Origin of the sequence: Azonexus hydrophilus (assembly GCF_905120355.1) — a bacterium.
Lineage (GTDB): Bacteria > Pseudomonadota > Gammaproteobacteria > Burkholderiales > Rhodocyclaceae > Azonexus.
On record NZ_CAJHOB010000005.1, the window covers coordinates 1 to 53,941 of the forward strand.

The window sequence follows — 53,941 nt, forward strand, 5'->3', positions numbered from 1 at the left end:
TCGAAAGACAAATTATACCATTTGCATGGAATTTGCGGGGTTTTTCAACGGCCTGCTAAAGTCGATTCAACGTTGCGAGATAACACGGAACGGGTATTACGTGCTTCAGGGGTTATCGTGCCAGTATCTGACGCCAGCGAAGGACAAATTAGAGTTGTGGTTAACAACATCGCAGATCGGGGGGCCGCAGCAGCCAAAGGATTTGGCACGGGATTAACTTTTGGACTGGTTGGTACCACTGTGACGGATGCTTATGAAATGGCCGTTGCCATTACTGCTAAAGGAAAAACCGTGGAGCGCGTCGCAGTAAAGCATGCGTTACATACGGCAATAGGGAATACGGCGATTCCTGAAGGTCTTGAAACAATGCCACCCAACGCGGCCTTTGAGCGAGTGCTAGAACAAATGGTCCTTCGCGTTCTACAAGACATTCAAAGTAAGGGGGAACTCTCTTGACTTGCTCCGTACTGAAGGCACGGCTAACCCCGCGCGCAATCGGACTTGTGCGAAAAGCCGCAGAATGGTGATTCTGGACGTTAGCCTGCCATGCTCAAGACATCATTTGTTCGAAGCCTCTGCATTTGCCTTTGCTGGGCCATTTGGTCTTCAGCGCTTTGGATTGCCGTAGTCGCTCGCGGTCCAGGGGTTTACGTCACGCTTCTTATCCTTGGCGGGTTTGCGCCTTATTTACTCTCGCTAAACGTAATTGAGCCCTGGCTGGAGAAGCGTCGTAATGCTTGAAATTTTGTCTAACCCTTCAGTCGAGCGGAAGCGACAGCAGATGAACAAATAAGCAAGGGGGCCGCAGCCCCCTTGTTTGTTTCAGTACTGGTTTTCCAGTTCGGTCAGCTTATTTGCCAAATGGCTGCGGACGCGGCGTGGTGTCGGAAGACGGCGGCAGGATCGGCAGCTGGAAGTTCGGTTGGTCGCCGGTCAGCGTCTTGAGGAAGGCGACGATCTTGGCGTTTTCATCCTTGGTGAACTTCTTGCCCAGTTGCAGGCGACCCATGACGTCGACGGCTTCGGTCAGGGTGTTGGCGGCACCGTCGTGGAAGTAGGGATAGGTCATTTCCACGTTGCGCAGCGTCGGCACCTTGAAGTTGAAGCGGTCGGCATCGTTGCCGGTCACGGCAGCGCGGCCGTCAGGCATGTTGCCCTTGTACGGTTCGACCAGGCCCATTTTCTGGAAGGAGTTGCCGCCGACGGCTTCGCCGTTGTGGCAGGCGACGCAGCCGCTGTCCTTGAACAGTTTGTAGCCTTCGAGTTCGGTCTTGGTCAGGGCGTCCTTCTTGCCCAGTAGCCACTGGTCAAAACGGGAGTTGGGCGTGACCAGGGTCTTTTCAAATTCGGCGATGGCCGTCGTGACTTGATCGATGTCGATCTTGTCCTTGCCGAAAACTTGCTTGAATTCGCGGACATAGCCCGGAATCGACTGCAGTACGTCGATGGCCAGGGTGTGGGTGAAGGCCATTTCGCCCGGGTTGGCGATCGGGCCGCCTGCTTGTTCCTTCAGGTCGGCAGCGCGGCCGTCCCAGAACTGGGCCAGATTGAGGCTGGAGTTGAGCACGGTCGGCGAGTTGATCGGACCTTGCTGCCATTTGTCACCGATGGAGGTCGGGATGTTGTCGGTGCCGCCCATGGACAGATTGTGGCAGGAGTTACAGGAGATGAAGCCCGATTTCGACAGGCGGGGATCGAAGTAAAGCTTCTTACCCAGTTCAGCCTGGCCCAGGTTGATGTTGGCAGGCGGCTTGATCGGGCTGATCGGTTCATCGTTCGCGGCATGCACGGCGGTGAATACGGCCAGGCCGGAGATTAGTGCGATTGCAGACGATAGAATGGTCCGTTGCATTGTTTTCTCCCTCTCAGGATGGTTGTGGATAAGATTTGTCTGAGCATTGTCTCGACATACATCATGCTACAGTTGATTTAAGTCAATGTTTTCTATGGGTTCAGGCTATAGCACCCATAGTCTCACCCTATAACCCGGATGCCAGGAGGGAAATGTATGACCTTGACGGAGCTTCGTTACATTGTGGCGCTTGCCCAGGAAAGCAATTTCAGTCGTGCTGCCGAGCGTTGCTCGGTCAGTCAGCCTACCCTGAGCGTGGCCATTGCCCGCCTGGAGGATGAATTGGGCGTGCAGCTGTTCGAGCGTGGCAAGGGCTTTGTCAGCCCCAGTCTGGTGGGGAGTCAGGTTGTGGCGCAGGCACAAACGGCGCTGGATGAAGTCGAAAGAATCCGCCAGATTGCCCTGCGCGGACGCGATCAATTGGAGGGGGCCCTGCGGCTGGGGGTGATCCATACCATTGGGCCGTATCTGCTGCCGCGGCTGATCCACGCCCTGAAAGAGGTGGCGCCCAATATGCCGCTGGTGATCGAGGAAAACATGACGGCCAATCTGGCTGACATGCTGCGCGACAACGATATTGACGTCGCCATCCTGGCCCTGCCGTTCAATCTGCCGGGGGTGCTGACTCGTTCGCTTTACGACGAATTGTTCAAGGTCATCGTACCTATCGGTCATCCCTGGGAATCGCGGGAGCGGATTGCGCCGGAAGAGGTGGCCGGCGACGAGGTGTTGCTGCTCAAGGCGGGTAACTGCTTCCGCGATCAGGTGCTGGATGCTTGTCCGCAGGTCAGCAGCCCGGAAACGGATGTGCGTCTGGGGCATTCGATCGGCACCATCCGCTGCATGGTGGCTTCCGGTCTGGGCGTCTCGGTGCTGCCGGAAAGCGCCCTGCAACACCCGTACAATAACGACATGATCCGCGTCATTCCCTTTACCGAACCGCAGCCATCGCGCCGTGTGGCACTTGCCTGGCGCGTCGGTTTTGTCCGTCCGAAAGCCATCGATGCCCTGCTGGCCGCAGTGCGTGGCCTGGATTCGCCGGCTTACCAACTTCTCGTCTGAGCGTGAGCATGGTGCATCACGATAATCCCGCGCCGCGCGTACTGGCCTATTACCGGCGTTTTCAGCAGCAACTGGCAGCACAGGGAAACAGCGGACACGCCGGTATCAGTGTCGATATTGCTGGTTTTCGCCGTTACCAGGGCGACTGGGTGGGGGCGGTGGTAACGCCCTGGTTCATCCATCTTCTGCTGTTGCCGGGTGGCGGCGAGCTGTGGCAACCGCTGGCGGCGGGCGAAATACTGCGGGTGGGATTTCCTGGGGGGGATCTTGAATTCGTTGTCGAGCATGCCGTCGATGCGGATTTGCCGGCGCATGCTTTTGCCACGGTGATTGCGCCCCTGGATGCCCTGGCGGGTCAGGACGCGGCACTGGCGAGCGCCATGCAGGCGCTGCAGCTGATTTTTGAACCTGCTCAGGTGGCCGTTACCGATAGTGAAACGTCGCCAGCACCCGCTGCAGCGGTGCTGGATCGGCGTGGTTTTTTCCGCCGCCTGGCTGGACGGCGTTGATCAGCCCAGCTCGCTTAAGAGCAGGCAGCGTACCGGTCCGAGTTCTTCCAGCACCATGATTCGCGCATCGGCAAGGTCATCGGCGTTGCGGACCTCAATGATTTCCCGGCGTCCGTCGAGATAACGCACTGCGGCCAGATAATTTTTCCGGCGCCCGATAGCGACTTTCGCCGCCCTTTTTTTTGGCTGTACTGCGGACATTGCACGCCCTCCCTGGTTATTGTGGGTGCATCCTAAGCCAGAACAAGTCATTGAAAAATAGCACTGAGGTCATATGCCCACGTGTGTTTTTCATACAAAAATGACGAAGCGGAAATGCGATTCGCATCCATAAGAAGCTAGGAATTTTCCTGCTCTTCACTCAGAAGCCTTGCGGGCTGGTGGAAAAGGAAACGGGCATGGGCAGGCTGAAACTGTTAAATTTCACTCTTTGCTTACGTATCAAAGCCATGTCTGCCGCTCCCGATTACCTTGAAAAAATTCTCAATGCCCAGGTGTACGATCTGGCCGAGGAAACCCCACTCGACCTGGCTGACAACCTGTCGGCCCGCGTACACAACCGCATCTGGCTCAAGCGCGAGGACATGCAGCCGGTGTTTTCCTTCAAGCTGCGGGGCGCCTACAACAAGATTGCCAGCCTTTCTCCGGAGCGCCTCAAGCGTGGGGTGATCTGTGCTTCTGCCGGTAACCATGCGCAAGGCGTGGCTTTGTCGGCGCGCTACCTGGGATGTCGGGCGGTGATCGTGATGCCGGTATCGACACCGCAGATCAAGGTCGATGCCGTTCGTCAGCGCGGCGGCGAGGTCGTGCTGCACGGCGATTCCTACGATGCTGCCTATGCCCACGCCCGGGAGCTGGAGAAGGCCGAAAAGCTGACGTTCGTGCACCCCTTCGACGATCCGGAGGTGATTGCCGGCCAGGGCACCATTGCCATGGAAATCCTGCGCCAGCATTCGCGTCACAACGGGCCGCTGCATGCGGTGTTCTGCGCCATTGGCGGTGGCGGACTGGCTGCCGGTGTGGCCGCCTATATCAAGCGTCTGCGTCCGGAAATCAAGGTCATCGGGGTGGAAACCTTTGATGCCGATGCAATGAAGCAGTCGATTGCTGCTGGCAAGCGGGTGCAATTACCCCAGGTGGGCCTGTTTGCCGACGGTACTGCCGTGAAATACGTGGGCGAGGAAACCTTCCGCCTCTGCCGGCAGTATCTGGACGATATCGTGCTGGTCGATACCGATGCCATCTGTGCGGCCGTCAAGGATGTGTTCGAGGATACCCGTTCGATTCTCGAACCGTCCGGAGCCTTGGCGGTGGCCGGTGCCAAGGAATATGCCCGGCAGCACAAGCTCAAGGACAAGAATCTGGTGGCGGTGACTTCCGGTGCCAACATGAACTTCGACCGCCTGCGTTTCGTTGCCGAGCGGGCCGAATTCGGCGAGCAACGGGAAGCGGTTTTTGCCGTTACCCTGCCGGAAAAGCCGGGTGCCTACAAAAAATTTCTCGCCCTGCTCGGTCAGCGCAACCTGACCGAATTCAACTACCGTTATAACGCCGCACATGAGGCGCACGTTTATGTGGGCGTGCAGGTGAGCGGGCGCAAGGAATCGGAAAAGCTTGCCGAAACGCTGCGCAAGCACGGTTACCCCACCCTTGACCTGAGTGATGACGATCTGGCCCGCAATCACGTTCGCCACATGGTGGGCGGGCATGCGCCGCTGGCGCAGCAAGGCGACCTGCAGGAGCTGGTGTATCGCTTCGTCTTCCCCGAACGCCCCGGCGCGCTGATGAATTTCCTGGAGAAGATGAGCAGCGGCTGGAACATCAGCCTGTTCCACTACCGCAACCATGGGGCCGACTATGGCCGGGTGCTGGTCGGCATGCAGGTGCCCCGCAGCGAAATGCAGTCCTTCCGGCAATTTCTCAATACCTTGGGCTATGAGCACTGGGATGAGAGTGACAGCCCGGTGTACAAGCTCTTCCTGGGATAGTTGGAAATCGAATAAAGAACTCGATTTTTATTCTTTTACGCCAGAATTGCCGCGCTTAGAATCTCCTCATTCATCTCTTGGAGCTTCTCATGAACATTGCGCAGAACGTCACCGAACTGATCGGCAACACCCCGCTGGTCCAGATCAACCGCCTGGCCGCCGAGGCCGGCGCGCGGGTGGTCGCCAAGCTGGAATTCTTCAATCCCGGGCATAGCGTCAAGGACCGTATCGCGCTCGCCATGCTCGATGCGGCACAAGCCGAGGGCAAGATCGGGCCGAATACCATCATTCTGGAACCTACTTCCGGCAACACTGGGATTGGTCTGGCCATGGTCTGCGCAGCGCGTGGCCTGAAAGCGGCTTTTGTCATGCCCGACACCATGAGCCGGGAGCGTAAATTGTTGCTGCAGGCTTATGGCGCCGATCTGATTCTGACGCCCGGCAGCGAGGGTATGGGCGGCGCGATTGCCCGGGCCAAGGCGCTGGCGGAATCCGATAGCCGCTACTTCATTCCGCAGCAATTCGAAAATCCAGCCAATCCGGCAGTGCACCGCGATACGACCGGCGAGGAAATCTGGCGCGATACCGATGGGCAGGTCGACATCTTCGTCGCCGGTGTCGGTACCGGTGGAACGATTTCCGGTGTGGGCGCAGCGCTGAAGGCGAAGAAACCCGGGGTCCAGGTCATTGCCGTCGAACCCGATGCTTCGCCGGTATTGTCGGGCGGCAACAAGGGGCCACACCCGATCCAGGGCATTGGCGCCGGATTTGTGCCGGCCACGCTGGATACGGCGATTTACGATGAAGTGATCCGGGTCCGGAATGAGGATGCCTTCGCCACTGCCCGCCGGGCGGCGACCGATGAGGGCCTGCTGGTCGGTATTTCTTCCGGCGCCGCGATCTGGGCGGCCCTGGAAGTTGCCCGCCGTCCGGAAAACGCCGGCAAGTTGATTGTCGTGCTGACCCCCTCTTATGGCGAACGCTACCTGTCCACTGCCCTCTACGAACATCTCGCGGTCTGAGTGACGGACCGGCCTGCGCAGCATGATGAACTCCTTTTTCGACCCACCTGAGCGGCGCGGCAGCGACTCGATCAAATGGGCCCGCTATGCCGGGCGTGATGTGTTGCCCATGTGGGTGGCCGACATGGATTTCCCTGCCCCGCCGGCCGTGCTGGCGGCGTTGCAGGAGCGGGTGGCGCACGGCATTTTCGGTTACGCGCAGACAACGCCACAGGTGGTCGAGGCGGTGGTCGAGCATTTACGGCAGGCGTACGACTGGGCAATCGAAGCGGACTGGCTGCTCTGGTTGCCGGGATTGGTGACGGGCTTGAATGTGGCCTGTCGCAGCGTCAGTGGGCGCGTACTCACCGCCACGCCAGTCTATCCCCCTTTTCTCTCGGCGCCGCGCCTGTCTGGGCGAGCCCTCGATACCTGCGCTCTGCACTGTGGCGAAACTGGCTGGCAGTGGGACTGGGAGGCGCTGGCGGCCAGCGTCCATGCTGACAGTGAATTATTTCTGCTGTGCCATCCCCACAACCCGGTCGGTCGGGCCTGGAATCGCGATGAATTGTTGCGTCTGGCTGATTTTGCCGAACGCCACGACCTCGTTGTGTGCTCCGATGAAATTCACTGCGGCCTGATTCTCGATAGCGGGCGGCGCCATCTGCCTTTCGCCAGCCTGTCGCCAGCGGCAGCCCGGCGTAGCATTACCTTGATGGCGCCTTCCAAGACCTACAACCTCCCCGGTCTGGGCTGTGCCTTTGCGGTCATTCCCGATGCCACCCTGCGGCGGCGCTTCGCCGCAGCCATGGATGGCATCGTGCCGCACGTCAACGTGCTCGGGCTGACTGCCTGCGCTGCCGCCTACCGTGACAGCGCCGACTGGCACCGGGAACTGCTGGAGGTGCTGCGCGGTAACCGGCAGCAGCTCGAAAATGCGGTGGCGGCGTTGCCTGGCGTGCGCATGACGCACGTGGAAGCGACCTATCTCGCCTGGCTGGATGTGCGCGAACTGGGTTTGCCTGATCCCGCCCGGCACTTCGAGGCGCATGGTCTGGGGCTGAGCGATGGCAAGGATTTCGCCGCGCCCGGCTGGCTGCGCCAGAATTTCGGTTGCACGCCAAAGATGCTGGAAGAAGCGCTGCGTCGTCTGACAGCGGCCGTGCGCGCCGCTCGCTGAATCAGTCCGGCGCGGTCGCTGATGTGCGTGCTGCTGTGCCAAGCCGCGACAGTTTCAGGGTGTGATCTGCCACAGGCCGGCCTCGGTCACGATCCAGTCCAGCCGTTCGTCGTGTGCCTCCGGTTCAATGCTGTCCACGCGGTTGATTTCGAAACCGACCCCGACGGCCACTGGCCGTGGCTTCAGTGTGGCCAGGGTACGGTCGAAAAAGCCACCGCCGTACCCCAGCCGATAGCCCGCTCCATCGAAGGCATTGAGTGGCAACAGCAGCAGGTCGGGCTGCAGCCAGTCACCGGCCGCCGGGGTGGGAATACCGTAGCGATCCGGCGTCAGAGGCGTAGCCGGCGTCCAGGCACGGAAAGCCAGCGGGCTCGCCGGCGCCACAACGACGGGCAGCGCTGCCCGGCTGCCGGTAGCACACCAGTGGGCAATGGCCGCGCGGACATCCGGTTCCTGCTCGATCGGCCAGCAGAAGGCAGCAACCTGTGGTTGTGGCAGGGCGCGCAAATGTCCGGCGATGGCGGCTGAATAGGCCTGATGCAGATCGGGGCGCAACGCCAGCCGCAGTTGCCGCATTGTTTGCCGCAGCTGCTGCCGGCGTGCCGCCCGCAACTGCGTGCTATCCTCGTCCGCACCCAAAATTTGATCCACCGCAAGCCTGCCCTCAACGAATAATGAATACCAGTTTAGCCCTGTCCCAACGGTTGCCACAATTGCTGCTGCAGCCTGCATCATCGTTTTCTGTGCGTCTGACAGCGCTGTGCTGCTGCCTGTTTTTGGCTGCTCCTGGTCAGGCGCAGCCCGTCAGCGACATGAACTTCACTGAAGCCCGTGAAGCTTTTCGCAAGGGCGATCTGCCGCGCCTGGAGCTGGCCATCACGCAAATAGGCAGCCATCCCCTGGCTGTCTATGCCGAGAACTACCGCCTGCGCAACCTGCTGGCCAAAAATGACGCCAGCGGTATTCCCGCTTTTCTTGATGCTAACGAAGGGACGTACGTTGCCGAAAAACTGCGCGCCGACTGGCTGCGCTGGCTGGTGAAAGAGTCCCACTGGGGCACTGCGCAGCGCGAAGCAGCGAAGCTGCTGGCACCGGATACCGAACTCACTTGCCTGGCGCAGCAAGCGTCGCTCAACCAGGGGGACAATTCGGTGCTGACAGATGCCGAAAGCCTGTGGCTGAGTGTTGCCAGTCTGCCGGATACCTGCCAGCCGGTGCTGGACGCCCTGGTCGCACAGGGCCGGGCCGATGTTGACAAGGTCTGGGCGCGTGCGCGGCTGCAGATCGAACTCAACCGTCCGCAAGCTGCCCGGCGCACCCTCGACTATCTGCCGGCAAACCGTGTCAGCGAGCTGGCGGCTTTCGATCAGAGCTACAAAAGTGCCATGGCGTATCTTGCCCGTCAGCCGGCAAACTGGTCCGCGACCCGCGGTGGGCGCGAACTGACGGCAATAGCCCTGCGTTATGTCGCCGCCAACGACCCACGGACGGCGGCGGCCGAGCTGGAAAAGCGTCTGCCGCAGTTGGGTGAGGATGCAGCAGCGTGGGCCTGGAGTCAGATTGCACTGCAGGCGGCGCGCAAGCATTTGCCGGAAGCCTACGGCTACTACCAGCATGCCGCCAATACTTGGCTCAGCGAGGAAAATCACCAATGGAAAGTGCGCAGCGCCTTGCGGCAGCAGGCGTGGGCCGAGGTGCGCAAGGCCATTCTCGCCATGCCGCCGGCGCTGGCGGAGCGACCGGAATGGCTGTACTGGCTGGGTCGGGCCGAGAAGGCAGGCGGACGCAGTGAGGAAGCGCATAAGTTGTTTTCCCGCATTGCTGACCAAGCCAGTTTTTACGGCAATCTTGCCGCCGAGGAACTTGGCCGTCAGGTTGCCCCGCCGCCGTCGCCACGGCCGTTGACTCCGCCCGAATTGCAGGCCGCCCGGGACAATCCCGGGCTGCAGCGGGCGCTGGCTTTTTTCCGTCTCGATCTGCGTACCGAGGCCGTGCGCGAGTGGAATTGGGCGTTGCGCGGGATGAATGATCGGCAGTTGCTGGCTGCCGCGCGTCTGGCCGAAGAAAACAAGCTGTGGGATCGCGCCATCAATACCGCCGAGCGTACCCAGCACGAGCACGATTACCAGCTCCGCTTTCTGGCGCCCTATGCCGACCAGATCCGTCCTGCCGCCCGCCAGCAGGCACTTGACGATGCCTGGGTGTACGGCCTGATGCGTCAGGAAAGCCGCTTCATCGGCAATGCCCGTTCCAGTGTCGGCGCTTCCGGTCTGATGCAACTGATGCCGGCAACCGCCAAGTGGGTGGCGCGCAAGATCGGGCTACGCGACTACAACCCTAGCCAGGTCAACGATACCGACACCAATGTCCTGCTGGGGACGAGCTACATGCGGATGGTGATGGATGATCTCGACCAGCATCCGGTGCTGGCTTCCGCCGCTTACAACGCGGGCCCAGGCCGGGCCCGTCGCTGGCGTGCCGAACGGCCGCTGGAAGGGGCGATTTATGCCGAGACCATTCCTTTTTCCGAAACCCGCGATTACGTCAAGAAAGTGATGAGTAACGCCGTGTATTACTCGATTTATTTCAACAACCGCCCCGATTCACTGAAAAATCGCTTGGGTACGGTGGCGCCAGCGGTCCCGGGCGGCACCAGGGCCGCTGATTTGCCGTAAAATTGTGTCAGCAATCGTCAGGCTGACCTAAAAATAATTCCTGACGTATTTCCCCCAGACGAAGACATTTTTCATACAAGGACGAACAGGCCCTCACCATGTCGATGCAGATCGCAGCGGGAAAGCACATTCAGCTGGCACGCCTGCCGCAGTGCCGGAAGTTTTATCTGCAACACCTCGCCGACGTGCTGCGTCAATGCAACCTGCTTTCGCCGGCGGCGATCCAGGCCATCATCAACGGCAGTGGCCGTTATTTCGACGCGCGGGCGGCGCAGCAGCAGCAAAGCAGCTTTGGCGACGAAGTGCGTGGTCTGACGTCATCGCATATTTCGCTGGTCCCGGAAGATGACCTTGAGCTCAATCTGCGCCTGGAGCGCCTCAATACGCAGCTCAGTGACGCGGCCAGCACGGCCTTGTGGAAAACCCAGCTGCGCTTCATGACGCTGTTGGGACGCCCGGATCTGGGCAAGAATCAGAATCCGATCGGACCGGCGGGGATCGTCGAAGGCTTGCGGCTGTTCTTCGAGCAGGCCGGTGCCAGTTCCCTGGATGAAAAACTCGATCTTCTCGATCGGGTCGAGAATACCCTGCGGCGTGAACTGCCCGTGCTGTACGAAGCGCTGGAACAGGAAATGTCCCGCATGGAAATCGAACCGACGCAGGCCGGCATCATCAGGGCGCAGGAAAGTGTCGTCAGTCTGACGGGTGCAGCAGGCAGAGCTGGCAGCAAACCGGAGCGGGCCGCAAGCAACACCGCGGCCTCCTTGCCTGATGACCTGCTGACACTGCTGGCACAGAAAGCCCGCCGTAGTGACGCGCCGGAGCCTGCCTTGCTCGACCAGGCGGCCCTCGAGAATCTGTGGTTCCGCCTGGAGCAGATGAGCACGGCGCCGAAAACGACCAAACCAGCCAGCAGCAGTTTCCTTACGGATACCTCGCCACGGCTGGAAGCATTGATTCCGGAGTTGTTCGCCCCCCCCAGTGCAGCGATTGGCAGTCCGCCAGCAGCACTGCGGCCAGTCAGTGCCCTGGAACTTGGTATTCCGGCGGCGACCAGCGAAGGGCAGACCATCGATGCGGTCGGTCTGTTGTTCGACATGTTGTTTAGTGCGCCCGAGCTGCCGCCAGTACTCAAGCAGTTGTTTGCCTCCTTGCAGGTTCCAACCGTCAAGCTGGCTTTGAAGGACCGCAGTCTGTTTACCCGCGCCAATCATCCCTGGCGACGGTTCGTGTCTGTGCTTGGTCGTTGCGCCGGCGAACTGGGCGATGGCAGCGGAGGCAGCGACGGCTTTCAGGCCAGCCTGGAAAGCCTCGTGCACGACCTAGTCAAGCACAGTGATCATGCTGCTGCATTCGAGCGTGCGGCACAGAGTCTGGAGCAGCAGCTTGAGGCCCGTTTCAATCAACGCCTGCAGGCGGCGGCGGTGTACCTCCCCCTGTTGCGCCAGATTGACCGGCGCGATCAGGCTGCGGAAGCCATCAGCATCCTGCTGGCGCAGATGAATATCGGCACGCTCCCCGCTGTGTTGCAGAGTTACCTGCGCCAGGATGTCTACCGCCTACTGGAGCGCACCTGGTTGCAGGAGGGGCCGGAAAGCACGGCGTGGGCGGCACGTCTGGCGAATCTGGACAAGCTGTTGTGGACTTTTCGCCCTAAAACCGATGGCGAAGAGCGCAAGGCGCTGGCGCGTGAACTCCCGGGCGTGCTACAGGTATTGAAGGAGGACATGGAGCGCCTCAAGCTTTCCTCCGACCAGCAGGCTCAAATTCTCGATGCCTGTTTTGCCTTGCAGACCCGGGCCATGCGCTCTGGTACGCCCGAAGAGAAAGCGTCAGAAACGTCGGTTGGCAGTGGCTTGCCGGTAGCGGCCATGATTGATGGCCAGCTGGAAAGCGGTACCTTGATTCTGCACACGCGTGAGTGTCGCCCGCCATTGACTGCCACGCCCGGGCGTCATGCCTTTGCGCCTGGGCAGTGGTTTCAGCTTACGCTGGCGGGGCGCGAGCAGAATTTCTGCCTCTGCCAGAAAAGCCCGGCGAGTGAGCGCCTGCTGCTGATCAACGCGCCGCAGAGTGAGGCGTTTACTATCCTCAGCCACCTTCTGGCGGCGGAAGTTGCTGCCGGCAACATTCGTCTGCTGGGGGATCCGGATCTGGTGAGTACCCTGCTGCAGCGGGCGCTTGCTGCGGCCCGTCAAGCGCCCGCAAAATCCCCGTAAACAGCGGATTTCCCGTAAAATTGCGGCTTTATCGAGTCATGTTTTGCGGGGTTTCTGATGAGCATCAAAAAAGTTCTGCTGCTGGGCGGGAGCGGTTTTGTCGGCACCTATATCGTCAATCGTCTGGCCCAGCGCGGGATTGAGGTTACCGTGCCGACGCGCCGGCGCGAGCGGACCAAGGCGCTGATCATGCAAGCCGGTGTCACGATGCCGGAAGCCAACATTCACTGCCCGCAAACCCTGCAGGAGCTGATGCGTGGCCAGGATGCGGTGATCAATCTGGTCGGGGTGCTGCACAGCCGCGACGTCAAGCTGCCGTACAGCAAGGATTTCGCCGAAGCGCACGTCGAGTTGCCGAAGAAGGTCGTGGCAGCCTGTCAGGCCAGCGGTGTACGCCGCCTGCTGCACATGAGCGCCCTGAAGGCAGATCCCAAGGGGCCGTCCGAATATCTTGCTTCCAAGGGCGAGGGGGAAGCCGTCGTGATGGCAGCGCGCGATCAGCTGGATGTCACCGTGTTCCGCCCCTCCGTCATCTTTGGCCTGGGCGACAGCTTTCTCAGCACCTTTGCCAAGGTACTCAAGTGTGCGCCAGTCTTCCCGCTTGGTTTCGGGCATGCCCGCTTCCAGCCGGTATGGGCGGCCGATGTGGCCGATGCCTTTGTTGACGCGCTGACGGATGCCAGCACCTTTGGTCAGGCCTATGACCTGACCGGCCCGCAGACCTATACCCTGCGCCAGCTGGTCGATTACACCGCCCGTTTGTGCGGCAGCAGGGCCCGCATCGTCGCGCTTTCCGAAGGTTGGGCGTATCTGCAGGCGGGTTTGATGTGGCTGATGCCCAATCCTGTTCTGTCGCCGGACAACCTGCGCTCGATGCAGGTCGACAGCGTCTGTGACAGCACCTGTCAGCCGCCGGCTGACTGGCACCCGACGGCGCTCGAAGCTGTCGCACCCACCTACATTGCGCAAAATACTCCGAAGGGCAGGCTCGACGGCTTCCGCTTCCGTGCCGGTCGCTGATCCTCCCCCCAGGCCCGACAGCCCGACACAGGCAGGTTGTTCTGGCCTGCCTGCGGCGGCGCAGGTGTATTGTGTTGGCGGTGCGGTGCGTGACAGCCTGCTTGGCCGGCAAAGCGATGATCAGGATTTCGTCGTTGTCGGGGCGACGCCCGAGGTCATGCTGGCGGCGGGTTTCCGTCCGGTCGGCAAGGATTTTCCGGTATTTCTGCACCCCCATACTCAAGCCGAATATGCCCTGGCCCGTACCGAGCGCAAGAGCGGGCGGGGTTACCACGGCTTTACCTTTCATACGACGCCAGACGTCACCCTGGAGCAGGATCTGGCTCGCCGTGATCTGACCATCAATGCCATGGCGCGTGATGTCGGCGGACACATCATCGATCCTTTCAATGGGCAGGCAGACCTGGCGGCGAAAATTCTGCGGCATGTCGGTCCGGCGTTTGCCGAGGACCCCGTGCGCATCCTGCGCCTGGCTCGTTTTGCCGCCCGTTTTGCCGATTTCACGGTGGCGGCGGAAACGCTGTGCCTGATGCAAGGCATGGTGCAGGCGGGTGAAGTCGATCACCTGGTGGCGGAACGGGTGTGGCAGGAGCTGGCCAAAGGCTTGCTGGAGGTGAAGCCGTCGCGGATGTTCGATGTCCTGCGGGCCTGTGGCGCCCTGCAGCGCTTGCTGCCGGAAGTCGATGCCCTGTTCGGTGTGCCGCAACGGGCGGAATATCACCCGGAAATCGATACGGGTATTCACACCCTGATGGTGCTCGATCAGGCGGCCCGCTGCGACTTGCCGTTGAGCGTGCGCTACGCCGCGCTGTGCCACGACCTGGGCAAGGCCACGACGCCGGCCGATATCCTGCCGCGCCATCATGGACACGAAGGACGCAGCGTCGGGTTGTGCAAAATCATGAGCCAGCGGCTGCGGGTGCCCAACGAGTGTCGCGAACTGGCGGTGTTGGTCGCGCGCGAGCACGGCAATGTGCACCGCGCGGCTGAATTGAAGGCCAGTACCGTGGTGGATCTGCTTGAGCGCTGCGATGCCCTGCGCCGTCCGCAGCGCTTTCAGGAGCTGCTGGCGGCCTGCCAATGCGATTTCAACGGCCGCCTCGGCTGGGAGGCGCGGCCCTATCCGCAGCGGCCCTATCTGCAGCGGATGCTGGCGGCCGTGCAGCAGGTCAATGCGGGTGCGATTGCCGCCAGTTGCAGCAGCCCGGGCAAGATTCCTGAGCGGATCCGGCGTGCCCGCATTGCCGCCGTAGCCGCCGTGTCAGAGGACGCGGCCAAGCAGCCAGAGTAATAACGAGAAGAGCGCAATGCTGCTGAATGGAAAATGATATTCCCGCTCTCCCCGGCGCCATTTCAGGTCGCCCGGGAGTTGGCCGAAGCGGATGAAACGAGCCAGATGCGGTGTCACGATGCCCAGCAGGAAAATCGCCAGCACCAGGGTCAACACCCATTTCAACATGTCAGCCTCCCTTGGAAGCGCGCATTACACCATATGACCAACTACAACGATTCGCTCATGCAAATTACCAGCCAACAGATTGCCGGCCGTGAGGTGTTCTCCTGCCTGCCGCTCAAGCCTAGCCCGCGTCCGCCATTGCTCTTCATCCACGGCGCCTTTGCCGGCGGCTGGATGTGGACGGAAACGTTCATGCCTTACTTCGCTGCCGCTGGTTATCCCTGCCATGCCTTGTCGCTGCGCGGTCATGGTGGCAGCAGCGGGCATGAACAGATCAACTGGCTGTCGGTAGCCGATTACGTGGATGACGTTCGTAGCGTGATCCAGGGGTTGGCCATCGATCCTGTGCTGATCGGTCATTCCATGGGCGGTTTTATTGCCCAGAAGTATCTTGAACACCATCCGGCACGTGCGGTTGCGCTGCTGTGTTCGGTGCCGCCACAAGGCCTGGTGGCAGCCCAGTTCCACCTCATGCTGCAGAAACCGGGCATCTTCCTTGAGCTCAACCGCATCCTGGCTGGCAATTACACCGATACGGATACCCTGCGTGAAGCCCTGTTTGCCGGCGAGGCCGATCCGGAGATGCTGCAGACTTGGTTGAGTCGGATGCAGAACGAATCACAACGTGCCATCTGGGACATGTCGATGTTCAGCCTGCCGAATTTGCTGCACATGCGCCGACCGCCCATGCTCATCGTGGGGGCGCAACATGATGTCCTGGTACCCGCATTTCTCGTCCAGACGACGGCACAAACGTATGGGGAGCCCTGTCACATTCTGCCGGGAATGGGGCATGCCATCACGCACGAAAAAGATTGGCCCGCTGCTGCGGGCCTGGTGGAAAGCTGGTTGGCACAACTGGAAGGCTGATTCCTCCCGGCATGCTGCATCAGGCGTGGGTATCGATGCGATTGCCTAGGTGCTCGGGATTGGACGGCGCCGGCACGGCCTGTAGCAGCTGCAGGGCGGAACTGCCTTCCAGGGCGATGGCCTTTTTCAACACCAGTAAACTGATCGCATCCGGCGACGCCGACTGGCTGAGAGCATTGATCGTGCTATTGACGGCAGGAATGTTCATGGCGATCACCGTGGCGGGTTACTGTGGGGCGAGTATACCTGCCCTTACAGGCGATGGCTCTGGTCGCCCCGCGTAAAGCCGAGAAGGTGCTGATCGATGCCGCGTCCTAGCGCCATGACCTTGAACAATTCCCCCATCTCATGCGGCATGGTCAGCTTGCCGACCGCGCCTGCTGCGCGAAAGTAGGCGGGTGACGCGGCGGGGAGCTGCTCCAGCGCTTGCAGAATGCCGCAGTTGAGCAGGAATTGTCCCTGGCTGGTGTATCCGAGCAGATCCAGCCCGCTGGCGTGAGCGGTCGCGATGATGGCGGTGAAATCGACGTGGACCGTGACATCCTGCAAACCTGGCAGGTAGAAGGGGTCGGCATGGGCCTGATGGCGGTAATGGCACATTAGTGTTCCTGCGCTACGCTGCGGGTGGTAGTACTCATGCGCCGGGAAACCATAATCGAACAGTAGCAGTGCCCCCTTGCGCAAACGGTCGGCCCAGGCCGCTGTCCAGCCACGTGCCGCGAGCGAAATTTCTGACAGATAGCCGTCATGCAGGCTGTGAGTGCGTGCAATTTCTGTTGCCACCTTCAGCAGTTCGCCACTGGCCGGCCGGTCGTTCCACGTGAAACGTCCCGCCGCATCAAGACCTACACCCCGTTCGCAGATCTCCTTGGGTCCCCAGACGACCAGATGTGCTGGCAGCGCGTCGAGCAGTTCGTTGGCCACGATGACGCCGGAAAATTCGTCAGGTAGCCGGTGCAACCAGTGCACGCGGTCCTGCAGGTGCGGTACTTGCGCAGCAAGTGTTTCCCGTTGGCGTGCCTGCAGATCGGGGGAGAGCTCGAGTATGGCGTAATGCTCCGGCAGCGCCTGTAGCGTTTCCAGGGCCTGCAGCAGATCTGCCGCCAGCTGACCGGAGCCGGCGCCGACCTCGATGATTTCTGGTGCTGACGCGGCCATGATTTCAGCCACCTGCGGGGCCAGTGCCTGTGCAAATAATGGCGTCATTTCAGGTGCGGTGACAAAGTCCCCCGCCGCACCGAATTTTTGTGCCCCGGCAGCGTAATACCCGAGTCCCGGAGCGTAGAGGACCTGCGCCATATAGTCGGCAAAGGACAGCCAGCCGCCATTCTTTTTGATTTCGCCAACGAGGTGCGCAAACATCGCCTGGCTGTGCGCCAGAGCATCTTCTGAAGGGAGGGGCAGGCCGGTCATGGAAAGTCGCCAGTCGGGAAAAGGGGCATTCTACCGAGAGTGCAGGCATTCCCCGTAGTTGCAGGTACACTTGCGGGTTTTCCGCATCCTACTCAGCGCACCATGAGCACTCCTCTGTCCGGCACCATGCAAAAACTGCGTAAACATCTGGAAAGCCGTACCGGCAAAGCCATTATCGACTACAACATGATCGAGGATGGCGATGTGGTCCTGGTCTGTTGCTCGGGGGGTAAGGATTCATACACCCTGCTGTCCATGCTGCTGGCCCTGCAGCAGCGGGCGCCGGTCAGCTTCAAACTGATCGCCATGAATCTCGACCAAAAACAGCCGGGTTTTCCTGCTGACGTATTGCCCGGTTATTTCGAGTCGCTGGGCATCGACTACCGCATCATCGAGGCGGACACCTACTCCATCGTCAAGGACAAGATTCCGGAAGGCAAGACGACGTGTTCACTGTGCTCCCGCCTGCGCCGGGGCATCATCTACCGGACGGCGAAAGAGCTGGGTGCAAACAAGATTGCCCTTGGCCACCATCGCGATGACATGGTGCATACCCTGTTTCTCAACCTGTTGTTTGGCGGCAAGATGAAAGCCATGCCGCCCAAGCTGGTGACCGACGACAAGGCGCATATCGTGATTCGGCCGCTGGCGTATTGTGCCGAAAGTGATATCGCTAAATTCGCCCGCGCCATGGAATATCCTTTGATTCCGTGCAATCTGTGCGGCTCCCAGGAAAACCTGCAGCGACAGAAGGTGCGTGAAATGATGCAGGACTGGGATCGCCGCTACCCCGGGCGTACCGAGGCCGTATTTACGGCCCTGCAAAATGTGGTGCCATCCCATCTGGGCGACAACCGGTTGTTTGATTTTCGCGGCCTGACCCTGGATACGCCTGTGAGTGAAGGCGATATTGCCTTCGATAGTGTCGAATACCCTGTTTTTGCTGCGATTCCCATTCAGCAACCGGTCGTCTGCACGCCGTCAGAGCCCTGATTTTAAGCGTACAATCACGCGCTGCCCTCACCTACTCACCTGAATCCGACCGTCAGCATGCACGATCCTCATACCGCCAGTATTTTCATGGTCGCCGACATGACCGGCAGTGTTTCCCTGCATCAACGTCTCAACGAGCAGGAAGCCGAGCGAGTCATCGATCGTGGCCTGAAGCGCATGACCCGCTCCATTGAAGGCCAGGGCGGGAAGGTACAGCAGGTGGTTGGCGATGAACTGCTGGCCCGTTTCACCCAGGCTGAGGCGGCCTGTCATGCCGCCATCGACATGCAGCAGCGGGTAGCGGATCTGCCGCCGGTGTCCGGGCATAAGCTGAGCCTGCGTGTTGCGTTGGCGACAGCAGCCGACGCAGCGCAAGGCGAGAGCCAGCACATCACCCAGGCCCTGCGTCTGGCAGCGCTCGGCGCGGCGGGCGAAATCCTCTGCGATGCTAGGCTGGGGGAAATGTTGCGTGATAACGATGGGTTGAACCTCATGCCGCTTGCCGGCCGGCAGATCAGCTGCGATGCCAGCCCTGGGTCTGCGGGTGTTTCCCCCTTCCAGCTGCTCTGGTCGAATACTGGCGGCAACGCCCAGCTGTCTGAAGCGAGCGAACCACCGCCTGCCTTCGACCAGGCGAGCCGCTTGTGCCTGCGCTACCTGGGCCAGACCTATCTGGTCAGCTCGCAAAATCCGGTACTGACGACCGGTCGTGATGCCAGTTGCGGCGTCATCGTCGATGATCGTCGGGTGTCGCGTCAGCATGCCCGGATCGAACGGCGCAGTGACGGTTTCTATCTGGTTGATACCAGTACCAATGGCAGTTTCGTCAGCATCCAGGGGCGCCAGGAAGCGCTGGTGCGCAAGCATGATGTGCTGCTCGAAGGGCGTGGCAAGATCTGTCTTGGCAGCACCGTCAACGACGGACGCTCGGAGTGCCTGGAGTTTGAGCACCTCTGAGCGGCGCGATCAGGCTTAGTCGGCGCTGTCGGCCTGCATGCAGCGGCTTTGCCGCGCAATGAAATCCTGCATTGAATCAATACCGCGGAACTGCAGGATGGTGTTGCGTACTGCGGCTTCCAGTAGCACAGCCAGGTTGCGGCCCGCGGCGACCGGGATGACTACCTTGCGGATGGGCACGCCCAGAATATCCTGAGTTTGTGCATCGAGTGGCAAGCGGGGCGCCTCCGCGGCGTTATGCGGCCGTTGCAGATGGACGATGAGCTTCAGCCGCATTTTCAGGCGCGAGGCAGTTTCGCCGAAAATGGTGCGGATATTGAGCAGGCCGAGGCCGCGCACCTCAAGAAAATCGCGCAGCATGCCTGGGCAACGACCTTCGATCGTGCTTGGCGTGACCCGTGCCATTTCCACGACATCATCCGCGACCAGGCCATGGCCGCGCGAAATGAGTTCAAGCGCCAGCTCCGATTTGCCGGCACCTGAATCGCCCGTGATCAGCACACCCATGCCCAGCACATCCATGAAAACCCCGTGCATGCTGATGGTATCGGCCAGTTTGGCGGACAGGTAGATGCGCAGTTGATCGATCACTGCGGAGCAATGCTTGGGCGAGAGGATTAGCGGGACATTGGCATCAAGACAGGCCTTGACCATGAAATCAGGTGGTTTCAGGCCATCCGCGACGATGACCGCAGGGGCACTGGCGGCAAGCAGTTCATTGAACAACTGGGTGAAGCGCCGTTCGCCGATGCGCAGAGCCCATTCGTGTTCAGCCTGGCCAACAACCTGCAAGCGCTCGGGGTGGATGACGTTGATGTGGCCGACGACATCGGCGCCGTAGGCGCTGGCGGCCTTCAGTTCGACCTTGCGGTCGGTGCTGTGGCCGAACAGCCAGTTCAATAACAGCGTCTCGCGGTTATCCTCAAACAGTTGGTCGAGTGAAAGCGTGCGCACGCTCAGTGTTCTGCAGCGTCAAACAGGGCGAGTACACCCGCTGCATCGGCAGCGTTTTGCAGCTTCTCGCGGAAGCTGCGATCTGAAAACCGTTGTGCCAGCTCGGAGAGAATCTGCAGGTGTTCTTCAGTCGCCTGTTCCGGTACCAGGAGTACGAACAGCAGGGTGACCGGTTTGCCGTCCGGGGAGTCGAAAGGGATCGGTGTCTGTAGCCGGATGACTGCTCCGGCCGCCTGCTTGAGCCCCTTGATGCGGCCATGGGGAATGGCAATGCCCTGGCCCAGGCCTGTGGAACCGAGTTTTTCCCGGGCGAACAGGCTGTCAAAGATGCTTGCACGCGGCATTCCCAGTTTTTGCTCAAAGAGCATGCCGGCATGCTCGAAAACGCGTTTTTTACTGCTCGCATCGAGATCAAGAAGAATCTGGTCGGCAGTCAGGATTTGGCTGATGGCATTCATGGCGCAGAAAGCAAAAAACCGCACCGTACGGTGCGGTCAGTCACGAAAAAATCACTCGTCGTCGGTTTGCAGTTCGGGCTTGTCACCGCGCCGATGATCCTGCATTTTCTGCTTGTATTTCTGTACTTGGCGATCCAGTTTGTCGAACAGGGCGTCAATGGCTGCATACAGATCGTCACCGGCTTCTTCGACGTGAATGTCCTTGCCTGGTACGTGCACGGTGACTTCAGCCTTCTGCTTCAGCTTTTCAACGGCAAGTACGACATTGACACCAATGACTTTGTCAAAGTGACGGACTACGGGTTCCAGCTTGTTTTCCACATATTCGCGCAGGGCTGCTGTCACTTCGATGTGATGACCGCTGATTTGCAGATTCATGTTTCTCTCCTCGTTCTACAGGGTCTTACGTAAATTGGTCGGCGGGATATTAAGCGATTCGCGATATTTGGCAACCGTACGCCGTGCCACCACGATTCCCTGTTGTCCCAGTATTTCGGATATTTTACTGTCCGACAAGGGCTTCTTGCTGCTCTCGTTTGAAATCAATTGCTTGATCAACGCCCGGGTCGCGGTTGACGAGCAGGCGCCGCCAGCTTCGGTTGCGACATGGCTGCCGAAGAAATACTTCAGTTCGAAAATGCCACGCGGCGTCGCCATGTACTTCTGGTTGGTTACCCGGGAAATGGTCGATTCGTGTAGATCGAGCTCTTCCGCAATTTCCCGCAGGATGAGCGGGCGCATGGCGATTTCTCCGTGTTCGAAGAATTGCTTTTGCCGTTCGACAATGGCCTGACTGACGCGCAGGATGGTGTCGTAGCGCTGTTGTACATTCTTCAGCATCCAGCGCGCTTCCTGCAGTTGCCCGCTCAACCGCCCGTCACCGCGTCGTTGTTTGCTCAGGATGTCGGCGTACATGCGGTTGATGCGCAGGCGCGGAAAGGCGTCCGGATTGGTATAGGCGACCCACTGCCCCTTGAGTTTCCTGACTACGACGTCCGGCACGATGTAGCGCGTGTCCAACGCGGCGTATTCGGCACCGGGGCGGGGATTGAGGCTGACGATCAGTTCCTGCGCTGCCTTGATGGCTTCGTCCTTGTGCCGGGTCAGCCGGCGCAGGCGCACGAAATCCCGGGCGGCAAGGACTTCCAGATGCTGGTCGACAATGTCGCGGGCCAGCGCACAAGCAGGGTCGTTGTCACGTTCGCGGAGTTGCAGGAGCAGGCATTCGCGCAGGTCGCGGGCCCCCACGCCGGCAGGGTCGAAATTCTGCAACTGGTGCAGGGCAATTTCCAGTTCCTCTAGCTCCACTTCGTAGCGTTCCGGCAGGCTGGCCTGCAACTCCTCCAGCGGTGCCGACAGATAGCCATCGTCGGTCAGGGCTTCGATCAGAAAGCGTACCAGGCTGCGGTCGCGTTCGTTCAGTTGTGTCATTCCCAGCTGCCAGTTCAGGTGCTCACGCAGGCTGACGGTGCCAGCATGTGTGTCCTGTGCTTCGCGATCATCCTCTTCATCGCGACCGCCGCCGGAGAAGGTGCCGGCATCCTGCGACCAGCGATCATCGTCGATGTCGGCGGGCGTTTCCGGTATCAGGTTCTGCTCATCCGTGGCCGCGGCATTGCCTTCGCTTTCTGCGGTTGCCGCAGCGGTGCTGAATTCCTGGCTGCCCGGATAGCCTGTTTCCGGTTCGTCCAGGCGTTCGAGCAACGGGTTTTCCAGCAGCACCCGTTCGATTTCCTGCTCCATTTCGAGGGTGGACATCTGCAGCAGCTTGATTGCCTGCTGCAGCTGCGGTGTCAGCGTCAGACTTTGCGAAAGTTTGAGTTGCAGAGCCGGTTTCATGTCCGCACCCGTTGCCGCTCAGAGGCGGAAGTGCTCGCCGAGATAGACCTGGCGCACACTTTCGTTGGCGACGATATCGGCGGGTGTGCCGGAGGCCAGAACATGGCCGGCGTTGATGATGACGGCGTGGTCGCAGATGCCTAGGGTTTCGCGTACGTTGTGGTCCGTAATGAGGACGCCGATGCCGCGTTCCTTGAGAAAGCGGATGATTTTCTGGATTTCCAGCACGGCGATCGGGTCCACGCCGGCAAAGGGTTCGTCGAGCAGGATGAAGCGCGGTCGGGTTGCCAGAGCGCGGGCGATTTCCACGCGCCGCCGTTCCCCCCCGGACAGGGCGGCCGCATTGATGTGGCGGATGTGACCGATGTGCAGCTCTTCCAGCAGGTTTTCCAGCTGCGATTGCTGTTCTGCTTTCGATAAATCCTGCAATTCCAGTACGGCGAGGATGTTTTCCTCGACATTCAGCTTGCGGAATACCGATGCCTCCTGCGGCAGATAGGATAGTCCTTGTTTTGCCCGCGCATGCATGGCCTGGTGCGAGAGGCGGGTAGTGTCGATATAGACCTCGCCGGCATCAGCGGTCACGAGACCGACCACCATGTAGAAGCAGGTGGTCTTGCCGGCCCCGTTGGGCCCGAGCAGGCCAACGACTTCGCCGGAGCGGACGCTGAAGGAGACGTCCTCGACCACAGTACGCGATTTGTAGCTTTTTTTCAGGTTGTGGGCGGCGAGCGTTGCCGTCGTTTGCGTCATGCTTCCTCTCCGTAGCGTAGTACCGCGCTGATGGCCGTATGCGAAAAGCCGCGATATTGCAGGAAACGCAGCTGCTTGGCACGTTCTGCAGGTGTCTGTGCCGGGCTGCCAAATTTTTTCTGCCACAAGGCGCGGCAGCGCTCGAGCTCGTCGCCTGCTGCCGGCAGGGCAGCGGCGATGTCGGCATCGCTCAGGCCCCGCAGGCGTAGTTCCTGGCGCAGGCGAGTATCGCCGTAGCGCACGGCGCGCGCAGCAATGCGCTGACTGGCGTAGCGTTGATCCGAGAGCAGGCGCTCACTTTCGAGGCGATCGAGGACTTCATCCACCGCTGCATCATCTGCCGCCAGAGGTCGCAGTCGGGCACGCAATTCGGCCCGGCTGTAGTCGCGCCGGGCCAGACAGGCGAGTGCGTGTTGGCGTAGTTCAGCCATCGCTGGCCGCAGCGCCACCCTTCACGGGTTTCTCGGTTTTGCTGCCGGCGGCCACGGCGGCACGGATTTTGGCTTCCACTTCCTGGGCGATTTCCGGGCGCGATTTGAGGAATTCGCGCACGTTGTCCTTGCCTTGGCCGATTTTCTCGCCGTTATAGGCATACCAGGCGCCGGATTTGTCGATCAGCTTGTGAGCGACGCCGAGTTCAACAATTTCGCCTTCGCGCGAAATGCCCTCGCCGTAGAGAATATCGAAAATCGCTTCGCGGAACGGCGGCGAGACCTTGTTCTTGACGACCTTGACGCGGGTTTCGTTGCCGATCACCTCGTCGCCCTTCTTGATCCCGCCGATACGGCGGATATCCATGCGCACCGAGGCGTAGAACTTGAGGGCGTTGCCGCCGGTGGTGGTTTCTGGCGAGCCGAACATGACCCCGATCTTCATTCGGATCTGGTTGATGAAGATGACCAGGGTGTTGGTCTTCTTGATGTTGGCGGTGAGTTTTCTGAGGGCCTGGCTCATCAGGCGGGCATGCAGGCCGACCATCTGGTCGCCCATGTCGCCCTCGATTTCGGCACGAGGTGTCAGGGCGGCGACCGAGTCGATGACGATGATGTCGACCGAGCCGGACCGCACCAGCATGTCGGCAATTTCCAGGGCCTGTTCGCCGGTATCCGGCTGCGAAATCAGAAGTTCGCCGACATTGACGCCGAGTTTCTGTGCGTACTGCGGATCAAGCGCATGTTCGGCATCGATGAAAGCCGCCGTGCCGCCGAGCTTCTGCATTTCGGCGACGACCTGCAGACACAGGGTGGTCTTGCCAGAGGATTCCGGGCCGTAGATTTCCACGACCCGGCCGCGGGGCAGACCGCCGACGCCGAGCGCCAGATCGAGGCCGAGCGAGCCGGTGGATACCACCTGCAGCCCTTCGTCGATCTCGGCATCGCCCATCTTCATGATGGAGCCCTTGCCGAATTGTTTTTCGATCTGTTGCAACGCCGCAGCGAGTGCTTTTGCCTTGTTGTCGTCCATGGTATGACCTCAGAAAGTTGAGCGGATTATGGCACAGGGGCCGAAAATGGAACAAAAATTGCTGGTGTGAAATAAACGCACAAGAAACGGCTGGCGTTTGCTTCGTATAATAGCTTGATTGCTGCAAAACACTGTACAACTATACAGTATTCAATTGACGACACCAATGCTGCGCGTTTCCTTCGTACTTCTCTGTGTCCTTCTTGGTGTTGGACATGTTCCGGTCGCCAGCGCCAAACCGGCCGCCTGGTACTTGTGGGCGAGCCAGCTCGATGGTCGCCTGATCTGCCGGCAGGTATCGCCCGGACCGGGCTGGAAGGTTCAGCGCGGCCCCTATCGCGATGCCCGCTGCCAGCTGGCAGGGCAACCGTGAGCACGTATCAGCCGCCGCAGGAGCCACTACGGCTGCACTATGTGGACGACGCCATCATTGTGGTGGTCAAGCCGGCCGGGCTGCTGTCGGTACCCGGGCGCGGGCCGGACAAGCAGGATTGTGTGATCCACCGTGTGCAGCAGGATTTTCCGCAGGCGCAGATCGCGCACCGCCTCGACATGTCCACTTCCGGCTTATTGGTGGTGGCACGCGATGCGGCCATGCAGCAGGTCATGTACCGCCTGTTCCGCGAACGGGCGGTGGAAAAACGCTACATCGCCCTGGTGGCTGGCGTGGTGACGCCGGAGAGTGGGGCCATCGACCTGCCACTCATCTGCGATTGGCCGAACCGGCCGCGCCAGATGGTGTGCCCTGCGCGTGGCAAGCCGTCGCTGACCCGTTTCCGTGTGCTGCAGCGCATGCCCCATGAAGATTGCACGGTGGTCGAACTGGAGCCGGTGACCGGCCGTTCACACCAGTTGCGCGTGCATCTGGCGGCACTGGGTCACCCGATCCTGGGTGATGAACTCTATGCCGGCGTAGCCGCTGAACGGGCACCGCGCCTCCTGCTGCACGCCAGCGAAATCGCCTTTGCTCATCCGCAAAACGACAGGCGCGTGCATTTTCATTGTCCGGCCCCATTTTTTCCCTTGGCTGCGCCAGCGTTGACTTTATAATCGCCCGCGTTTTCAACCCCTTGCGGCTTTTTGCCTCGTGCCATGCTGATCTGGTTCGTCGTCATTTATCTGGTTGTTTCGATCGGCATCGGCCTGCTGGCCGCCACACGCGTTCACACCACCAAGGATTTCGCTGTTGCCGGCCGTCATTTGCCGCTACCGGTCGTCACGGCCACGGTATTTGCCACCTGGTTTGGCGCCGAGGCGATTTTCGGGGTGTCGTCCACCTTCGTCCAGGAAGGGTTGCGCGGTGTCGTGGCTGATCCGTTTGGCGCGGCGCTGTGCCTGATTCTTGGCGGCATTTTTTTCTCGCGCAAGCTGTACAAGCTCAATGTGCTGACGCTGGGCGATTATTTCCGCCTGCGTTACAACCGGACGGTCGAAGTGCTGGCCACGCTGTGCATCGTGCTGGCCTATCTGGGCTGGGTGGCGGCGCAGATCAAGGCGTTGGGGCTCATTTTCAACGTTGTCACTGATGGCGCGGTCAGCCAGGAAATGGGCATGATCATCGGCGCGCTGGTGGTGCTGACCTACACCACGCTGGGGGGCATGCTGTCGGTGGCTATTCTGGATTTCGTCCAGATGGGCATCATCATTGGCGGCATGTTGTTCATCGCCTGGCTGATTTCCGGGCAGACCGGCGGGGTCATGCCGGTGATCGAGCATGCGGCGGCGGCAGGCAAGCTGCAGTTCTTCCCCGAACCCGACTTGTGGCAGTGGGTCGGTTTTCTCGGCGCCGGCATGACCATGATGCTGGGTTCCATTCCGCAGCAGGACGTGTTCCAGCGCATCACCTCGGCGCGCACAGCCAGGATCGCCCTGTGGGGTTCCATCATCGGTGGGTCGATCTATTTCGTCTTCACTTTCGTGCCGATGTTCATTGCCTACTCGGCCACCCTGATCGATCCCACGCTCTACGGCGATCTGATGGCGCTGGATTCGCAACTGGTGCTGCCAACGCTGGTGCTGCAACAGACGCCGGTGTTTGCCCAGGCCATTTTCTTCGGCTCGGTTCTGGCGGCGATCATGAGTTGCTCTTCCGCCACGCTGCTGGCGCCGTCGGTGGCGTTTGCCGAGAACATCGTGCGCGGCTTCTTTCCGAGCATGGGTGATCGGGAATTCCTGCGCCTGATGCGGGTGACCATCGTCTGCTTCACTTTCGGGGTGCTGCTGTTTGCGCTCAATTCGGAATCAAGCATCTTCCATATGGTGGAGAACGCGTACCGGGTCACCCTGGCCGGTGCTTTCGTGCCGCTGGTGGTCGGTGCGTTCTGGGCCCGGGCGACAACGCAGGGCGCCCTGGCGGCGTGCATCGGCGGCGTGACTACCTGGATTCTGGTGGAGGTGCTGATTGGCGACGACGGTCTGGTGCCGCCGCAGTTGATCGGTCTGATCGTCAGCTTCATCGGCATGCTGCTGGGTTCCCTGCTGCCGCAGTGGGTCGGTCGCGCCGGGAGCGAGCCGGATGCTCATGCCGCGCTGCATCATCGTGCCGCTGCCGAAACCCATCACACGCCCGCCTCCCATCACTGACCTGAGGCCGGCTTTCCTCGTACAATCGGGCGATGCCTGTTTCCGGAAACCGCCCCATCGTGCTTGCCCGCTATCTGGCGCTGGCCTGGTGTGCGCTGATCGTCTACGCCAGCCTGCACCCGTTCAGTGGCTGGCGCAGCACCGGCATTTCTCCCTGGGGTTTTCTCCCGGCGGCCTGGCCACGCTACTGGACCGGCTTCGATCTGGTGGCCAACGTGGCCGTCTATCTGCCGCTGGGGTTTTTTTTATGTCTGGGGCTGCGTTCCTTACGCGGACGGATCACCGCATTTGTGCTGGCGACCTTGTGTGGCGCACTCCTCAGTCTGTCCCTGGAAACGCTGCAGAACTGGTTGCCCAGTCGCGTTCCGTCCAATCTTGACCTCGCCTGCAACACGCTGGGCGCGGCCCTGGGGGCGCTGCTGGGCCAGATCGTCGCGCCGCGCAGCCTGATCCGCCTGGAAAATGCAGCGCAACATCTGTTGTCGCCAATGCCGCACAGCGAACTGGGTCTGACCTTGCTGGGCTTATGGATGATGGTGCCGCTGTCGCCGGAAATCCTTCTGTTCGGAGCCGGTGATCTGCGCCAGCGCCTTGCCGTGACACCTCCCCTGCCGTTCACCGTCGAGCATTTCTCAGTCATCGAGGCCGGCGTCACCGCCTGTAACGCGCTGGCGGTTGGTCTGCTGTTGCGCTGCCTGTTGCTGCGCTGGTGGCTGGCTTATTTGCTGGTGCCGCTCTTCCTGGCCATTGGCCTGACAGTGCGTACGCTGGCTGCTGCAGTGCTCGTTAGCCCGGGTGAAGCCATGCTGTGGCTGACGCCGGGTGCCCAGCTCGGGCTGCAGATCAGTGGCGTGGCGCTGCTGCTGACCTTGTGGCTACCGACCCGCGGTGCTGCCGTGCTTGCTCTGGTTGCCTTGCTGGCGGGAACTGCGCTGGTCAACCTGGCGCCCTTCAATCCCTATTCACAGGCGGCTCTGGCCACCTGGCAGCAAGGACACTTCCTCAATTTCAATGGCCTGACCCGCCTGGTTGCCAGCCTGTGGCCGTTGCTGGCGCTGCCTTTCCTGGTGCTGGTGCCAGCACGCAACGGCTACCGTTCCACGTGAAACAAGGAGATCATCATGAGTTACTTCAAGCACCATGTTTTCGTCTGCACCAACCAGCGCGACAACGGCGAGCCCTGCTGTCATGCGCGCGGTGGCAGTGACGCCTTTGCCTATGCCAAGGAGCGCATCGCTCAGATGCAGCTGAATGGTCCCGGCGGGGTGCGCATCAACAAGGCCGGCTGCCTCGGGCGTTGTGACGCAGGCCCGGTACTGGTCGTGTATCCGGAAGAAACCTGGTACGGCTATGTCGATAACGAAGATATCGAGGAAATCGTGCAGGAGCACCTCGTGCACGGCCGTGTGGTGGAGCGCCTGAAAGTATGAAAATTCACGAAGAAAAACTCGCGGTTGCCGGCCCGGTCGGTAACATCGAAGTCCTGATGGAGCGCCCCGATGCGCCGCGCGGTATTGCTCTGGTGGCGCATCCGCATCCTTTTGGTGGGGGCGCCAATACCAATAAGGTCGCACATACACTGGCCAAGACTTTTGTTGCTCTGGGCTATGCCGCTTTCCGGCCAAACTTCCGCGGCGTCGGCGCGACTGAAGGCACGCATGACGAGGGCCGGGGCGAAACGGAAGATCTTCTGGCCGTACTGCATAACGCACAGCTGCGGTGTGGCGACATTCCCGTCGTGCTGGCCGGTTTTTCCTTCGGTGCCTATTGCCAGACGCGCGTGGCCCGGCGGCTGGCCGATGCCGGCCGGCCAGCGCAGCGTCTGGTGCTGGTCGGGACCGCGGCGGGTTTCGTCGAAGGTCTGCGTCAGTACGATACCGAATCGGTGCCGCACGACACCATCGTCATTCATGGTTCGGCCGATACCACCGTGCCACTGGCCAATGTACTGGCTTGGGCGGAAACGAATGATCTACCGGTCACCGTTGTGCCGGGGGCAGATCATTTTTTCCACCGCCGTCTGCATCAGATCCGCGACATCATTACCCGCGCCTGGCGGCACTGAGTACGGTCACACACGGGCAACCAATGGCCAGGGGCTGCGATAGTAGAATCAACCGATGGACCACTGCCTCGTTCTCACCAACTGTCCCGATGCTGGCGTTGCGCGCGCCATTGCCCGAACCCTGCTCAGTGAGCGGTTGGCGGCTTGCGTCACTATTCAGGCCCCGGCTACTTCGCTCTACCACTGGCGGGGGGCGCTGGAGGAGGCGACCGAGGTTCCCCTGCTGATCAAGACCCGCACTGCCTGCTATCCGGCGCTGCAGCAGCGGATTGTCGAGCTGCATCCCTACAGCGTGCCGGAAGTCATTGCCCTGCCCATCACCCACGGTCTGCCAGCCTATCTGGACTGGTTGACGGAAGAAACCTCGTCATGAACCTGCTGCTGCCTGCCCTTTTGCGCGTATTTCTGCTGTTTTCACTGTGTTTTGGCGCGAGCGTCACTGCCCAGGAATTCTTGGACCCGCTGGTTGCCTTCAAACCTACTCTGCGGGCGCTCGATGGGCAGACGGTGGAAGTGCGCTACGAGATTGCCAAGGGCTATTACCTGTACCGCGACAAGTTCCGTGTCCATGCCGCCGACCCGGCGCAGGATCTGGGACCATTGCAGCTGCCGCCGGGCAAGGAAAAGGACGATGACACCTTCGGGCGCACCGAGGTGTACTACAAGGAAGTGGTATTCCGTCTGCCCGTGGAGCGCAGCAGTTCCGGCCCGCTTGATCTGACGCTCGATCTGCAGTCGCAGGGTTGTGCCGATGCCGGTATCTGTTACCCACCGCAGACGCAGACGCTTGGCGTGCAACTGCCCGACCCGGCGACTACCCCCGCCGCCCCGCCGCTGGGCACCCCGTCTGCCGGTAGCGGCGATGAAAGCGGGCAGATTGCCGAGCTGCTGAAAAACGCCAGCCTGTGGACCAGCCTCGCCCTCTTTTTCGTCGCCGGCCTCGGGCTATCACTGACCCCCTGCGTTTTCCCGATGATCCCGATTCTCTCCGGCATCATTGCTGGCCAGGGGCGGCACGCGACCAAGATGCGCGGCTTCGCCCTGTCGCTCGCTTACGTTCTGGGGATGGCGCTCACCTATGCTGCGGTCGGCATCGCCGCCGGTCTGAGCGGCACGCTGTTGTCCGCCGCTTTGCAGAATGCCTGGGTGCTGGGGGCGTTCTCCCTGATTTTCGTTGTGCTGTCGCTGTCGATGTTCGGTCTCTACGACTTGCAGTTGCCGGTTGCCTTGCAGAGCAAGCTGGCGCATGAATCCGGGCAGCTCAAGGGCGGCAGTTTTGCCGGCGTGTTCCTGATGGGGGCGCTGTCTTCGGTGATCGTCGGCCCCTGTGTCGCGGCGCCGCTGGCGGGTGCCCTGCTCTACATCGGCCAGAGCGGCGATGCCGTGTTCGGAGGCGTTGCCCTGTTCGTCATGGCGCTGGGCATGGGGGCGCCGCTGATCGCCGTCGGTATCGCCGGAGGGTCGCTGCTGCCGAAGGCGGGCGCGTGGATGGACAACGTCAAGAAAACCTTTGGCGTGCTGTTGCTGGCTACCGCCCTGTGGCTGGTTTCGCCGGTGATTTCCGATTTCGCGGCGATGCTCGGCTGGGCCATGTTGTTCAGCATTTCCGCCATCTATCTGCACGCCATCGATCCCCTGCCGGTCAATGCCAAGGGCTGGCAGCGGTTCTGGAAGGGCATCGGCCTGCTCATGCTGCTCACCGGGGCGGCGCTCCTGATCGGCGCTCTGGCGGGCAACCGCGATCCGCTGCAGCCACTGGCCGGCCTGCGGGGTAGCGCCAATGCCGCTGAAAACACGGCCCTGCCCTTCACGCCGGTGCGCTCCGTCGCTGAGCTTGAAGCTCGGCTGGCGAATAGCGATCGCCCGGTGATGCTCGATTTCTACGCCGACTGGTGTGTCTCGTGCAAGGAAATGGAGAAATTCACCTTCAGTGATCCCGCCGTTCGTGGCGTTCTGGCCGGCTTCACCTTGCTCAAGGCCGACGTCACCGCCAATAACGATGATGACAAGGCATTGCTGGCGCGCTTCAAGCTTTTCGGCCCGCCCGGGATCATCTTTTTCGATACCCGCGGTCAGGAAATCAGTGGCCAGCGCGTAGTCGGCTATCAGGATGCCGAGCGCTTCAGCGCGACCTTACGCCAGGTGCTCTGAGTCTGGCCATGCCGTACTTCGGTAGCCACGACCTGATCGCTTTCCTCCTGCTATCGGGCCTGCTTGTCGCCGTCTCGCACAAGCCGTTGCGGCGCCCCGGCAGTCACGGCTTTTATCGTTATTTCGCCTGGCAGACCATGCTCGTGCTGATCTTCCTCAACCGGCCGGAGTGGGGCGAGCATCCGGAAACCCTGCACCAGCAGGTCGCCACCGTGCTGCAGATCAGCAGCCTGGTGCTGCTGCTGGCGGCCTTGAGCGGTTTGCTGCCGGCTTATGGCGGCAAACGGCGTGTCGATGCCACGCTGTACGAATTCGAGAAAACCAGCCGGCTGGTCAGCAGCGGGGTGTTCCGCTACATCCGCCATCCCATGTACGCATCGTTGCTGGCGCTGACCTGGGCGGTGTTTTGCCAGGATCCTTCCTGGCCCGGTCTGGCCCTGGCTGGTCTGGCCACGGCGCTGCTGGTGCGGACCACCCTGGCCGACGAGGCTGAATGCCTGGCGTATTTCGGCGAGGAATACCGCCGCTACATGCAACGGACCCGGCGTTACCTGCCCTTCCTGCTCTGACCTGCCTACAGCAGTGGCCGGCACTGCGTGCGTTGCAGCTGGCGCAGGGAGCCAAAAGCAAACAGCAGGCCGAGCAGCAAACCGGCGATGACGTCGAGCAGCACATGCTGCCGCGTCGCCAGGGTCGACCAGACGATGGCCAGTGCCAGCAGCCAGTTTGCCCCGCGCAGCCAGAGCGGAGCACGTACCTGCCACAGCACGCGGCCGAGCCAGAGGGCGGCAAAGACTGCCGAGGCGACATGCAGCGAGGGGCAGGCATTGCCGCCGCCGTCGATATTCTTGATCAAGGCCATCTGCGGGTAGGCCGACCAGTCCAGTCCTGCCGGCGGGACCGCTGTCGGCAATAGCCAGAAAATCGCCAGGCCAGACAGGCACAGGGCCGCCATCCAGCCACCAAAACAGAGCAGCGCCCGTAAATTGCCGAGAAAGGCAGGCGGCAGGGAGACATAAATCCAGAGTGAGGCGTACACCGGAAACGCCAGTGGGGTGAAGGCTACCCAATGATCCAGTGCCAGCTGTGGCATGACCCAGGCTGGGCGCAAAGGGTGCGCCAGCACGGAAAAATAGGCCCAGAAAAACAGACCCATGAATGCCATGGTGCCGAGTGCCTTCAGCCACATGAGCAGGCAGGCACGGCACAGTAATTGCCGCCACCAGGGCAACAGGTCAACGGTGGGTGAAATCTGCAGGCGCATGGAGGCTGGAAAAAAGAAGAGGCTGCATGGTAGCAAAGGAAACCCCGGCGGGAACTGCAGATCCTGGATTATCTGGTGACGCTGGCATGATGCCGGCCGAATTCAGGGGGCAGAAGCGAGCTCTGGCGGATGCCGGCTTGCCGGCGGCCCAGCCACGGCAGCACCGCTACGGACGAAAATACGCCTGCGGCAGATGAATGAAACATGGCAGGGAGTACAAAAGCGGCTATTTCTTTGAAAAACAGATGCCATTGGCTAAAATCGCCCCCCATGAAAGCGATAGAACTGATCCGCGAATTTCTCCACGAGCGCCTTGCCGCCGACCCCGCTGCCGTTGTTCCGGAAGCGGTACTGGTCGATCTGGGTGTCGACTCCCTGATGATGCTCGAATTGATGTTTGAGTTTGAGGATCGCTTTGCCATCAAGCTCGAATCCGACCTGAAGGCACCACAGACAGTGGGCGAACTCGCCACGCTGATGGAAGCGTTGATCGCCCAGCAGACAGCCAGTCCAGACGGCGCCACATGATGCGGCGGGTTGCCATTACCGGCCTGGGGCTGGTCAGTCCCTATGCGCCGGGCGAAGGGCTGGATGATTTCTTTCATCGGCTCTGTGCTGGCGAGTCGGCGGTACGGCATCTGCTGACCGACGATCAGCCGCGGCCCCTGAACATGCCGTTTGTCAGTTGCCCGGATTTCGATCCGGATATGGCTTTGGGCAAGCCGCTGGCGTCGATGATGGATCGTTTTGCCCAGCTCGGCATGGCCGCAGCTTTTTCCGCCTGGGACGATGCGGGCCTGAGTCGCCAGTCCGGCGAAGAAAATCGCGACAGCTGGGGGTGTTCCTGGGGCACGGCGCTCGGTGGCACGCTGGCTTACGAAAAGGGTTACCGCGAGTTGTGGCAGAAGGGGCGCGAGCGCCTGTCGCCGCTGGCCGTGGTGCTCGGCATGAATAACGCCGCCAATGCCCATATCTCGATCCAGCTTGGCCTGGGCGGGGTAAGCATGAGCCATACGGTGGCCTGCGCCTCGTCGGCGGTGGCCATTGGTGAGGCCTTCCGCCGGGTGCGCTCGGGTGAGGCGCAGGTAATGCTGACCGGCGGTTCGGATGTGCCGCAGGCGTATGGCGTGGCCCGCGCCTGGGAGGCCTTGCGCGTGCTGGCGCCGGGCAATGCGGAAACCTCCGCGCAGGCGTGCCGCCCATTTTCTTCCGAGCGCCGGGGTCTGGTGCTCGGCGAGGGCGGGGCGGCCCTGGTCCTGGAAGAGTGGGAACATGCCGTTGCCCGTGGTGCCCGCATCTATGGCGAAATCGCCGGTTATGGCACCAGTTGCGATCACAGCCACCTGGTCAAGCCGGAAGCCGCCGGGCAGGTGCGTGCCTTGCGCGCGGCGCTGGCCGATGCCGGGCTGACCGTTGCCGATGTCGATTACGTCAATGCGCATGGCACGGCCACCGCCGAAGGCGACCCGGTTGAAATCGAGGCGCTGCGGCAGGTGTTTGGCACGCATGCCGCCACGCTTGCCGTCAGTGCCAGCAAATCCATGCATGGTCACTTGCTTGGTGCCGCGGGTGCCATCGAGGCCATCGTCACCGTCCTGGCTCTGCGCCAGCAAATTGCCCCGCCCACGGCACACCTTGATGCCCTCGATCCGGCCTGCGCCGGGGTCGAGCATCTGACTCAGGCCAGAGCCCGACCGTTGCGTGCGGCCCTTTCGAATTCCTTTGCCTTTGGTGGCAGCAACGCCGTTCTCGCCTTGCGCGCCGCCTCCTGATCTCACGGATTGCCCATGTCTACTGCTCCCACGCCGGAAACCGTTGCTGCCTTGCTGCCGGAAGTCGCCCAGCTGATCGTCGAAGCGCTCAATCTCGAAGTGACGGCAGACGAAATCCAGCCCGACGCGCCGCTTTTTGGCGACGGCCTCGGGCTGGATTCCATCGATGTGCTGGAAATCGCCCTGGTCATCTCCAAGCGTTACGGTTTCCAGCTGCGCTCGGACAACGCCGACAACACCCGTATCTTTGCTTCCCTGCGCGCGTTGACGGCACACATTGCCAGCCAGCGCACGCAGTAATGCCGAGTCGCCAGACTAAATTCTGGCGCGGTCTGGCCGTGCTGCTGCTGTGCGCGGCCTGGGCCGTGGCTGCGCATTACGCCAGCGCCGGACACGGCCCGGCCGATTTCAATACGGCCCTGGGCTGTCTGCCGCTGGTGTTCATCGCGGCCGTGGTGGCGCGGCCGCTGAGCTGGTTCTGGCGCGGCCTGATTGGGGGCGGTCTCGGTGCCCTGCTGTTCCTGCTCTGGCCGCATTTGCGTCAGGATGTCGCCTGGCTCTACTACCTGCAGCATCTGGGGATGCATCTGGGCCTGTCCTGGCTTTTCGGACGCAGCCTGTTCACGCCCGGGGATGCGCTCATCACCCGCATTGCCCGGCAATTGCACAGCGCGCCGCTATCGCCCCGGCACGAGCGCTACACGCGCCAGGTGACGGCCGCCTGGAGCATTTTTCTCGCGTGCAATGCGCTGCTGTCCACCCTGCTCTTCTTCTTGGCGCCGCGCGAGATCTGGTCAGTACATGCCAATTTACTGACCTGGCCGCTGATTGCCCTCTTCTTCCTCGGCGAACTGCTGCTGCGTCGCCGGGTACTGTTGCCGGAAGACCGTTCCGGCCTGGTCGCCTCGATCCGCGCCTATCGCGGCATGCAATCCGGTAATCGCAGCGGCTCATGAATTCAGCCTGCCGCCTGCCGCTGTTCAGCAGCGACGACCTTGATCTCCCTGTGGCCTGGCGTGACGAAGGCGGGCGGGCGGTGTCGCGCAGCCGCCGCCGCCTGCTGGCGGAGGCTGCCCTGCTGGCGGAAAAGATGTCGCCGCACCTGGCGCCGGGGGCGGGAATCGTCAATTTATGCAACGACCGTTACCACTTTGCGCTCGGTTTCGTGGCGGGTCTGTTGCTCGATGCTGTGAGCCTGCAGCCGGCATCGCATGCGCATGAAACACTCGCCGAAATTGCAGCCGATTACCCGGGTAGCCTGTGTCTGCGCGATGGCGACGACAGCGCGTTGCCGCCGGCGTTGCGTGACTTCCCGCTGCCCGACCTCAGTCTGGCGCAGCCGGACGGAATCACTCAGCAGCCGGAAATTCCCGTCGACCGGGTGGTGGCCATTCTGTTTACTTCCGGTTCCACCGGCCGGCCGCAGGCGCAGCGCAAGACCTGGGGCAAGCTGGTCGCCAACGTAGAGGCCGGTGCCCAGGCGCTGGGCTTGGCGCACATGCCGCAGCACATCGTGGCGACGGTGCCGGCACAGCACAGCTACGGTTTCGAGTCGAGCTTCTTGCCCGCCTTGCAGGCCGCCTCGCCGTTCTGGGCGGGCAAGCCCTTCTATCCGCAGGACATCACCGCTGCGCTGGCCGCTGTACCCCGGCCCCGTTTGCTGGTGACGACACCGTTTCATCTGGCAACCTTGCTCGATGCCGGCATCGATATTCCGGCGCTTGACGGCATCGTGTCCGCTACCGCGCCGTTGGCGCCAGAGCTGGCGGCCCGTGCCGAGGCCGCGCTGGGCGCACCGTTGCTGGAAATTTACGGGTCGACGGAAAGCGGCCAGCTGGCCAGCCGCCGCCCGACACAGGATACGGCGTGGACCTTGCTGGCGGGGGTGCGGCTGGAAGATGCCGCCGGCCAGATTCTGGCCAGCGGTCGTCATGTCGAAGGGCGGGTGCCGCTTGGTGACCGGATCGAACGGCTGGCGGATGGGCGTTTCGAGCTGCTGGGGCGGCATGCGGACATAATCAACGTGGCGGGCAAGCGTACGTCGCTGGCGTGGCTCAATCACCAGATCAGTGCCATTCCCGGAGTGCGCGACGCAGCGTTCTACCTGCCGGCTGGGCGCCCCGGACAGCATGTCGTGCGTCTGGCGGCTTTCGTCGTTGCGCCCGGGCTGTCGTCGCAGGGTCTGCTGGCGGCGCTGCGCCAGCGCATTGATGCCGTTTTCCTGCCCCGTCCATTGCGCCTGCTCGACGTTTTGCCGCGCAACAGCACCGGCAAGCTTACCCAGCAGGCGCTGGAAACCCTTTACCAGCAGGCCATGCATGAGTGAGCAGGCGTACCACCACATCTGGCAGGTGCCCGTCGATCACCCTGCCTTTGCCGGACACTTTCCGGGGCGCCCGATCGTGCCGGGCGTGCTCATCCTCGATCAGGCAATACTATGTGCACAGCGTATGCGGCCGGCGTGCGGCTGGCAGATCGTGCACAGCAAGTTCCTGCGCCCGGTCGGTCCCGGGGCGCAGCTGCAATTCACACTGACGCCCGGTGAGCGCGGGGATGTTGCCTTTGCCGTCGAGGCGGACGGACATACCGTCGCCAGTGGCAAACTGCAGGCGGTTGCCGCGCCATGAGTGGTAAAGCCGTCTGGCGTACGCAGCGCGAACGCAGCAACCTGCCCACCTTGCGTCTCATGGTCTGGATTTCGCTGACCTGCGGACGGCGCGTGAGTCGTCTGGTGCTCTATGGCATTGCCCTGTATTTCACCCTGTTTGCGCCGCGCGCGCGCCGTGCCAGCCGTCCTTACCTGCAGCGGGCGCTGGGGCGGGCTCCGGGCTGGCGCGATCATTTCCAGCACATCCTCAGCTTTGCCAGCACCATCCACGACCGGGTCTATTTTCTCAATGGCCGTGCCGACCTGTTCGAGATCGAGGTGCAGGGCGCCGAGGCGCTGCTTGCGGCGCTGGCCGAGCAGCCGGGTGCCCTGTTGATCGGGGCCCATCTGGGCAGTTTCGAAGCGCTGCGGGCGCTGGGCCGGCAGCGCGCCGGGCTGGAGGTGACGATGCTGATGCATGCCGACAACGCACGCAAGATCGGCCAGGTCCTGGCGGCCATCAACCCGCAGGCGCAAGAAGACATCCTGTCGCTGGGCCAGCCGGATTCCATGCTGGCGGCCCGCGATCGTCTGGATGCCGGGCATCTGGTCGGCATGCTGGCCGACCGTGGTCTGGGTGACGATCCCAGCCATCTCGCCTCCTTTCTTGGTCAGCCGGCGGCGTTCCCGCTCGGGCCGTGGAAAGTTGCCGCCCTGCTGCGTCGGCCGGTGTTTTTCATGGCGGCGCTGTATCTTGGCGGGCGGCGTTATCGCATCCATCTCGAGCCGCTGGCCGATTTTTCCCGGGTGGCGCCTGCCGAACGCGAAGCGGCCATGCATGCCGCCATCGAACGTTACGCCGAGCGACTGAGCCAGCACTGCCGGCAGACGCCCTACAATTGGTTCAATTTTTACGATTTCTGGAAAACTTCCTGATGCGCCGTGCCCTGCTGTGTTGTCTTTTTGCCTGCCTTGCCCCGTTGCCGGCGGCGGCTTTCGATCTGGGCGATCTGATGCGCCATCTGGTCGCCCATCCGGGTGGCAAGGCGCGGTTTGTCGAAACCAAACACCTGGCCGTACTCGATCAGCCGCTGGTGGCACGCGGCGAGATGACTTACACCCCGCCCGGCCGCCTGGAGAAACGGACGCTGTCGCCAAAGCAGGAAACCCTGTTGCTGGAGGGCAACCGCCTCAGCCTGCAGCGGGATCGTCAGACGCTCAGTATCGATCTGGCCAGCCAACCCCAGGCGCTGGCGTTCATCGACAGCATTCGCGGCATCCTCGCTGGCAACCGGCAGGCGCTGGAACAGAATTACAGCCTGCACCTTGCCGGCCGGCTGGACCAATGGACGCTGACCCTGCTGCCGCGCGACATGAAAATTGCCGAATTGGTGCTGCGCATCACGGTGCAGGGCTCGCGCGGGCAGCTGCGGGCCATTGAATATCTGCAGGCCGATGGTGATCGCACCGAATTGCGCATCGAGCCGAGCGGAGGGCAGTGATGCGGCCGGCCCTGAAAAGTGCCCTGATCTGGCTGGCCGCGATGGCTGTCGGGCTGTGGCTGATTTACAGCCAGGCGCGCTTCAACGCCGACATGAGCTTTTTCCTGCCCAGCGAGCCGACGCCGGAGCAGCAGGTACTGGTTGACCAGATCCGCGAAGGTGCGGTGACCCGCCTGCTCATGGCCGCTATCAGCGGCGGTGATGCGCAGCGCCGTGCCGCCTTGTCGCAGGCCCTGCGCCAGCAGTTGTTGCAGACGGAGCATTTCATCTCGGTGGAGAACGGGGTGCAGGAAAGTCTGGACCGCGACCGTGACCTGTTGCTGGCGCACCGCTATGTCCTCAGCCCGGCAGTAACGCCGGAACGCTTTACCGAGGCGGGCCTGCGTGCGGCCATCACGGACAGCGTCGATTTCTTGCTGTCGCCACTGGGCGCCCTGTTCAAGCCCTACCTGACGCGCGATCCAACCGGCGAATTGCCGACCTTGATCCGTCAGCTCAACGCCAGCGCCCAGCCGGCCAGCCGCCACGGTGTGTGGGTCTCGCCAGACGGCGAGCGGGCCGTGCTGCTGGCGCAGACGCGGGCGCTGGGTTCCGATACCGATGGTCAGGAAGCTGCGCTGAATGCGTTCAACGCAGCATTTGCGGCGCTATCCCCGCGTTTTGGCGACGATTTCCGCCTGACTTTGTCCGGGCCGGGCAAGTTTGCCGTCGATGCGCGGGCCACCATCAAGGACGACATCCAGCGCCTGACCCTGATCAGCATGTTGGCCATCTTTGCCGTGCTGTTCACCGTTTACCGCTCGGCCCGCCTGATCCTGCTCAGCCTGCTGCCCATTCTCAGCGGCGTTGTGGCGGGGGTGCTGGCAGTGGCCCTGGCTTATGGCACGGTGTTCGGTATTACCGTGGGGTTTGGTGCCGCCCTGATCGGTGAGGCGGTCGATTATTCCACCTATTATTTCGTGCAGTCCGGCCGCAGCGGTGTGGCGGCGTGGCGGCATCGATTCTGGCCGACGGTGCGTCTCGGCGTGCTGACCTCCGTCTTTGGTTTCGCGGCATTGCTGTTTTCCGGTTTCCCGGGGCTGGCACAGCTGGGTCTGTATTCGATTGCCGGCGTTGTTGCCGCCGCCCTGGTGGCCCGCTACACCTTGCCGGATCTGGCCGGCCCCCTGCCCGGTCGTCTGGCTGAACGGCCACCGCTGGCCCTGAACTGGATCTGCGCCCTGCCGCGTGCGCGCTGGCCGATGCTGGTGCTGGCGCTGGTCGCGCTGACCTATATCGTCGTCGAGCGGCAGACGTTGTGGCAGGCCGACATTTCTGCCCTGAGTACGGTCAGTACGGCGGATGCTCGGGCCGATGGTGAACTGCGCAGCGATCTGGGAACCGCCGATTCGCGCTATTTCGTGGTGGTGCGAGCGGCCGATCAGGAAAGCGTGCTGCAGGCGGCCGAGCAGGCGGCGGCCCGCCTTGAGCCGCTGGTGGCGGATGGCACCCTGGCGGGCTACGACTCACCAACACGTTTCCTGCCCAGCCAGGCGACCCAGGCGGCCCGCCGCGCCGCCCTGCCGGAACCGGGCGAACTGGCCCGGCGACTGCAGGATGCCAGCGAGGGTTTGCCGCTATCGGCCGCGCGCCTGCAGGCGTTCATCGACGATGTGGCGGCGGCCCGTGTGGCTCCCGTCCTGACACGCGAGGCCCTGGCTGGCAGCCATCTGGAACTGGCGGTCAGCGCCCTGACCCTGCACAACGAGCATGGCTGGAGCGTGCTGCTGCCGCTGCATCCGGCTGCGGGGGGTGACCTGAGCATTCCGGTGGCGCGGGTGCAGGCGGCGCTGGCCGGCAGCGATGCCCTGTTCATCGACATGAAGGGCGAGTTCGATGCGCTCTACGCCAGCTATCTGGATGAAGCCATCCTGCTTTCCCTGGCCGGTGTGGCGGCGGTGCTTCTGACGCTGGCCGTGGTCCTGCGGCAACCGCGCCGCTTCGTGACCGTCACCTTGCCGCTGGTGCTGGCCGTGCTGTTCGTGGTCGCCGGTCTGCATCTGGCGGGGCAGGCGTTGCATCTGCTGCATCTGATCGGTTTGTTGCTGATTGTCGCTGTGGGCTCGAATTACTCCCTGTTCTTCGATCTGGCCGAAGATGGGCGGCATGATCCCGGCACCCTCAACTCGACCCTGATCGCCACCCTGACAACGGCCATCGGCTTTGGCACCCTGGCCCTGTCACAGGTGCCGGTGCTGCAGGCGATCGGGGTCACGGTCGGTCCGGGGGCATTGATCGTTTTCCTGCTGTCGGCGATGTTCGCGCCGCGCCGCATCAGTCAGGGCTGCTGACCATGTCGCGGCGCTGGCAACCGACTCCCACGCTGTACGCCACCTTTGCCGTACATGGCGCGGCGGCGGCCGGGCTGCTGGCCGCGCCGCAGCACTGGCCGGGCTGGCTGGCTGCGCTGGCTGCCAACCATGCTGTGCTGACGACGGCCGGCTTGTTGCCGCGCTCGACCCTGCTCGGCCCCAATCTGACCCGCTTGCCCGCGGGCTGTACGGATGCCGTGGCGCTGACCATCGACGATGGGCCAGACCCCGAAGTGACGCCGCAGGTGCTCGATCTGCTCGATGCCGCGGGCGCCCGCGCCACTTTTTTCTGCATCGGTCGCCGGGCGCGCGAAAATCCGGCGCTATGCCGGGAAATCGTGGCGCGTGGCCACCGTGTCGAGAATCACGGCGACGCGCATGCCAAGACTCTCGCTTTCTTCGGCCCGGCACGCTTGCGTACCGATATTGCCGCTGCCCAGGCTTGCCTGGCCGACATCAGCGGTCAGTTGCCCCGCTTTTTCCGGGCGACGGCCGGTCTGCGCAACCCCTTTCTGGAGCCGGTGCTGGCCGAGCTGGACCTGCACCTGGCGGCCTGGACTCGGCGTCCGTACGATACCCGCTGTGGTGATGCCAACATTGTCCTCGCCCGGCTGAGCAAAAATCTGGGCGCCGGGGACATCCTGCTCATGCACGATGGCAACGCCGCGCGTGGCAGCAGCGGGCGTGCCGTCATCCTCGACACCCTGCCCGCACTTCTTGATCTTTTACACCAGCAGGGCCTGACCACGGTCACCCTGCACGCCGCCTGTTCATGACACCACAAAAATTTCTGCCTTTACTGCTCGATGAAGCCAGCCAGCCCTTTCGTGCGGCCGGCCGCTTTGCTTACCACTACACCCGCGGCAAGCTGTCTTCCGACAGCATCTTCCGCGAACTGCTGCGCCGCGGCATCCTGCCGCCGGGTGGGCGCTACCTTGATCTCGGCTGTGGTCAGGGCAGCCTGTTTTCCTGTCTGCTGGCGGCCCGCCGCTTGCACCAGCGTGGCTGCTGGCCGGATGACTGGCCGCCGCCGCCCGCCCCGACGCAGCTGCGCGGGGTCGAACTGATGCAGAAAGACGTCGACCGTGCCGCCCTGGCCTTCGGTAGCAATCATCCTGAGCTGTGCATCGAACAGGGCGACATGAATGACGTCGATTTCGGCAAGGTGGATGTGGTCACCATTCTCGATGCCCTGCATTACTTCGACCATGCCCACCAGGAGCAGGTACTGACGCGTATCCGCGATGCGCTCAATCCCGGTGGCCTGTTCCTCACCCGTGTGGGCGATGCGGCGGCTGGCCTGCCCTTCCATCTGTGCAATCTGGTGGATCGGGTGGTGACCTTCGTGCGCGGCCACCGTCTGCCGCAACTCTATTGCCGGTCGCTGCAGGAGTGGGTTGCCCTGTTGCAGCGCCTGGGTTTCGAAGTCGAGACGGCGCCGATGAACGAAGGCAAGCCCTTTGCCAACATCATGCTGGTCTGCCGCCTGCCGGACGGCCAGGCCAAGACCCTCTGCTAGAATCCGGGCATGTTTTCTCCCTGCCAAATCACTGCCAGTACGCTCACCACCTGCCTCGGCCACGGCCGCGCTGCCAACTGGCAAGCCCTGCGGGCGGGACAGAGCGGACTCGCCCCCTGTGCCTTCGAGACGGTGCAGCTTGCCACCTGGATCGGCGAGGTCGCCGGTGTCGATGCAATCACCCTGGCTGAACCACTCGCCCGTTACGACTGCCGCAATAATCGCCTGACCCAGCTGGGGCTGCTCGGCGATGGTTTTGCTGCTGCCGTGCTGGCGGCACGTGAGCGTTATGGCCCGGAGCGGGTCGGTGTCTTTCTCGGCACCAGTACCGCGGGCATCCTGCAGACGGAGCTGGCCTATCGTCAGCGCGACCCGGAGAGCGGTGCGCTGCCGGCGGAATTCAACTACCGCGATACGCACAACTCGTTTTCTCTGGCCGCCTTTACCCGCGATTATTTCGCGCTGAGTGGCCCGGCGCTGGCGATTTCAACGGCCTGCTCATCGAGCGCCAAGGTCTTTGCCGCCGCCGCCCGTCAACTCGCCGTTGGTACGATTGATGCGGCGGTGGTGGGAGGGGTGGATAGCCTGTGCCTGACCACGTTGTACGGCTTTGCCTCGCTGCAGCTGACCTCGGCGCAGCCCTGCCAACCTTACGATGCGGCGCGCAACGGGATTTCGATTGGCGAAGCGGCGGCCTTCGCGCTGCTCGAACGGCCTTCTGCCGGCAACGGAGAAGGGGTGCGCCTGCTTGGTGTGGGCGAATCGAGTGATGCCTATCACATGTCGGCGCCACATCCGGAAGGGCGCGGCGCCCGTCAGGCGATGCTGGCTGCCCTCGCCGCTGCGGGCCTGCCGCCGGCGGCAATCGATTACATCAACCTGCACGGCACGGCTACGCCAGCCAACGATGCCGCCGAGGGATGCGCGGTTGCCGCCGTCTTCGGCCCGCATACCCCGTGCAGCTCGACCAAAGGGGCCACCGGCCACACCCTGGGGGCGGCCGGTGCGGTGGAGGCCGTCATTTGCGCCATGGCGCTGGAATCCTCCTTCCTGCCCGGTAGTCCGGGGACGCAGACACTCGATCCTGCCATCGCGCTCAACTACCTGCGTCACGGTCAGCCGGCCGCAGCCCGCACGGTCCTGAGCAATTCCTTCGGTTTTGGCGGCAGCAACTGCAGCCTGATTCTCGCTGTCTGAGGCCTTTCTTCGCCATGACGACTCCCCTGCCTTCCCTTGCCGCCTGGATTGACGGCGTCGCCCTGATCGCGCCCGGTCTGCCCGACTGGTCGCTGGCGCGTGCGGTGCTACGCGGTGAGCAGCCGTATCAGCCGGCACCCAGCGAGTTACCGGCCCCGAGTGTGCTGCCGCCCGCCGAGCGCCGGCGGGCCAGCCGTGTGGTCAAGCTGGCGCTTGCTCTGGGGCTGGCCGCCTGTGCCGATGCCCAGGTCGATGCTGCCACCCTGGCCACCGTGTTTACCGCTTCCGGGGCCGATGGTCACAACTGCCACGCCCTGTGTGAGCAGCTGGCGGGTGATGACCGGCAGATCTCGCCCACCCGGTTTCATAACTCCGTGCATAACGCGGCCGCCGGCTACTGGGGCATTGCCACGGGCGCCACCGCGCCCTGCCAGGTCATTGCCGGCTTCGATGCGAGTTTCGGTGCCGGCTTGCTGGATGCGCTGGCGCAGGTTGTTACCGGGCAGGTGCCGGTACTGCTGATTGCCTATGACAGTGAATATCCGCAGCCGCTGCACGCCAAACGTGACACGCCCGATTGCGCCGGCGTGGCCTTGCTGCTGAGTCCGCAGCGGGGGGCGCGCAGTCAGGCGCGGTTGCAGCTGGCGCCGACCGGAGAGGCGGCGCAAACCTGCACCGTGCCGGCCCTGGAAAACCTGCGCCGGCAGATCCCCGCCTTGCGCGCCCTGCCCCTGTTGCAACAACTGGCAGCGCAGCGCAGTGGCCGTTGCGTGCTCGATTATCTGCCGCCCATGCAGCTGGCGGCCGAGCTAACTGCATGCTAGACCGCGTCGCCATCGCCGCCAGGATTCCGCATCAGGGCAGCATGTGTCTGCTCGATGCCGTGCTGGCCTGGGATAGCGGGCAGATTCACTGTCGGGCCAGCAGCCACCGGCAGCCGGACAATCCCCTGCGTGCGGCGGAGCGGCTGGGGGCGGCCTGCGGCATTGAATATGCGGCACAGGCGATGGCCGTACATGGTGTCCTGCTGGCGCCTGAAGGCGCGCCGCCCCGCCCCGGTTACCTCGCCAGCGTGCGCAGCGTGCAGCTGGCCGTGGACCGGCTGGACGATCTGCCGCAGGATCTCGACATCGTTGCCGAGCGTCTGTCCGGCGACGAACACAACATCCTTTATCACTTTCGTGTCGAACATGCCGGCGACCTGCTTCTCAGCGGGCGGGCAGCCGTCATGCTCGTCGCCCAACCGGAATCCAGCCCAGCATGAAACGCGCACTCATTACCGGCGCCAGTGGTGGCATTGGTGCTGCCATCGGCCGCCGTCTGGCAGACGATGGTTTTCACGTGATCCTGCATGCCAACCGGAATCCCGCCCCGGCCGAGGGACTGGTCGAGGAAATCCGTGCCGCCGGCGGCCAGGCCGAGGTGGTCGTGTTCGATCTCACTGACCGCGCCGGGACAGCGCAAGCTATCGCCGGCTTGCTTGAGCAGGGGGCAATCCAGGTGCTGGTGAACAATGCCGGCATTCATGACGACGCTGTCTTTCCCGGCATGCAGCCGCAGCAGTGGGACCGTGTGCTTGATGTTTCCCTCAACGGTTTCTTCAATGTCACCCAGCCCTTGACGCTACCCATGCTGCGCACGCGCTGGGGACGCATCATCACCCTATCGTCGGTTGCCGCCGTGACCGGCAATCGCGGCCAGGTGAATTATTCCGCCGCCAAGGGGGCGCTGCACGCGGCCAGTAAATCGTTGGCCCTGGAACTGGCCAGTCGGGGGGTGACCGTCAATGTCGTCGCCCCAGGGATCATCGAAACCGCCATGAGCGCCGACCATTTCGACACCGCCAGCATCCGGCAGATGGTGCCGATGCAGCGCGCCGGCACCGCCGCAGAGGTGGCGGCGCTGGTGGCCTTCCTGGCGTCCGACGCGGCCGGCTACATCACCGGCCAGGTGATCTCGATCAACGGCGGCATGGCCTGAGGCGCTGCCGGCGCCGGGAAATGTTCAGGAAATCCGGCCCTGCAGTGCCGACTGACCGACCAGCCGGCGGCTGACCCGGGGTACGGTGAGCATGGTGCTGGCCACCGCCATCAGCAGGAGCGCGGTGAAGGTATCGCTGGTGATGATGGCGCGGTCGAGCAGCACGTTGGCGAAGATGATCATGATCAGCGCCTTGGTCTGCAGCAGCCAGCCGATGATGCTGGCCTCGCCGGCACCCCAGCCCAGGATGCGGCCGGCCAGACGCACGCCGAGCAATTTGCCGGCGACCGAGGCGAACAGGAACAAGGCGGCAGCGGCAAACACCGTGAAGCCGGCAACGTTCCATTCGGTGCGCAGGCCGGTGGACAGGAAAAATACCGGCATCAGTGCCAGCAGCACGTAATGGCGCAGCAGGTCCATCCGCTCCTGGTTGAACCAGCGCGCTTCCAGTACAGCGCCGGCGAGGAAAGCCCCCACCATGCTGTGCAGGCCGGCCCAGTCGGCGGCAAAGCTGCAGATCGGCAGCCAGATCAGGGCCAGATACCAGCGATCGGTTTCCGCTACCCGCTGCATCAGGCGGCGGAACAGCCAGGCGGCACTGGCGAAGAGGACGAGGAACAGGGCCTGCCGGCCGACTCGCCCCCAGTCGAGGAGGATCAGCGCCAGTATCGCCCAGATGGCGATGTCGTCCAGGCTGGCATAGCGCAGGATGCGCTGGCCGATCGGCTGGCGCAGGATCTCCAGCTTTTCCATGAGCAGGATGAGAATGGGCAGGGCCGTCACGGCACAGGCCATGCCGATGCCGAGTATGAACTGCCAGTTGCTGCCTTGTTCCCCCAGCCAGCCGGGGGTGGTGAGTAGCAGGGCCGCCGCCACGGCGCCGAAGCAGAACGGCACGCCGAGTGCCAGTCCGGCCGTGATCGTGCTTTCGCGCCGGTGCGCCCAGGCGGCACCCAGGTCCAGTTCGACGCCGGCAATCATCACGAACAGCATCACGGCCCACCAGGCAATGCCGTTGAGCGACTGGATCACGGCGGGAGTAAACAGGAAGTCGTAATAGGCCGGATAAAGCTGTCCCAGAACCCCCGGGCCGAGCAGGATGCCGGCAATGATCTGCACCACCACCAGTGGCGCGTAGTAGTCACAGCCGCTCAAACGCCAGAATAGCCAGGGCAGCGCGAAAATCAGGCTCATCGCCAGCAGGTAGAGTTCGCTCGTTGGCATGTCGGGCCTCAGGTACGCCAGCGGCGCAGCAGCAGTAGCGGCAGACGCCCAAGAAAGCCGAGAAAGAGGCGCGTGTGCATCCAGGTGAGCAGGATGTTGTCGCGCAGGTAGCGGAAATGCGATACCCCGCCTTCCTCCGCACTCAGGTAGCGTACCGGCGCATCCTTGTTGATCGGCTGCACCCCGGCCCAGCACAGGCGTACCACGGCTTCCGGATCGAAATCGAAGCGCCGCATCCAGCGCCGGCCCCGCATGATGCGCATCAGCGGAGCAATCGGATAGACGCGGAAACCGTACAGCGAGTCGCCGATTCCCATCCACAGGGTTTCGAAATTGGCCCAGCCATTCGACACCTTGCGCCCATTGACCCGCAGTGCCGGGGCTTCCGGCCCGAATACCGGTTTGCCGAGGATCATCGCCGCCGGCGCCGCCTGCGATGCGGCCATGAAATCGGGAATCAGCGCGGCCGGGTGTTGCCCATCGGCATCCATGGTCAGGACGTGGGTGAAGCCAGCCGCTGCTGCCGCCTCCAGACCGGTGAGCACGGCGGCGCCCTTGCCGCTGTTACGGGGCAGGACGATCAGATGCAGGCCCGGATCGCTCGCCGCCAACTCCTGCAGCGAGGCCGTGCTGCCATCGTTGCTGCCGTCATCGACCACCCACACCACCGGCCACTGCGCACGGGCGGCCTGTACCGTGGCCAGAACGGCGGGACCGGGGTTGTAACTGGGAATGAGGACGAGGTGGGTGGCGGACATGGCGGGCGGCAAAGAGAAATCAGCGGGGTTCGGCGGGCAGTGGATTGCGGGCGCTGCGCAGGATGTTTTCCAGCGCGTGTGTCAATGCCATGACGTCGCCTTCGGCAGGCAGGCGTTGTCCCAGGCGCACTTGGCAGCGCAGCGGCAGGCGGGGCGGGCGGAACAGCGGCCAGACCTTGCCCAGATAGGGGCTGGAAAACTCGATCAACACCGCCTGCAGGGGAACTCCAGCGCGGCGAGCAATCAGCGCGGCGGTGGCCTGGCAGGGATCGAGCGGGAAATTGCCGGTGCGGCTGCCTTCCGGAAAAATCACCAGTTGCGCGCCTTCCTGCAACGCCTGCCGGCTTTCCAGCACGACCTTGAGCGGCGCATCGTTGGCAATGTAACCCGCCATGCGGGCGCCGGCACCGAAAAGGATGTTGTCGAGCAGGCTGGCCTTCATCACGCAGACGGCATTAGGCAGGCGCGACAGGATGAGCACGGCATCGAGCAGTGAGGGATGATTGGCGACCACGACCAGCGGCCCGGCCGCTGGCAGAGAGTCCAGCGCCGTCAGGTCAAAACGGCAGGCACAGCAGTATTCGAGAAACCAGACATAGCCGCGGAAGCCGCGTTGAATCGCCCGTCGGCCAAGATGGCGCGCCCGTTGCCGCGACAGGAAGGGGTGCAGCACCAGGGCAAACGGCAGCCAGCCCAGGCAGGCCACGGCCAGTCCCCCCAGACCGAGCAGCATCGCCAGCCGCTCGTAGGCGCGCCACAATAACTTCATGTCCGGTGGATGCCGGTAGCTTCGATCTCCACCAGAAGATCACTGCGGCAGACGTCGGCTTCGACGTAACAGATGTCCACCGCCCCCACTACCGATGCCAGCACGCGGGCGACCCGTGGCTGGTCGGCGGCGTGGCGGACATAAGCGCGATAACAGAGTTCCTGAGCCTGGAAGGGGGTGCTGTGCGCTTGCCGGTTAGCCTCGGCCAGCACGGCCAGGATGTTGTTGAGACTTTCCTCGGTCTGGGCGGCGACATCGCCGGCATGTACGGTCTGGTGGCCGAGGATGCTGGCAGTGCCGGAAATGAACAGAATTTCCTGCCCCGGTGGATGGGCCAGGACTGCGCGCGAGAAGGTCGGGCTCTTTGGACCGTAGGCAGCGGGATAGAAGTAGGCGCTCACCTGGCGTGGGTTTTCCACCGGCGTGGCGGCAGTCTTCCCGGCCATGAAGGCGATGCTCAACGGACCGTGAGCGACACCCAGCGCACAGGCAGCCGGCACCTTGCCGCTGAGTGCGGCCTGGCAGGCAATGAAGGCGGCTTGCCGCCCGCTGTTGAATTGCCGGTAGCGTTCCAGGCCATGCGTTTCTGCATTGATCGCGGCAAAGTAGTTCCATACCCGCCACAATTCCGGCAGCTGCTCTGCCGCCAGCAGGGCAAAAATCCGCCGGTAGGCGCTTTCGGTGGCTGCCTGCAGGGGCGGTAGTTCGCTGTGTGCAAACTCGGCTTCGTCTAGGCTGATGACGCCGTACAGGATGTCGCTGCTACGGCGCCAGACCAGACCGTCGTGCTGGCCGGCGCGGCAGGGATGCGGGCACTGCCAGACCTCCTGCCAGCTCGCTGCGGTGGTGCCGAGCAGGCGTGCTGGCAGAATCTGTTCCGGCCACGCGCCTAGCGCGGTGTGTGCCGCGTCCGGGCACAGGCCAATGCGCGCGCCCCCCAGAATGAGTGCGGTTTCACGTGAAACCAGCGGCTCGCCCGGGCCGCCAAGCAGCTGCAACCCGCTCACTTGAAGGCCGCGTCGATGGCAATCAGGTCCGGGTCGTCAACCTGCCGGATGTTCACCTGACGTCGCCGCCACGCCTGCCAGGCGCGTTTCGGCTGCACCAGGTTGGCACCGTAGTAGAGCATCTTGAACAGCCCGATCGAACGCCAGATCGGTGTCTTGCCGAAAATGTCACCGGCCAGCACCGACAGCACGGCTTCCTTCACCCGCCAGCGATTCTGCGGATACATGAAGAAATCGCGCATGATCGGGTTGGTCATGCGGTAAATGAACCAGGAAAAGGCTTTCGGCCCATGCTGCATGCGCTGGTCGAAAGCTTGCAGTGCCGCCGTGGCTTGCGCCGGTTGTGACAGGCAGGTGTGAATGGCTTCGGCGGCAGCGACGGCGCCATTCATCGCCAGCAGCACGCCGGAAGAAAAGACCGGGTCGATGAAGGCATAGGCGTCGCCCAGCATGACGTAGTTGCGGCCGTGGTTGCGCTCGGAGACATAGGAGAAATTGCCGGTGGCCTCGACGGCGTGAACCAGCGCCGAATCCTTGAGACGTTCGGCAAGCAAGGGAACGGTGGCGATGCCATCGCGCAGGAACTGCTCCAGGCTGCGTTTGCCGCGCGTTTTCATGTGGTAAGGCCAGGTCACCATGCCGACACTGGTGACGTCGTTCTGCATCGGAATGAACCAGAACCAGCCGTGCTCGAACCAGTAAATGCTGATGTGGCCAGCGTCTTTGCCCGGGTAGCGGCGGGCATGGGAAAAATGCCCATACACCGCCGAACTGTTGTGCTTGGGGTTGCGGTGCTTGATGCGGAAGCGGTTGGCCAGGAAAGTATCGCGGCCGGAGGCATCGACCAGGAAGCGGGCCTGCCAGACCTGATTGCGCCCATCATCGTGCTGGGCGCTGACCTGTACGCAGTCGTCCGCCAGGAATTCGACGTCCCTGACCCGGCAGCCCTCATGCACATCGGCGCCCTTGCGGGCGGCGTTGCGCAGCAGGATGGTGTCGAATTCGGCACGCGGGACCTGGTAAGCGTAAGGCATGGATTTGTCCCAGGCTTCGGCAAAGCGGAAGGCCTGCGGGTGTTCGTGCTGTGGCGAGATGAATTCGGCGGCATATTTTTCCATGCCGATCGCCCGGATTTCCTCGGCGACGCCCATCTGCTCGAATAGCGGCAGATTGGCCGGCAACAGCGATTCGCCGATGTGAAAACGGGGAAAACGCGCCTTCTCCAGCACCACCACCTTGTAGCCCTGCGCCGCCAGTAGCGGAGCCACCGTAGCGCCTGCCGGCCCCCCGCCGATCACCAGCACATCGCACTGGCTGGGTGTTGCGTGTTCCATCTTCTGCATCCTGTCCATCAATTTTTACGCGGTTCTCTGGGGCGCGTTGAATTCTCGTTATCGTGACTTGCCGTGCACTGCATCCCCCGGCAAGGCGGCGATTATACTGCCGATGCCGGTGGCTTAGCGGGGGCGTCGGTGCGCCGACGCCCTGTAAAGCGGTGCAAAGTCAGCCTGCGACAGTGCCCAGCAAGCCACCGTCATTGATGTGTGCGACAAGCTCACCATAGCGGGCTGCCGATTTCTGGTACGCCGCCGTGAAAGTATCGGCCAGAAAGTGGTGTCGCCCTCTTTCGTAGAAAGCCAGCAAGCCGAACGTATAGTCTCGCCCCCGAATGTCAGAGAAAGAGAAGGGAGCGAGCGCATGTTTGACCAGCGGAATGTTCATTGCAATGCGGGACGTTCTTTTGTTGCCATCCTGGAATGGCTGAATGTAAGCAATGAACAACATGGCAAAGAATGCCTGCTCATAAGGGTTGGCAATGGCATCGGCCTTCGCGCAGAAGGTGGTGAAGATTTCCCTGAGCAGGTGCGGATTGTCGGGCGGCAGGTACTTGCTGTCGTCGAACCTGACTACAACCGAGCGCAGGGCACCGATTGCGGACGGGTCGCCGAGCAGTCCCTTGATCAGCAAGGAATGGATATCCAGCAAGTCTTTTTTTGCAAATGACAGGCTGGGGCCATGATCTTTCAGAAACGCAATTGCGGCCTTGTGGTTCAGAACGATCTGGATTTGCCGCTCCGTCAAGCCTTCGGGGCGTTCTCCGAATTCAATGAGGGTCTTGGTATCGAGCCATGAGATGTTGACGTTTTCCAGGTTGCTGGAGGCATGTGTCAGGTCAATCAACAGGGATGCCAACACCCGTTCGTACAACTTCCCCTTTTCTTTGGCAGCGGTGGTGCCCTTGACCTTGCCGGCGCGTTCGAGCGTCAAAAGCTGCGCATCGCTCAATAGAAATGTCGAATTCGGCTGATAATCGTCCAGAAGATCAGGGTTGTACGGCACTGGCGAGCGGTGGTGTGGCGCGCGGGATAAATCCCAGCGTAGATAGGCATCGGAATCTGTGTCGATGCGGTACGACTTCCCTGCAGACTGAAGCAGGCCAGCGCGCACGAGTGTCTTGAAGTCCCGGAAGAGAGTCGTCCGCCCCACATCAAAGTCCGCAAAATCTGCAACAGACCGTGTTTGCTCCGGTGTTTCAAGAAACAGGTCGATGATTCGTTGCTGGCGCTCAGTCAGTGGCATGTTCATCCTCGGGTAATGTTGCAATCCATGTTGCACCCGAGCAACATGGATTGCAACATTTTCCTTGTCCCAGGATGTAGGCGGGTGCTGAGCTATCAGTCAGCTGCACGCGTTTGTTTCGGGGGCTTTCATTCTGCGTTGCCATGTGGGGTGTCCGGCGCGCATCCCGCCGTTGCCTGCGCCACCTGCAGCATGATCTGGCGGCGCGACAGGCGTTCGCTGGACATGGCGACGCGGTTGTCGATCTGCAGGTCTTCCGACAGCATGGGTTGCAGCCCGAGCGGCTGGCGTGGGTGGCGGGCGAAATCGCGTTTGGCGGCTTCGATCTGCGCCTGATTGGCGCTGAAATAGCGCGCAGCGGCGATGGTTTGCGGCAGGTGGCGGATGATGTGCCACAGGCTCCAGCGGTGTTGCCACAAGCGGCGGGCAAAACGCCGCCGGTAGCCTTTGCTGTCGTAGAAGCGGCGCACGTGCCAGTTGTAGAGGGCGTCCATTTCTTCGCGCGAAGAAAACCCCTCGGGCAGATAGACGAAATTCAGGCAGTTCATCAGCCGCCAGTCTTCGATCAGGTCGCCCGAAGTGCCGCTGGCACATTCGTCCCAGATCGGCGCGCCATGCAGCGGGCTGAACTTGGTCATGTTCATTTCGTCGAGGTCGAGCGAGAGAATGAAATCGCTGGTGGTCTTCACCGTTTCCGGGGTCTCGCCGGGCATGCCGAAAATGAACAGGCCCTTGGCGCGCAGGCCGGCGGCGTGAATCTGGCGCACGGTATCGCGAACCGCGTCCAGGGTCACACCCGCCTTGTGGCGGGCCATCATTTCCGGATCGGCCGATTCGATGCCCATCGACACCATCAGCGCCCCGGCTTTCTTCAGCTGCACCAGCATCTCGTCCGAAGTGTGGCCGGTGCGGATGGCACAGTTGAACTGCATGCCCAGCGGTTTGTCGATGAGCAGCTGGCACAGATCGAAAACGCGCTGTTTCTTGGCGGTGAATAAATCGTCGTAGATGTTGACGTGATGGACGCCGAAGCGGTCGCGCAGATATTTCATGTGGCGGTAGATGTAATCCGCCGAATTGGTCTTGTACAGGCGCTCGAAGACAGTGCGGTCGCAGAAGGAGCAGGTGTAGGGGCAGCCGCGCGAGGTGATCATGGTCGCCCCGTGGCGCTGGGCGTAGGAAAACAGCGGCAGGTGATAGGCGTGGGGAAAGCCGGCCAGTTTCTCGTACGCCGGGAAAGGCAATTCGTCCAGGTCGAGGATGCGGTCGCGCCGTGGGTTGACGCGGATCTTGCCGTTCTCGTCGCGCCAGATCAGGTTGCCGATCGTTGCCAGCGGTTTGCCGTCCGCCAGATCCAGCAGGGCGCCCTCGCCTTCGCCGACGACCAGGGCGTCGATTTCCGGAAAGTGTTCCAGAATCGGCGCGCCCAGCGACGACACATGCACATTGCCGAACACGATGCGCGTCTGCGGTCGCTGCTCGCGGATGATGCGCGCCATGTCCACCGCATCCATGAAGCCGGACGTGGTGGCGGAAAAGCCCACCAATTCCGGCTCGGTCGCCAGCACGATCTCGGCGTTGGCGGCAATTCCTGGCGGAGCGTAGGGGCCGAGGCAGTCGTGCAGCTGTACGCTGTGGCCGAACTGTTCCAGCCAGGAAGCCAGCTGGGCGATGCCAATCGGTGGCATGCGGTTGGCGAAGACGGAAAAATCGGGTTGGCCGGGTACGAAATTGAAGCCGGCGGGGTGAACAAGTGTGATGCGCATGGGAAAGACTCGAAATTTTGGCCGATTCTACCAAGCCCGCCCAGTGCGCCCGGCATTCCTGTTGCATTGCGTCACATGCCGTTATAATGCGTGGCCCCCGCAATCCAGACCGCTCCCGATCCGCCATGGAAAACGTCGCTCTTCTTGCCCTGCTCACCGCGCTCATCATCGCCGGTCTGTTTCTCATGCTGCGCCGTTCGCCC

The 53,941-nt window shown here is 62.4% G+C and carries 59 protein-coding genes (1 of these 59 cut by a window edge); 38 read left to right on the forward strand and 21 right to left on the reverse strand.

The features are described 5' to 3' along the window. A partial coding sequence (locus tag JYJ39_RS04790; RefSeq protein ID WP_205202513.1) for a hypothetical protein occupies positions 1-456 on the forward strand: 456 nt, incomplete at its 5' end. A 394-nt stretch (positions 457-850) separates the two neighbouring features. Here JYJ39_RS04790 and JYJ39_RS04795 read toward each other — a convergent pair. Further along, a complete protein-coding gene (locus tag JYJ39_RS04795) occupies positions 851-1,852 on the reverse strand; it encodes a cytochrome-c peroxidase (RefSeq protein ID WP_205202515.1) in 1,002 nt (333 codons plus the stop codon). 156 nt (positions 1,853-2,008) lie between these two features. Here JYJ39_RS04795 and JYJ39_RS04800 point away from each other — a divergent pair, with 156 nt between their 5' ends. After that, positions 2,009-2,914: a hydrogen peroxide-inducible genes activator gene (locus JYJ39_RS04800; RefSeq protein ID WP_205202517.1), complete on the forward strand. Its 906-nt coding sequence runs from the start codon at positions 2,009-2,011 to the stop codon at positions 2,912-2,914. Positions 2,915-2,922: 8 nt separating this feature from the next. Continuing rightward, positions 2,923-3,423, forward strand: a complete 501-nt coding sequence (gene hybE, locus JYJ39_RS04805) for a [NiFe]-hydrogenase assembly chaperone HybE (RefSeq protein ID WP_205202519.1) — start codon at positions 2,923-2,925, stop codon at positions 3,421-3,423. Here the strand turns inward: hybE and JYJ39_RS04810 are convergent, their stop codons facing one another. Then, on the reverse strand, positions 3,424-3,624 hold the full coding sequence (locus tag JYJ39_RS04810; RefSeq protein ID WP_205202521.1) for a hypothetical protein: 201 nt from the start codon (positions 3,622-3,624) through the stop codon (positions 3,424-3,426). 248 nt (positions 3,625-3,872) lie between these two features. Here JYJ39_RS04810 and ilvA point away from each other — a divergent pair, with 248 nt between their 5' ends. The 3 genes from ilvA to JYJ39_RS04825 all read left to right on the forward strand — a co-directional run bounded on the left by ilvA (position 3,873) and on the right by JYJ39_RS04825 (position 7,592). Further along, complete coding sequence (gene ilvA / locus JYJ39_RS04815) at positions 3,873-5,411, forward strand: threonine ammonia-lyase, biosynthetic (protein WP_205202523.1); 1,539 nt, start codon at positions 3,873-3,875, stop codon at positions 5,409-5,411. 89 nt (positions 5,412-5,500) lie between these two features. Further along, positions 5,501-6,433 (forward strand): cysteine synthase A, encoded by a 933-nt coding sequence (cysK, locus tag JYJ39_RS04820; protein ID WP_205202525.1) that lies wholly within the window; start codon positions 5,501-5,503, stop codon positions 6,431-6,433. A 22-nt stretch (positions 6,434-6,455) separates the two neighbouring features. Continuing rightward, a complete protein-coding gene (locus JYJ39_RS04825; protein ID WP_430622465.1) occupies positions 6,456-7,592 on the forward strand; it encodes a MalY/PatB family protein in 1,137 nt (378 codons plus the stop codon). A 54-nt stretch (positions 7,593-7,646) separates the two neighbouring features. On the opposite strand, the gene JYJ39_RS04830 is transcribed toward JYJ39_RS04825, so the two are convergent. Then, entirely contained in the window at positions 7,647-8,243 is a 597-nt protein-coding gene (locus JYJ39_RS04830) for a 5-formyltetrahydrofolate cyclo-ligase (RefSeq protein ID WP_240189548.1), read from the reverse strand. A 161-nt stretch (positions 8,244-8,404) separates the two neighbouring features. Here JYJ39_RS04830 and JYJ39_RS04835 point away from each other — a divergent pair, with 161 nt between their 5' ends. The 4 genes from JYJ39_RS04835 to JYJ39_RS04850 all read left to right on the forward strand — a co-directional run bounded on the left by JYJ39_RS04835 (position 8,405) and on the right by JYJ39_RS04850 (position 14,797). Next, complete coding sequence (locus JYJ39_RS04835; RefSeq protein WP_240189549.1) at positions 8,405-10,267, forward strand: lytic transglycosylase domain-containing protein; 1,863 nt, start codon at positions 8,405-8,407, stop codon at positions 10,265-10,267. Between the two features lie 98 nt (positions 10,268-10,365). Next, the gene (locus JYJ39_RS04840; protein WP_205202528.1) at positions 10,366-12,486 is read left to right on the forward strand and encodes a DUF1631 family protein; all 2,121 of its coding nucleotides are present in this window, start codon (positions 10,366-10,368) and stop codon (positions 12,484-12,486) included. Between the two features lie 57 nt (positions 12,487-12,543). Further along, positions 12,544-13,506, forward strand: coding sequence for a complex I NDUFA9 subunit family protein (locus JYJ39_RS04845; RefSeq protein WP_205202530.1), 963 nt, complete (start codon positions 12,544-12,546; stop codon positions 13,504-13,506). Between the two features lie 46 nt (positions 13,507-13,552). Then, entirely contained in the window at positions 13,553-14,797 is a 1,245-nt protein-coding gene (locus JYJ39_RS04850) for a multifunctional CCA addition/repair protein (protein WP_205202844.1), read from the forward strand. Here the strand turns inward: JYJ39_RS04850 and JYJ39_RS04855 are convergent. Further along, entirely contained in the window at positions 14,768-14,965 is a 198-nt protein-coding gene (locus JYJ39_RS04855) for a DUF2905 domain-containing protein (protein WP_205202532.1), read from the reverse strand. The two genes, JYJ39_RS04850 and JYJ39_RS04855, sit on opposite strands and share 30 nt — an antisense overlap. Before the next feature lie 57 nt (positions 14,966-15,022). Between JYJ39_RS04855 and JYJ39_RS04860 the strand changes: the two genes are divergently transcribed. Continuing rightward, entirely contained in the window at positions 15,023-15,832 is an 810-nt protein-coding gene (locus JYJ39_RS04860; RefSeq protein WP_205202534.1) for an alpha/beta hydrolase, read from the forward strand. A gap of 19 nt (positions 15,833-15,851) precedes the next feature. Here the strand turns inward: JYJ39_RS04860 and JYJ39_RS04865 are convergent, their stop codons facing one another. Then, a complete protein-coding gene (locus JYJ39_RS04865; protein ID WP_205202536.1) occupies positions 15,852-16,040 on the reverse strand; it encodes a YjfB family protein in 189 nt (62 codons plus the stop codon). A 44-nt stretch (positions 16,041-16,084) separates the two neighbouring features. Next, positions 16,085-17,245 carry a class I SAM-dependent methyltransferase gene (locus tag JYJ39_RS04870; protein WP_205202538.1) on the reverse strand — a complete coding sequence of 387 codons (1,161 nt, stop codon included), beginning with the start codon at positions 17,243-17,245 and terminating at the stop codon, positions 16,085-16,087. Between the two features lie 102 nt (positions 17,246-17,347). Between JYJ39_RS04870 and ttcA the strand changes: the two genes are divergently transcribed. Together ttcA and JYJ39_RS04880 are read left to right on the forward strand one after the other, a co-directional pair. Then, positions 17,348-18,238 carry a tRNA 2-thiocytidine(32) synthetase TtcA gene (gene ttcA, locus JYJ39_RS04875; protein WP_205202540.1) on the forward strand — a complete coding sequence of 297 codons (891 nt, stop codon included), beginning with the start codon at positions 17,348-17,350 and terminating at the stop codon, positions 18,236-18,238. A 57-nt stretch (positions 18,239-18,295) separates the two neighbouring features. Continuing rightward, the gene (locus JYJ39_RS04880; protein WP_205202542.1) at positions 18,296-19,195 is read left to right on the forward strand and encodes an FHA domain-containing protein; all 900 of its coding nucleotides are present in this window, start codon (positions 18,296-18,298) and stop codon (positions 19,193-19,195) included. Between the two features lie 15 nt (positions 19,196-19,210). Here JYJ39_RS04880 and hprK read toward each other — a convergent pair whose 3' ends face one another. Genes hprK through recA form a run of 7 tightly spaced genes read right to left on the reverse strand, consistent with a single transcriptional unit; the run spans position 19,211 to position 24,663 of the window. Then, positions 19,211-20,149, reverse strand: a complete 939-nt coding sequence (hprK, locus tag JYJ39_RS04885) for an HPr(Ser) kinase/phosphatase (RefSeq protein WP_205202544.1) — start codon at positions 20,147-20,149, stop codon at positions 19,211-19,213. A gap of 2 nt (positions 20,150-20,151) precedes the next feature. Further along, positions 20,152-20,607, reverse strand: coding sequence for a PTS IIA-like nitrogen regulatory protein PtsN (ptsN, locus tag JYJ39_RS04890; protein WP_205202545.1), 456 nt, complete (start codon positions 20,605-20,607; stop codon positions 20,152-20,154). A gap of 51 nt (positions 20,608-20,658) precedes the next feature. Next, on the reverse strand, positions 20,659-20,985 hold the full coding sequence (gene hpf, locus JYJ39_RS04895) for a ribosome hibernation-promoting factor, HPF/YfiA family (protein WP_205202546.1): 327 nt from the start codon (positions 20,983-20,985) through the stop codon (positions 20,659-20,661). A 15-nt stretch (positions 20,986-21,000) separates the two neighbouring features. Next, entirely contained in the window at positions 21,001-22,446 is a 1,446-nt protein-coding gene (locus tag JYJ39_RS04900) for an RNA polymerase factor sigma-54 (protein ID WP_205202547.1), read from the reverse strand. Between the two features lie 18 nt (positions 22,447-22,464). After that, complete coding sequence (gene lptB, locus JYJ39_RS04905; RefSeq protein ID WP_205202548.1) at positions 22,465-23,199, reverse strand: LPS export ABC transporter ATP-binding protein; 735 nt, start codon at positions 23,197-23,199, stop codon at positions 22,465-22,467. Next, positions 23,196-23,630: a regulatory protein RecX gene (locus JYJ39_RS04910; protein ID WP_205202549.1), complete on the reverse strand. Its 435-nt coding sequence runs from the start codon at positions 23,628-23,630 to the stop codon at positions 23,196-23,198. Before JYJ39_RS04910 ends, lptB begins: the two co-directional genes overlap by 4 nt. Further along, positions 23,623-24,663, reverse strand: a complete 1,041-nt coding sequence (gene recA / locus JYJ39_RS04915) for a recombinase RecA (protein ID WP_205202550.1) — start codon at positions 24,661-24,663, stop codon at positions 23,623-23,625. The genes JYJ39_RS04910 and recA overlap by 8 nt, the downstream gene beginning before the upstream one ends. Before the next feature lie 166 nt (positions 24,664-24,829). On the opposite strand from recA, the gene JYJ39_RS04920 reads away from it, so the two are divergent. Genes JYJ39_RS04920 through JYJ39_RS04960 form a run of 9 tightly spaced genes read left to right on the forward strand, consistent with a single transcriptional unit; the run spans position 24,830 to position 32,031 of the window. After that, the gene (locus JYJ39_RS04920) at positions 24,830-25,036 is read left to right on the forward strand and encodes a hypothetical protein (protein WP_205202551.1); all 207 of its coding nucleotides are present in this window, start codon (positions 24,830-24,832) and stop codon (positions 25,034-25,036) included. Beyond that, positions 25,033-25,713: a pseudouridine synthase gene (locus JYJ39_RS04925; protein ID WP_205202553.1), complete on the forward strand. Its 681-nt coding sequence runs from the start codon at positions 25,033-25,035 to the stop codon at positions 25,711-25,713. Before JYJ39_RS04920 ends, JYJ39_RS04925 begins: the two co-directional genes overlap by 4 nt. Positions 25,714-25,755: 42 nt before the next feature. Then, positions 25,756-27,246 (forward strand): sodium:solute symporter family protein, encoded by a 1,491-nt coding sequence (locus tag JYJ39_RS04930; RefSeq protein WP_205202555.1) that lies wholly within the window; start codon positions 25,756-25,758, stop codon positions 27,244-27,246. 32 nt (positions 27,247-27,278) lie between these two features. Then, positions 27,279-28,352 carry a VanZ family protein gene (locus tag JYJ39_RS04935; RefSeq protein WP_205202557.1) on the forward strand — a complete coding sequence of 358 codons (1,074 nt, stop codon included), beginning with the start codon at positions 27,279-27,281 and terminating at the stop codon, positions 28,350-28,352. Positions 28,353-28,367: 15 nt separating this feature from the next. Continuing rightward, positions 28,368-28,676: a (2Fe-2S) ferredoxin domain-containing protein gene (locus JYJ39_RS04940; protein ID WP_205202559.1), complete on the forward strand. Its 309-nt coding sequence runs from the start codon at positions 28,368-28,370 to the stop codon at positions 28,674-28,676. After that, the gene (locus tag JYJ39_RS04945; RefSeq protein WP_205202561.1) at positions 28,673-29,311 is read left to right on the forward strand and encodes an alpha/beta hydrolase; all 639 of its coding nucleotides are present in this window, start codon (positions 28,673-28,675) and stop codon (positions 29,309-29,311) included. Before JYJ39_RS04940 ends, JYJ39_RS04945 begins: the two co-directional genes overlap by 4 nt. 55 nt (positions 29,312-29,366) lie before the next feature. Further along, positions 29,367-29,684 (forward strand): divalent-cation tolerance protein CutA, encoded by a 318-nt coding sequence (gene cutA, locus JYJ39_RS04950; RefSeq protein ID WP_205202563.1) that lies wholly within the window; start codon positions 29,367-29,369, stop codon positions 29,682-29,684. After that, on the forward strand, positions 29,681-31,462 hold the full coding sequence (dsbD, locus tag JYJ39_RS04955) for a protein-disulfide reductase DsbD (protein WP_205202565.1): 1,782 nt from the start codon (positions 29,681-29,683) through the stop codon (positions 31,460-31,462). The genes cutA and dsbD overlap by 4 nt, the downstream gene beginning before the upstream one ends. Before the next feature lie 8 nt (positions 31,463-31,470). After that, positions 31,471-32,031: a methyltransferase family protein gene (locus JYJ39_RS04960; protein WP_205202567.1), complete on the forward strand. Its 561-nt coding sequence runs from the start codon at positions 31,471-31,473 to the stop codon at positions 32,029-32,031. Between the two features lie 5 nt (positions 32,032-32,036). On the opposite strand, the gene JYJ39_RS04965 is transcribed toward JYJ39_RS04960, so the two are convergent. Next, entirely contained in the window at positions 32,037-32,726 is a 690-nt protein-coding gene (locus JYJ39_RS04965; RefSeq protein WP_240189550.1) for a phosphatase PAP2 family protein, read from the reverse strand. 270 nt (positions 32,727-32,996) lie between these two features. Between JYJ39_RS04965 and JYJ39_RS04970 the strand changes: the two genes are divergently transcribed. The 15 genes from JYJ39_RS04970 to fabG are packed head-to-tail and all read left to right on the forward strand — an operon-like array spanning position 32,997 to position 45,634. Further along, positions 32,997-33,254: an acyl carrier protein gene (locus JYJ39_RS04970; RefSeq protein ID WP_205202569.1), complete on the forward strand. Its 258-nt coding sequence runs from the start codon at positions 32,997-32,999 to the stop codon at positions 33,252-33,254. Continuing rightward, a complete protein-coding gene (locus JYJ39_RS04975) occupies positions 33,251-34,498 on the forward strand; it encodes a beta-ketoacyl-[acyl-carrier-protein] synthase family protein (protein WP_205202571.1) in 1,248 nt (415 codons plus the stop codon). The genes JYJ39_RS04970 and JYJ39_RS04975 overlap by 4 nt, the downstream gene beginning before the upstream one ends. 15 nt (positions 34,499-34,513) lie before the next feature. After that, positions 34,514-34,798, forward strand: coding sequence for a phosphopantetheine-binding protein (locus JYJ39_RS04980; protein WP_205202573.1), 285 nt, complete (start codon positions 34,514-34,516; stop codon positions 34,796-34,798). Continuing rightward, positions 34,798-35,454 carry a hypothetical protein gene (locus JYJ39_RS04985; RefSeq protein ID WP_205202575.1) on the forward strand — a complete coding sequence of 219 codons (657 nt, stop codon included), beginning with the start codon at positions 34,798-34,800 and terminating at the stop codon, positions 35,452-35,454. Before JYJ39_RS04980 ends, JYJ39_RS04985 begins: the two co-directional genes overlap by 1 nt. After that, positions 35,451-36,824: an AMP-binding protein gene (locus JYJ39_RS04990; RefSeq protein ID WP_205202577.1), complete on the forward strand. Its 1,374-nt coding sequence runs from the start codon at positions 35,451-35,453 to the stop codon at positions 36,822-36,824. The genes JYJ39_RS04985 and JYJ39_RS04990 overlap by 4 nt, the downstream gene beginning before the upstream one ends. Beyond that, positions 36,817-37,125: a 3-hydroxyacyl-ACP dehydratase FabZ family protein gene (locus JYJ39_RS04995; RefSeq protein WP_205202578.1), complete on the forward strand. Its 309-nt coding sequence runs from the start codon at positions 36,817-36,819 to the stop codon at positions 37,123-37,125. Before JYJ39_RS04990 ends, JYJ39_RS04995 begins: the two co-directional genes overlap by 8 nt. After that, positions 37,122-38,021, forward strand: a complete 900-nt coding sequence (locus JYJ39_RS05000; RefSeq protein ID WP_205202580.1) for an acyl-CoA synthetase — start codon at positions 37,122-37,124, stop codon at positions 38,019-38,021. Before JYJ39_RS04995 ends, JYJ39_RS05000 begins: the two co-directional genes overlap by 4 nt. After that, entirely contained in the window at positions 38,021-38,587 is a 567-nt protein-coding gene (locus JYJ39_RS05005; RefSeq protein ID WP_205202581.1) for an outer membrane lipoprotein carrier protein LolA, read from the forward strand. Before JYJ39_RS05000 ends, JYJ39_RS05005 begins: the two co-directional genes overlap by 1 nt. After that, on the forward strand, positions 38,587-40,917 hold the full coding sequence (locus JYJ39_RS05010; RefSeq protein WP_240189551.1) for an MMPL family transporter: 2,331 nt from the start codon (positions 38,587-38,589) through the stop codon (positions 40,915-40,917). The genes JYJ39_RS05005 and JYJ39_RS05010 overlap by 1 nt, the downstream gene beginning before the upstream one ends. Before the next feature lie 2 nt (positions 40,918-40,919). Further along, positions 40,920-41,714, forward strand: coding sequence for a polysaccharide deacetylase family protein (locus JYJ39_RS05015; protein WP_205202585.1), 795 nt, complete (start codon positions 40,920-40,922; stop codon positions 41,712-41,714). Then, entirely contained in the window at positions 41,711-42,457 is a 747-nt protein-coding gene (locus tag JYJ39_RS05020; RefSeq protein ID WP_205202587.1) for a class I SAM-dependent methyltransferase, read from the forward strand. Before JYJ39_RS05015 ends, JYJ39_RS05020 begins: the two co-directional genes overlap by 4 nt. A 9-nt stretch (positions 42,458-42,466) precedes the next feature. Further along, positions 42,467-43,654, forward strand: a complete 1,188-nt coding sequence (locus tag JYJ39_RS05025) for a beta-ketoacyl-[acyl-carrier-protein] synthase family protein (RefSeq protein ID WP_205202590.1) — start codon at positions 42,467-42,469, stop codon at positions 43,652-43,654. A gap of 14 nt (positions 43,655-43,668) precedes the next feature. Next, on the forward strand, positions 43,669-44,478 hold the full coding sequence (locus JYJ39_RS05030) for a beta-ketoacyl synthase chain length factor (protein ID WP_205202592.1): 810 nt from the start codon (positions 43,669-43,671) through the stop codon (positions 44,476-44,478). Further along, positions 44,472-44,918, forward strand: a complete 447-nt coding sequence (locus JYJ39_RS05035; RefSeq protein ID WP_205202594.1) for a hotdog family protein — start codon at positions 44,472-44,474, stop codon at positions 44,916-44,918. Before JYJ39_RS05030 ends, JYJ39_RS05035 begins: the two co-directional genes overlap by 7 nt. After that, positions 44,915-45,634: a 3-oxoacyl-ACP reductase FabG gene (gene fabG, locus JYJ39_RS05040; RefSeq protein WP_205202596.1), complete on the forward strand. Its 720-nt coding sequence runs from the start codon at positions 44,915-44,917 to the stop codon at positions 45,632-45,634. Before JYJ39_RS05035 ends, fabG begins: the two co-directional genes overlap by 4 nt. A 24-nt stretch (positions 45,635-45,658) precedes the next feature. Here the strand turns inward: fabG and JYJ39_RS05045 are convergent, their stop codons facing one another. The 7 genes from JYJ39_RS05045 to JYJ39_RS05075 all read right to left on the reverse strand — a co-directional run bounded on the left by JYJ39_RS05045 (position 45,659) and on the right by JYJ39_RS05075 (position 53,738). Beyond that, entirely contained in the window at positions 45,659-46,858 is a 1,200-nt protein-coding gene (locus tag JYJ39_RS05045) for a cation:proton antiporter (RefSeq protein WP_205202598.1), read from the reverse strand. 8 nt (positions 46,859-46,866) lie between these two features. Then, the gene (locus tag JYJ39_RS05050; RefSeq protein ID WP_205202600.1) at positions 46,867-47,616 is read right to left on the reverse strand and encodes a glycosyltransferase family 2 protein; all 750 of its coding nucleotides are present in this window, start codon (positions 47,614-47,616) and stop codon (positions 46,867-46,869) included. A 19-nt stretch (positions 47,617-47,635) separates the two neighbouring features. Beyond that, positions 47,636-48,385 (reverse strand): lysophospholipid acyltransferase family protein, encoded by a 750-nt coding sequence (locus JYJ39_RS05055; RefSeq protein WP_205202602.1) that lies wholly within the window; start codon positions 48,383-48,385, stop codon positions 47,636-47,638. Continuing rightward, the gene (locus tag JYJ39_RS05060) at positions 48,382-49,392 is read right to left on the reverse strand and encodes a hypothetical protein (RefSeq protein WP_240189552.1); all 1,011 of its coding nucleotides are present in this window, start codon (positions 49,390-49,392) and stop codon (positions 48,382-48,384) included. Before JYJ39_RS05060 ends, JYJ39_RS05055 begins: the two co-directional genes overlap by 4 nt. Then, the gene (locus JYJ39_RS05065; protein ID WP_240189553.1) at positions 49,389-50,726 is read right to left on the reverse strand and encodes an NAD(P)/FAD-dependent oxidoreductase; all 1,338 of its coding nucleotides are present in this window, start codon (positions 50,724-50,726) and stop codon (positions 49,389-49,391) included. Before JYJ39_RS05065 ends, JYJ39_RS05060 begins: the two co-directional genes overlap by 4 nt. Positions 50,727-50,895: 169 nt before the next feature. After that, positions 50,896-51,972 carry a Fic family protein gene (locus tag JYJ39_RS05070; RefSeq protein WP_205202604.1) on the reverse strand — a complete coding sequence of 359 codons (1,077 nt, stop codon included), beginning with the start codon at positions 51,970-51,972 and terminating at the stop codon, positions 50,896-50,898. Between the two features lie 128 nt (positions 51,973-52,100). Next, entirely contained in the window at positions 52,101-53,738 is a 1,638-nt protein-coding gene (locus JYJ39_RS05075) for a B12-binding domain-containing radical SAM protein (RefSeq protein ID WP_205202607.1), read from the reverse strand. A 125-nt stretch (positions 53,739-53,863) separates the two neighbouring features. On the opposite strand from JYJ39_RS05075, the gene JYJ39_RS05080 reads away from it, so the two are divergent. After that, positions 53,864-53,941, forward strand: the start of a protein-coding gene (locus JYJ39_RS05080; protein ID WP_205202609.1) for a DUF2726 domain-containing protein. 534 nt of this gene lie beyond the right edge of the window; the window shows 78 of its 612 coding nt (coding positions 1-78); its start codon is at positions 53,864-53,866; its stop codon lies beyond the right edge, outside the window.

Bases quoted from the DNA above. Each gene is read 5' to 3' on its own strand.
- fabG (WP_205202596.1), top strand. From the start codon at position 44,915: ATGAAACGCGCACTCATTACCGGCGCCAGTGGTGGCATTGGTGCTGCC.
- JYJ39_RS04940 (WP_205202559.1), top strand. From the start codon at position 28,368: ATGAGTTACTTCAAGCACCATGTTTTCGTCTGCACCAACCAGCGCGAC.
- JYJ39_RS04840 (WP_205202528.1), top strand. From the start codon at position 10,366: ATGTCGATGCAGATCGCAGCGGGAAAGCACATTCAGCTGGCACGCCTG.
- JYJ39_RS05020 (WP_205202587.1), top strand. From the start codon at position 41,711: ATGACACCACAAAAATTTCTGCCTTTACTGCTCGATGAAGCCAGCCAG.
- JYJ39_RS04855 (WP_205202532.1), bottom strand. From the start codon at position 14,965: ATGTTGAAATGGGTGTTGACCCTGGTGCTGGCGATTTTCCTGCTGGGC.
- hybE (WP_205202519.1), top strand. From the start codon at position 2,923: ATGGTGCATCACGATAATCCCGCGCCGCGCGTACTGGCCTATTACCGG.
- JYJ39_RS05025 (WP_205202590.1), top strand. From the start codon at position 42,467: ATGTTTTCTCCCTGCCAAATCACTGCCAGTACGCTCACCACCTGCCTC.
- JYJ39_RS05055 (WP_205202602.1), bottom strand. From the start codon at position 48,385: ATGAAGTTATTGTGGCGCGCCTACGAGCGGCTGGCGATGCTGCTCGGT.
- JYJ39_RS04900 (WP_205202547.1), bottom strand. From the start codon at position 22,446: ATGAAACCGGCTCTGCAACTCAAACTTTCGCAAAGTCTGACGCTGACA.
- JYJ39_RS04865 (WP_205202536.1), bottom strand. From the start codon at position 16,040: ATGAACATTCCTGCCGTCAATAGCACGATCAATGCTCTCAGCCAGTCG.
- JYJ39_RS05010 (WP_240189551.1), top strand. From the start codon at position 38,587: ATGCGGCCGGCCCTGAAAAGTGCCCTGATCTGGCTGGCCGCGATGGCT.
- JYJ39_RS04990 (WP_205202577.1), top strand. From the start codon at position 35,451: ATGAATTCAGCCTGCCGCCTGCCGCTGTTCAGCAGCGACGACCTTGAT.
- JYJ39_RS05065 (WP_240189553.1), bottom strand. From the start codon at position 50,726: ATGGAACACGCAACACCCAGCCAGTGCGATGTGCTGGTGATCGGCGGG.
- lptB (WP_205202548.1), bottom strand. From the start codon at position 23,199: ATGACGCAAACGACGGCAACGCTCGCCGCCCACAACCTGAAAAAAAGC.
- hpf (WP_205202546.1), bottom strand. From the start codon at position 20,985: ATGAATCTGCAAATCAGCGGTCATCACATCGAAGTGACAGCAGCCCTG.
- recA (WP_205202550.1), bottom strand. From the start codon at position 24,663: ATGGACGACAACAAGGCAAAAGCACTCGCTGCGGCGTTGCAACAGATC.
- JYJ39_RS04800 (WP_205202517.1), top strand. From the start codon at position 2,009: ATGACCTTGACGGAGCTTCGTTACATTGTGGCGCTTGCCCAGGAAAGC.
- JYJ39_RS05075 (WP_205202607.1), bottom strand. From the start codon at position 53,738: ATGCGCATCACACTTGTTCACCCCGCCGGCTTCAATTTCGTACCCGGC.
- JYJ39_RS04795 (WP_205202515.1), bottom strand. From the start codon at position 1,852: ATGCAACGGACCATTCTATCGTCTGCAATCGCACTAATCTCCGGCCTG.
- ttcA (WP_205202540.1), top strand. From the start codon at position 17,348: ATGAGCACTCCTCTGTCCGGCACCATGCAAAAACTGCGTAAACATCTG.
- JYJ39_RS04945 (WP_205202561.1), top strand. From the start codon at position 28,673: ATGAAAATTCACGAAGAAAAACTCGCGGTTGCCGGCCCGGTCGGTAAC.
- JYJ39_RS04960 (WP_205202567.1), top strand. From the start codon at position 31,471: ATGCCGTACTTCGGTAGCCACGACCTGATCGCTTTCCTCCTGCTATCG.
- ilvA (WP_205202523.1), top strand. From the start codon at position 3,873: ATGTCTGCCGCTCCCGATTACCTTGAAAAAATTCTCAATGCCCAGGTG.
- JYJ39_RS05005 (WP_205202581.1), top strand. From the start codon at position 38,021: ATGCGCCGTGCCCTGCTGTGTTGTCTTTTTGCCTGCCTTGCCCCGTTG.
- JYJ39_RS04810 (WP_205202521.1), bottom strand. From the start codon at position 3,624: ATGTCCGCAGTACAGCCAAAAAAAAGGGCGGCGAAAGTCGCTATCGGG.
- JYJ39_RS05000 (WP_205202580.1), top strand. From the start codon at position 37,122: ATGAGTGGTAAAGCCGTCTGGCGTACGCAGCGCGAACGCAGCAACCTG.
- JYJ39_RS04975 (WP_205202571.1), top strand. From the start codon at position 33,251: ATGATGCGGCGGGTTGCCATTACCGGCCTGGGGCTGGTCAGTCCCTAT.
- JYJ39_RS04920 (WP_205202551.1), top strand. From the start codon at position 24,830: ATGCTGCGCGTTTCCTTCGTACTTCTCTGTGTCCTTCTTGGTGTTGGA.
- JYJ39_RS04910 (WP_205202549.1), bottom strand. From the start codon at position 23,630: ATGGCTGAACTACGCCAACACGCACTCGCCTGTCTGGCCCGGCGCGAC.
- cutA (WP_205202563.1), top strand. From the start codon at position 29,367: ATGGACCACTGCCTCGTTCTCACCAACTGTCCCGATGCTGGCGTTGCG.
- JYJ39_RS04935 (WP_205202557.1), top strand. From the start codon at position 27,279: ATGCCTGTTTCCGGAAACCGCCCCATCGTGCTTGCCCGCTATCTGGCG.
- JYJ39_RS05015 (WP_205202585.1), top strand. From the start codon at position 40,920: ATGTCGCGGCGCTGGCAACCGACTCCCACGCTGTACGCCACCTTTGCC.
- JYJ39_RS04965 (WP_240189550.1), bottom strand. From the start codon at position 32,726: ATGCGCCTGCAGATTTCACCCACCGTTGACCTGTTGCCCTGGTGGCGG.
- dsbD (WP_205202565.1), top strand. From the start codon at position 29,681: ATGAACCTGCTGCTGCCTGCCCTTTTGCGCGTATTTCTGCTGTTTTCA.
- JYJ39_RS04985 (WP_205202575.1), top strand. From the start codon at position 34,798: ATGCCGAGTCGCCAGACTAAATTCTGGCGCGGTCTGGCCGTGCTGCTG.
- JYJ39_RS05070 (WP_205202604.1), bottom strand. From the start codon at position 51,972: ATGCCACTGACTGAGCGCCAGCAACGAATCATCGACCTGTTTCTTGAA.
- JYJ39_RS05045 (WP_205202598.1), bottom strand. From the start codon at position 46,858: ATGCCAACGAGCGAACTCTACCTGCTGGCGATGAGCCTGATTTTCGCG.
- JYJ39_RS04860 (WP_205202534.1), top strand. From the start codon at position 15,023: ATGCAAATTACCAGCCAACAGATTGCCGGCCGTGAGGTGTTCTCCTGC.
- JYJ39_RS04835 (WP_240189549.1), top strand. From the start codon at position 8,405: ATGAACTTCACTGAAGCCCGTGAAGCTTTTCGCAAGGGCGATCTGCCG.
- JYJ39_RS04845 (WP_205202530.1), top strand. From the start codon at position 12,544: ATGAGCATCAAAAAAGTTCTGCTGCTGGGCGGGAGCGGTTTTGTCGGC.
- JYJ39_RS04825 (WP_430622465.1), top strand. From the start codon at position 6,456: ATGATGAACTCCTTTTTCGACCCACCTGAGCGGCGCGGCAGCGACTCG.
- JYJ39_RS05035 (WP_205202594.1), top strand. From the start codon at position 44,472: ATGCTAGACCGCGTCGCCATCGCCGCCAGGATTCCGCATCAGGGCAGC.
- JYJ39_RS05050 (WP_205202600.1), bottom strand. From the start codon at position 47,616: ATGTCCGCCACCCACCTCGTCCTCATTCCCAGTTACAACCCCGGTCCC.
- JYJ39_RS04995 (WP_205202578.1), top strand. From the start codon at position 36,817: ATGAGTGAGCAGGCGTACCACCACATCTGGCAGGTGCCCGTCGATCAC.
- JYJ39_RS04880 (WP_205202542.1), top strand. From the start codon at position 18,296: ATGCACGATCCTCATACCGCCAGTATTTTCATGGTCGCCGACATGACC.
- JYJ39_RS04930 (WP_205202555.1), top strand. From the start codon at position 25,756: ATGCTGATCTGGTTCGTCGTCATTTATCTGGTTGTTTCGATCGGCATC.
- JYJ39_RS04870 (WP_205202538.1), bottom strand. From the start codon at position 17,245: ATGACCGGCCTGCCCCTCCCTTCAGAAGATGCTCTGGCGCACAGCCAG.
- cysK (WP_205202525.1), top strand. From the start codon at position 5,501: ATGAACATTGCGCAGAACGTCACCGAACTGATCGGCAACACCCCGCTG.
- ptsN (WP_205202545.1), bottom strand. From the start codon at position 20,607: ATGAATGCCATCAGCCAAATCCTGACTGCCGACCAGATTCTTCTTGAT.
- JYJ39_RS04970 (WP_205202569.1), top strand. From the start codon at position 32,997: ATGAAAGCGATAGAACTGATCCGCGAATTTCTCCACGAGCGCCTTGCC.
- JYJ39_RS04980 (WP_205202573.1), top strand. From the start codon at position 34,514: ATGTCTACTGCTCCCACGCCGGAAACCGTTGCTGCCTTGCTGCCGGAA.
- JYJ39_RS05030 (WP_205202592.1), top strand. From the start codon at position 43,669: ATGACGACTCCCCTGCCTTCCCTTGCCGCCTGGATTGACGGCGTCGCC.